This is a genomic window from Streptomyces sp. NBC_01006, from assembly GCF_045162725.1.
Classification (GTDB): Bacteria; Actinomycetota; Actinomycetes; order Streptomycetales; family Streptomycetaceae; genus Streptomyces.
The window spans coordinates 7,578,344-7,633,640 of record NZ_CP108700.1; the positions used below are offsets into that span (position 1 = coordinate 7,578,344).

The following is a 55,297-nucleotide window of genomic DNA, read 5'->3' on the forward strand; positions in this document are numbered from 1 at the left end:
TCCCGGCCACCCCGCCGCACGCACCGGACTGCGGCTCGGGGGCCCACGGCAAGCCGATGCCCTGGGAGCTCGGCGAGGCGGCGGGTCCCGCCCGGATCGGCCCGGTCGAGGCGGAGGCGCTGCGCCGGCAGACCGCCCAGGCCATGCGCGCCCACCAGCGCGCCCGGGGCAGGCTCCCGGCCGGCTGGCAGCGCTGGGCGCAGGAGCTGCTGGAGCCCACCGTCGACTGGCGCCGCGCGCTGTCCGGGGCGGTGCGGGAGGCCGCGGCCTGGGCCGGCGGCGCGGTGGACTACACCTATCGCCGCCCCTCGCGGCGCACTCCGGCGCTCGGCGGCCGCGTGGTGCTGCCCAGCCTGCGCCGGCCGCTGCCGCGGGTCGCGATCGTCATCGACACCTCGGGGTCGATGGGCGAGGACGAGCTCGCCGCCGCGCTCGGCGAGGTCACCGGCGTGCTGCGGGAGGTCGGGGTCCGGGGCAACCGGGTCGCCGTCCTGGCCTGCGACGCGGACGTGCACACCGTGGCCCGGGTGACGAGCGTCGAGCAGGTGACCCTGGCCGGGGGCGGCGGCACCGACATGCGCGTCGGCATCAAGGCCGCGCTGGCGGCGGCGGACCGGCCGAACATAGTCGTCGTGCTGACCGACGGGTACACGCCGTGGCCGGACGAGACCCCGTCCTGTCGGCTGATCGCCGCGCTGATCGGGGCCGACGCACCGCAGCCGCCGGGCTGGGTGGAGACCGTACGCGTCCCGCCCGGGTCCTGAGCGGCGGACGGTATCCGGCTCAACTGGCCGGGAACGTACGCTCGTCCGGACCGGCGGGGCCGCCGCATGACAGCATGGCGGGGCAACACCCGGCAAGCGGAGGGGGAGTTCGGTGAGTTCGGTGAGCACTTCGACGAGCGGAGTACGCAAGGGCCTGGCCAAGGTGGAGATCGCACTGCGGTGGGATCCGAGCCCCGCGGGCACGCCCGCCCACGACCTGGACATCATCGCGGCGGTGTTCGGCGCCGCGGATCCCCACGGGGAGCCGGTCCACCTCGTGCACTTCGGCAGCCGTTCGCCCGACGGCACCATCACCTTGAACCGCGACAGCCACACCGGCCAGGGCTTCGGCTTCGACGAGGTGATGACCCTCGAACTGGACCGGATGGCGCCCGAGTTGGGGCGTGTGGTGGTCGGCGTGGTCATCCAGGACACCGGGCAGCGGGGTGCGCGTACGAAGACCTTCGCGGCCATAGGCGGTACAGGCGTCCGGATCCGGGAGGGCTACACCGACCTCGCGGTGACCGACTTCGCGGGGGTCCCGGACGCCACGGCGGCCACGATCGCGGAGTTCACGCGCGACGGTTCGGGGGCCTGGTCACTGGACGCCGCCGTACGGGGCTTCGACGCGGATCCGGAGGAGTTCGCCCGGACCATGGGCGCGCCGCGGTCCTGACGCGAGCGTGTGACGTGGGGCCGCACAGACCGGGCGGTGGTCACTCCCTCGAGTGAGTGACCACCGCCCCGTCCGGGTGGCGCGCTGCCGCCGTCCCCACGAGGCAGCGCGGGCGGGTCGCCGTCCGGTCATCGGAGACGGCGGCCCACCGGTTCAGGGGGCCTCGGCCCGGTCCGGGTCCGGGGCGGGCGCGGGGGCCGGGACGGGTGCCAGGCCCAGGGCGGGCAGCAGGGCCGCGTCGACGAACCGGACCAGGTAGTCGGCGTCTGCGTACTGACCCTCCAGGACCGGCCGGATGCGCAGGACACCCATCAGCTGCGCCGGCAGGAACTCCACGGCCGGATGGCCCGCCGCGATCTCGCCGCGCGCCACGGCCCGCGCCACCATCGCGTCGAACGCGGCCAGCTCCGGCTCGACCAGCGCCTCGCGCAGCGCCGCCTGCAGCTCCTCGTCGCTGAGCACGGCGTGCCCGAGAGCCTGGGTGAGGCGGGTGTCGCGTCCCGAGCTGCCGGCCGCGATCCGGGCCGCCTCGCGCAGGTCGCCGGCGAGCGTGCCGGTGTCCACAGCGGCCAGCGTGCCCTGCCGGCTCGCGCGCAGGGCCGCCGCGACCAGCTGGGGCTTGGTCTTCCACTGCCGGTAGAGGGTCGACTTCCCGCAGCAGGCCCGGGCGGCGACGCCCTCCATGGTCAGTGCCTCGTACCCGTGCTCGCGCAACTGCTCCAGGACGGCGTCGTAGAACTCCTGCACCCGTTCCGGGGTGATCTTGGAGCGGCGCGCGGCGGGCGCTGTCGACGTCATGGTGAGCGGCTCTCCTCGGGGGCTCCGCAGCTGATGTATCCGTGAGGAAAGTGTACGGGAACGCAAGCGTATCGGTACACCCGCGTATCGATACGCAAATGTATCGATACACTGGCGTGTCGATGTCCGCGTACAGGCGGCGCGCGAGCACAGAGAAGAGAAAGCGGGGGAAATGAGCTCCCACACCACACCCGCCGGGCCGGCCGACGGCCCGATACCGGGACCGAGGCGCCGACTCATACGCGAGCTGCTGCTCGTCGCGGGCCTGTTCGCCGTCTACAAGGCCGGCCGGATGCTCTCCACGGACCGCACCGACGAGGCGTTCCGCAACGCCGGCCGGATCTGGGACGCCGAGCGCATCCTGCACCTGCCGGGCGAGGGCGCGATCCAGCGGCTGCTCCTGCACGGGGACGCCCTCGTGCACACGGCGAACACCTACTACGCGGCCGTGCACTTCCCGGCGACCGTGCTCTTCCTGATCTGGATGTACGTGCGCAGGCCCGGCCACTACCTGTGGGCCCGGCGCGTGCTCGCCGTCCTGACCGGCGCCGCCCTCGCCCTGCACCTGGCCTTCCCGCTCGCACCGCCGCGGATGCTCGGCGCCGCGCACCTCGTGGACACCGCACAGGTCTACGGGCCCTCCGTCTACCGGGCCGCGCCCGCCACCGACACCATGGCCAACCAGTTCGCCGCGATGCCCTCGCTGCACTTCGGGTGGGCACTGGTGCTGGCGCTCGGCATGATCGCCGCCACCCGGTCCCGCCTGCGCGTGCTGTGGCTGCTGCACCCGCTGGTGACGCTGCTCGTGGTCGTCGGCACCGCCAACCACTACTGGCTCGACGCGATCGTGGCCACCGTGCTGCTCGGCGGGGCGCTGCTGATCGTGCCGCGTCCGCGGGTCCGCTCCGGGTCGCTGGCCGTCGTACGGCACCTGCCGCGCCCGCGCAGCACCGCCGGGGCGGCCGAGGCCGTGGGGGCCGGCCGATGAACGCCACCCTCCTCGCCGTCCTGCTCTGCCTCGCCTCCGCCGTGGCGTACGCGGCCGCGGCCGTGGCCCAGGAGCGGCTCGCCCGCGCGGCCGTGGCCCGCAGCGCCGGAGCCCTGCTCGGCAACGGGGCCTGGTGGTGGTCGGCCGGGCTGAACGCCGGCGCCGCGCTGCTGCACGCGGCCGCCCTGCGCTACGGGCCGCTCACCCTGGTCCAGCCGCTCGGCGCCCTCACCCTCGTCGCCGCCGTCCCGCTCGGGGCGCACGGCGCCGGCCGCCGGGTCGCGGCCACCGAATGGCGGGGCACCCTGGCCACCGTCGTCGGGCTCGGGCTGCTGCTGCTCCCGGCCTCCGGACCGGCCCCCGACGACACGCTCACCCTGGCCGAAGCGCTCGCCGTGTCCGGGGCCACGATCGCCGCGATCACGCTGTTGACCGTACGGCGGGACGTGCGCTCGGGGCTGCGGCACGCGACGGCGTCCGGGCTGGCCTCCGCCGTGGCCTCCGCCCTGACCCAGACGGTGGCCGTCGCGGGCGGCCGCGGCGGGGCCCTGCTCAGCGTGCGGGTCGTCGCCGTCGCCCTGCTCGTCGTGGTGTTCGCGGTCGGCGGGATGCTGCTGTCGCAGCGGGCCTACCGGGGCGGGCTCGGGGCGCCGCTCGCCGTGGTGAACCTGGCCAACCCGCTGGCCGCGGCCGCCATCGGCATGATCCTGCTCGGCGAGCGCCTCCAGGGCGGCGCGGTGGGACTCCTGCTCGCCGTGGCCGGCGCCCTCGCGGCGGCGCGGGGGGTGCTGCTGCTGACGCGTACGGCGCCGGGCGCGGCGCCCGCACCGGCCGCCGCCTCCGTACCCGCACCCGCCTCCGTACCCGCACCCGCACCCGTAGCGGGCCGGGTGGCGGTCTGAGGCGGCCGAGAACCGTTTCGCCGGTGTTCGCGTCCTCCCTGGTGAGAACGCGAACACCTACGTACGAGCGAAGCGGAGTGAACGACCATGGGGATCGTCAGCTGGATCGTCCTGGGGCTGCTGGCCGGCTTCATAGCCAAGGTCCTGCTGCCCGGCCGCGACCCCGGCGGCCTGATCGGCACCACGCTCATCGGCATCGCCGGAGCCTTCATCGGCGGCTGGCTCTCCGCGAAGTTCCTGGACAAGCCGATCGGCCACGACTTCTACGACCCCGCCACCTGGGGCTCCGCGATCGCGGGCTCGCTGGTCCTGCTCATCGGCTACCGCATCCTCTTCGGCAACTCCCGGGACTGAGCCCTCCCGAAGCCACCCGTTAGGCTCGGGCCGCACGGCGCGACGTACCAGCTGCGAGGAGCCCCGAGACCCATGAGCGTCACCCCCGCCCCCACCAGCGACCTGTACGACGAGCACGGCGAGGCCCTCGCCCTCTGCACCACGCAGTTCCGCCAGTTCGGCGGGCGGCGGCTCTTCGCGGGCCCGGTGCGGACCGTCAGCTGCCACGAGGACAACGCGCTGCTGCGCGAGCTGGTCAGCACACCGGGCGGGGGCGCGGTGCTCGTCGTGGACGGCGGCGGCTCCCTGCGCACGGCCCTCACCGGCGACCTCATCGCCGGAGCGGCGCAGCGCAACGGCTGGGCGGGCCTGATCATCAACGGCGCGGTCCGCGACAGCGTGGCCCTCGGCGGACTCGACCTCGGCATCAAGGCACTGGGCACGGTCCCCCGCAAGAGCGGCAAGACGGGTGCGGGCACGGTGGACGGGCCGGTCACCATCGGCGATGTGACGTTCCGCCCGGGTGACACGGTCCACGCGGACGACGACGGTACGGTCATCCTCCCCACCGCCTGATCTGGCGGGGGCGAAATCCGGCCAGGAGCGGGCCGGGGCCCCTGGTGCCGGGCCCGTGGGGCGGGATTCACTGCGGGGCCATGACACGACACAGGATCATGGGCCTGCTCAGCGCGCTCGCGCTCGCCGCGGGCACCCTGGCCGGCGCCGCGGGACCCGCGGCCGCCGCCGACCCGGCCGCGGGCGACAGCGGGGTCCACGCCTCCGCCGCCCGGCCCTCGGCCGCACCGCCCGCCGAGTTCGGAACGGACTGGCACGACCCCCTCACCGCCGCCCCGCCCGTCGCACGGCCCGCGACCCGGTCCTGCGAGGTGACCGTCGCCGAGGCACAGTTCCGCGACTACACCCCGTACGTCGGGAGCTACGCACCCCCGGCCGCGTGCGGCGGGACCTGGGCCAAGGTCGTCCTGCGCCTCGACGGCAAGGTCAAGGGCCGCCAGTACGACCGCCTCGGCCACCTCTCCCTCGGCGGCGTCGAAATCCTGCGCACCTCCACCCCCGAGCCCTCGCCCGACGGCATCACCTGGTCCGTCGAGAAGGACGTCACCCGCTACCGCGACACCCTCAGCCGGCCGCAGCCCGTCGAGATGCTGATCGGCAACTTCGTCGACGACACCTACACCGGCGTCATCGACGTCAAGGTCACCCTGACCTTCTACGCCGCCGACCGGGACCGGCACACCGCCCCCGACACCCCCGACCGCGTCCTGCCGCTGACCACCCCCACCGTCACCACCCCGCGCAACACCGAGCGGCTCCTCGCCGAGGTGTACGCCACCGGCTCCGGCGGCGGCTGCGAGGAGTACTGGTACATGACCACCCCCGACGCCGCCCCGTACTCCTGCAAGGCCGCCGACGGTCCGTACCGCGAGGTCCGCATCTCCGTCGACGGACAGCTCGCCGGCATCGCGGCCCCCTTCCCGACCGTGTGGACCGGCGGCTGGTCGAACCCCTTCCTCTGGTACGTCACCCCCGCGCCCCGCGCCTTCGACGTCCAGCCGGTCGTGTACGACCTCACCCCGTACGCCGCGCTGCTCAACGACGGCCGCCCGCACCGGATCGAGGTGTCCGTCGCCGGCGTCCCGGCCGGGCAGAGCGGCTGGAGCACCCCCAACAACCTGCTCCTGTGGCAGGACGAGGGCCGCGCCGTCGTCACCGGCTCCCTCACCCGCCACGAGGAGGGCGAACCGGCCAACTCCACCCGCTGGACGCCCGCCACACCCGGAACACCTGCCGCGCAGCACCGCCTCGACACCGAGGGCGGCCACCGGCTCACCGTCGCCGGCCGGCTCGACACCTCCCACGGCCGGGTCACCACGACCGTCACCCGCGCCGTGCACAACACCTCCGCGCACCGGTGGACGGAGGGCGAGAACCAGGACGCCCTGACCGCGAACTGGACCGACGAGGAGAGTGTCACCCGCGGCTCCACCACCGTCCGCACCGCGCGCACGTACACGATGGACGGCGAGACCACCCTCGGCGCCGGGGACCGGCTGCGGACCGTCATCGCGCTCGGCGACCTCGCCGAGACGACCACCCTGCGCGGCGGCCGCACCGTGGACCGCACCTGGCTCGACGACCGGTACACCGGCGACGCGAGTTACACGGCGAACGTCCCGCGCGAGCAGCGGCACGCGGTCGGCACCGGCTCCGAGCACTACCAGATGTACGGGTCGGACGCCGGACGCGGTTGCTACGACCGTACGGTGTCCAGCGCCCAGGGCACGGTGACGGTGGACCGCCGACTCTGCTGACACTGCCTGCGCCTACGATGACCGGCCATGGACATGAGTGAGGCCGGCAGACAGCTGGTCGACGGCCGCTTCGAACTGATCGCGCCGCTGGGCGCCGGCGGTATGGGCACGGTGTGGCGCGCCCGCGACATCGCACTGCACCGCGACGTCGCCCTGAAAGAGGTGCGCCCGCCGGACCCGGCGACCGCCGCGGCCCAGCCCGGGCTCACCGAACAACTGCGTGAACGCGCCATCCGCGAGGCCCGCGCGCTCGCCCGGCTCGCGCACCCGCACGTGGTGACGATCCACCACATCGTCGAGCCCGCCGCCGGCACGGACGGACATCCGTGGATCGTGATGGAGCTGGTCAAGGGCGGCTCCCTGCACGACAGGCTGGAGTCGGGGCCGATGCCCGTCGCCGACGTGCTGCGGCTCGGCCTCGACGTGCTGTCCGCGCTGCGGGCCGCCCACGCCGAAGGGGTGCTCCACCGCGATGTGAAACCGGCCAACGTGCTGCTGCGCCCCGACGGCTCGGCCGTGCTGACCGACTTCGGCATCGCGGCCCTGCACGACTCGACCGCCCTCACCTCCACCGGCGTGCTCATCGGCTCGCCGGAGTACATCGCCCCGGAGCGCGCCCGCGGCGAGGAAGGTCTGGCGGCCTCCGACCTCTGGTCGCTCGGCATGCTCCTCTACGTGGCCGCGGAGGGGGCCCACCCGCTGCGCCGGGCCACCACCCTGGCCACCGTCGTCGCCGTGCTCGACGAGCCGATCCCGGCTCCGGTGCGCTCCGGCCTGCTGGGGCCCGTACTGGAACGGCTGCTCGTGCGGGACCTGTCCGTACGGCCCGACGCGGCGCAGCTGGAACAGCTGCTCCGGGATGCGAGCAGTGCTCTCGGCGGCGGGGCCTCGCCGGCCGCCCGGCCCCTCGCGCCGCCGACGGTCCTGGGCCAGTACGGGCCGCCGAGCGCGCAGCCCTACGCGCCGTCGGCGCCGTTCACCCCCGGGGGCGGCTCCCCGTACTCGGTCACCACGCCCGTCCCGGCGGCGCACACCCCGCGCCGCCGCCCGGTGCTGCTCGGCGGCCTCCTCGCGCTGGTCCTGGCCGGTGGCGTGATCGGGCTCGTCAAGTGGATGCCCGGCGGTAACTCCGGCGGCGGGGGCGGCGAGGCCAAGGGCGGCGGGACCACCGCGAGCGCCGGCCCCTCCGGCACCACCCCCGGCCCCAAGCAGAGCCTTCCCAAGTCGGTCGGCAGCCCGGTCGCCGCCCCCAAGGGCAGCCTGCTCACCCCAGCCAACGTGCGGACCGCGATCGAGGCCTTCAAGCAGAAGACGGGCACCACCCAGTTCGTGGAGATGAACATCTACGAGGAGTACGTGCTCGCGTCCATCCCCACCGCCCCCGGAGCCAAGACCTACGACCGCTACCAGTACCGCGACGGCGAGGCGAAGCGCACCGGCCCAGGCAGCACCATCAAGGCGGACGAGCCGCTGATCGACATGGCGTCCGTCAACTGGGACGCCCTGCCCGGCCTCCTCGACCAGGCCAAGCAGGAACTCGGCGTGGCCAACCCGACCTCCCGCTACGTCATCGTCGAACCCTGGCTCCTCGACAACACCCCGTCCATGCGGCCCTACCTCACCGACGAGTACGGCCAGGGCGGGTACGTCTACGCCGACACCCAGGGCAAGGTGAAGAAGGTCTACCGCTCCTGACATCGTGTGTCCGTACGAGCGGTACGAGCGGTTCGATCCGGGGAGTCCCACCACCATGCCCAGCTGGCGCAACACCCTCACGGCGGCCGGTATCACCGGCCCCCGGCTGCGCGACGACTACACGTACGTCGCCCGCCGGGTCCTGCGCCGCGAGCCGGCCCCGTACGTGACGCTGCGCCTGCTCGCCGCTCCGCCGCTGGTGCCCTGGCTGACGGCGGGGGTGGCCTTCATGAACCTCGTCGACGACGTGGCCGAGACCGGCACCCCGCAGGAACGTTCCGCCGGTCTGGCCGTACTCGCCGGGCAGGCGGAGGCGGCGCTCAGGACCGGCGACAGCCCCGACCCGCTGCTGCGCGCGTACGCCCACGCCGTCGCCACCCGCGGGCTGCCGGAGCACTGGGTCTCCCGGTTCCTGGAGGGCGCGGCCACCGCCGAGGCCGGCTTCGACGGCTTCGACACCGAGGAGGACTTCCAGTCCTACCTCGACGCCTATGCGTGGCCCGGGGTGCTGGTCTTCACCGGACTCCAGTACCAGGGCGGCCCCGACGAGGAACAGGCCGCCGCGTGGCGGCGGTTCGTGGACGCCGCCCAGCGGGTCGACTTCCTCGCCGACCTCTCCGGAGACCTCGCGGACGGTCGGCTCTGCCTCCCGCGCGCCCGCCTCGCCGAGCACTCCGTCACCCGGGCCGACCTCGAACAGGCCCGCGACACCCCGGCTGTACGCGCCCTCCTCGCCGCCGAAACCCGGCGCGCCCGAAGTGCCCTCGACGCCACCGACGGCATCCTCGACCTGGTCGAGCCGGGCCTGCGCCCCGTGATCGCCGCGATGACGGAGCTCATGGGACACCAACTGGCCGCCGTGGAGCGGGCCGGCGTCCAGGCGCTGCGCAAGGACGTCGGCTACGGCTTGGTGGCCCCCGTCCGCACCCTGCTGCGCGCCCGTGCCGGCAGGTCCCGGCTCCGGCCGGCGGGACAGGCCGGGTAGCGGCGGGGTAGCCGCCGGGACATTTGTACTGGTCGGGTCCGTACATGCGGATCTGCCGGGGGACCCGCCCCGATTCGTAGCGTGGTGGGCATGACGCAGACGATTGAGCCGACGCGGTCGGCGAAGCCGCCGCACGAAGAGCCCGCGGTCCGGTTCCGGCACGCCACCAAGTCCTTCGGCGCCGTCCGGGCCGTCGCCGGCATCGACCTCGACGTCCGGCGCGGCGAGACGGTCGCCCTGCTCGGCCGCAACGGCGCGGGCAAGTCCACCGCCATCAGCCTGCTGCTCGGGCTCAACGAGCCCGACGCGGGCAGCGTACGGCTCTTCGGCGAGACCCCCGACCGGGCGGTCCGGGCCGGCCGGGTCGGCGCCATGCTCCAGGAGGGGCGCGCCGTACCGCGGATCACCGTGCGCGAGCTCATCGGCTTCGTGGCCCGGACCTACCCCGCCCCCATGCCCGTCGCCGAGGCGCTGGAACTCGCCGGGCTCACCGAGCTCGCCGGCCGCCGCATCGACCGGCTCTCCGGCGGTCAGGCCCAGCGCGTCCGCTTCGCCGTCGCCCTCGCCGGGAACCCGGAGCTCATCGTGCTCGACGAGCCGACCGCCGCCCTCGACGTGGAGGCCCGCCGCGCCTTCTGGGAGTCCATGCGCGGCTTCGCCCGGCGCGGCAACACCGTCCTTTTCTCCACGCACTACCTGGAGGAGGCCGACGCCCACGCCGACCGCATCGTGGTCGTCGACGCCGGCCGGATCATCGCCGACGGCACCGGGGAGCAGCTGCGCCGTGCCGCCGGCGGGTCGCTGGTCTGCGTCGACCTGGCCGGGCGCCCCACCGAGGGGCTCGGCGAACTGCCCGGGGTGGTCTCCGTGGAGGTGCGGGGAGACCGCGCGCGGCTGCGTACGGAGGACCCGGACGCGACGGTCGTCGCGCTCGCGGGCCTCGGCGCCGTCCGCGGGATCGAGGTCACCGCGCCCTCGCTCGACGAGGCCTTCCTCGCCCTCACCGACAGCCACAACCTCACCCACACCACCAGCCACACCGCCGCCGCGGGGAGCGCCCGATGATCACCGCCTACGTCCGCCTCGAAGTCCGCCGGACCCTGCGCGACACCTCCTTCGTCGTCTTCGGCATCGGCATGCCGGTGCTGATGTACCTGCTCTTCACCAACCTCGGCACCGGCGCCGACACCGGCGGGTGGAAGACCGCCTCCATGGTGGCCATGGCCGCGTACGGGGCCCTGGGCTCGGCCCTGGGGACCGGCTCCGGAGTCGCCGAGGACAAGGGGATCGGCTGGCTGCGGCAGCTGCGGGTCACCCCGATGACCCCCCGCCAGGTGGTGGTCGGCCGGGCCCTGACCGGCTCGGTGACCGTGCTTCCCGCCGTGGCCGCCGTGCTAGCGGCCGGCGCCATCGTCAACGGGGTCCGGCTGGAGGCCTGGCAATGGGCCGCCGTCGCCCTCGTCCTGTGGCTCGGCGCGCTCCCCTTCACGCTGCTCGGCATCGGCAACGGGTACCGGCTCACCGCCCAGTCCACCGGCGTGGTCAACGTCGGGTGCAGCCTCGCGCTCTCCATCGTCGGCGGACTCTGGTTCCCGGTCGAGCTGTTCCCGGACTGGCTGCGCTCCCTGTCCGGCTTCACCCCGACGCGCCGTTTCGCCGAGATAGGCCAGTCCCTCGCCGACGGCGCTGCCCCCAGCCTGGCCGCGGCCGCCGTACTCGCGGTATGGGCCCTGCTGTTCGGCTCGTACGCAGTGCTCTCGTACCGTCGGTCCGCGAGGACGGTGTAACGCATGGAGCAGGGACCGGGAATGAAGATGCAGGACAGGCGCAGGCAAAGGGAGGCGTGGAAGGCCGACTGGGCGATCCGCAAAGCCGAATGGCGGGCGAAGGAGAAGCGGCCCAAGGCATGCGGTGAGGCCCCCGACTACGGCCGCGGCCCGATGGGCCCGCCCAATGCCTTCACCCTGCTGCCGTGGCTGCTGCTGGGCATGGGAGCCATCTCCAACGTCATCAAGGGGGAGACCCCCAACCCCTGGGTCGGCGCCCTCGGCCTGCTGCTCTTCAACTCCCTTTACATCACCCTGGTGTTCCGTGCCTTCGACCGGCGGGCCCGGGAGGCCGCGAGCACCCGCTGGTGCCTGGCCGCCCTCGGCGCGGTCACCTGCGCCCTCGCCTTCGCGTACGGGGGCAACTGGCTGCTGTTCTTCCCGCTCTGGGGCCTGGCCACCGGCGCGGTGGTCCGGGGCCGCACGCTCGGCCCGGTGATGTTCGCCGTCACCGGCCTCGCCGGGGTGATCGCGGGGCTCGACGAGGGCTGGGACACCCTCGGCATCATCTACGGGACCCTCGTCTCCGGCATGGTCACCGCGGCCATCCTCGCCCTGTCCGAGACCGTGAAGGAACTGCGCGAGACCCGGCAGGAGCTGGCCCGGGCCGCGGTGGACCAGGAGCGGCTGCGCTTCTCCCGCGATCTGCACGACCTGCTCGGCCACACCCTGTCGGTGATCGTCGTGAAGTCGGAGGCCGCCCGCAGGATCGCCCCGCGGGACATGGACGCGGCGCTCGCCCAGGTCGCCGACATCGAGTCGGTCGGCCGCCAGGCGCTCACCGAGATCCGGGAGGCCGTCACCGGCTACCGCGAGGCCAGCCTCGCCGCCGAGCTCGACCGGGCCCGCGGCGCGCTGACCGCTGCCGGGATCGAGCCCGTCGTACGGCAGTCGGGGCCCCCGCTGCCCCCGCAGGCGGCGGCGCTGCTGGGCTGGGTGGTGCGCGAGGCCGCCACCAACGCCATCCGGCACAGCGGCGCGACCACCTGCGAGATCGAGGTACGGAGCACGGCGGAGCGGGTCCGCCTGGTGATCACCGACAACGGGAGCGGCGTAGGCTCGACCCCGCCGGGCAGCGGACTGACCGGCCTGACGGAACGGCTCGCCGCGGCGGGCGGCACCCTGGCAGGCGGCCCGGCACCGAGCCCGGGGCGGGGCTTCCGGGTCACGGCCGAACTCCCGGTGGAGCCGGCGGAGAACGAGGAGAGTCGATGATCAAGGTCCTGCTCGCGGAGGACCAGGGCATGATGCGCGGCGCGCTGGCCCTGCTGCTCGGGCTGGAGGAGGACATCGAGGTCGTGGCACAGGTCGGCACGGGGACCGAGATCGTGCCCGCCGCGGTCGAGGCGCAGCCGGACGTGGCCCTGCTCGACATCGAACTCCCGGGCCGCAGCGGCCTCGACGCGGCCGCCGAGCTGCGCACGCGCCTCCCCGGCTGCCGGGTGCTGATCCTGACCACGTTCGGGCGCCCCGGCTACCTGCGCCGGGCGATGGAGGCGGGGGCCGCCGGGTTCCTGGTCAAGGACGGTCCGGTGGAGGAACTGGCCGCCGCGATACGCCGGGTGCTCGCAGGGGAGACCGTGATCGACCCCGCGCTCGCCGCGGCCGCGCTCAGCGCCGGCCCGAACCCGCTGACCGCGCGCGAGGTCGACGTGCTGGGCGCGGCGGTCGACGGGGCGACCGTGGCCGACATCGCGGCCAGGGTGCACTTGTCGGAGTCGACGGTACGGAACTACCTGTCCTCGGCCATCGGCAAGACGGGCACCCGCAACCGCATGGAGGCCGTCCGCGCGGCCCGCCGCCAGGGCTGGCTCTAGCGTCGGTGCCGGGGCGGGCGGCCCTTCGGGGGGCCTAGTAGGCGCCGTTGACGTTGTCGATCGAGCCGTAGCGGGCCGCCGCGTAGTTGCAGGCGGCCGTGATGTTGGCGACCGGGTCGTACGAGTCCAGGGAGGTGCCGGGCACGTGGTAGGCCCGGAAGGTCGGGTCGATGACCTGGAGCAGGCCCTTGGAGGGAATGCCGGCCGCCGCGTTGGAGTCCCAGTTGTTGATGGCCATCGGATTGCCCGAGGACTCCCGCATGACGTTGCGGTGAATTCCGTTGTAGCTGCCGGGGATTCCGTGCTGCGCCATGATGTCCAGCGACTGCCGGATCCAGCCGTCGAGGTTGTTCGCGTACGTGGTGGCGGGCTTGGCCACGGCGGCCGCCTTCACCGCGGTCGCCTTCGCGGCGGCCGCCTTGGCCGCCGCGCCGATGCTCAGCTTGAGCCCGGGGCGAATGATCGAAGGGTTGGACCCGATGGCGCTCCGGTTGGCCTCGTAGAGGGCCTGCCAGCCGCCGTTCACCGCGTGCTCGACGGCGATCTTCGAAAGGGTGTCGCCGACGGTCACGGAATAGGTCAGGGGGAGCGCGGCCTTTTCCAGCGCCGGCTTGACGGCGGGCAGCGTGACGGTCTTCACGGCGGGCGCCGCGGCCGGCTGCGTGACGGCCGCGCCGGCCGTGGTCGCGCTGATCAGCGGCAGGGCGAGGGCGGCGCCGCCGGTACCGGCGAAGGCCAGCTTGCGGGCGATCGGGCGCTGCTTCGGCCGACGGTGCTTACCGAGTCCGGGCATGGCGGAATTCCTCACGTGGGGGTGCGGGGGATCCCTGGCGGCCGCCGGTTTCGGCAGCTGCCCGCTGGGAATGACGTGAAGGTAAGCGAGTGCGCCGGGCGGGAACAAGGCACGAATTCCCCCGGGTGATCGACTTGCCGGTTTCAAGGTCGGAAACGACCTTGGGGGCGCCTTCCGGGAATGCCGAATTCCTTTCCGGGAAAAGGGAACCGCCTACTCCGGATTAATGATGTTGCTCCTATTCGAGTGACTCACATCACGGGCTCCGGAAGCCGTTCGAGGAAACGGACAAGTCGCCTGAACACCTGCCCGATTCGGGCATCTAGCCCGTTCTTTGTGAACCGCCCACAGGGGACGCTTCCCGGCACGCCCGTCGCGCTGCCGGACGGTCTTCAGACCTCCGCGAGCCGTTCCAGCGCCGCCGACACCGCCGCCCCGCCCGCCGGCAGCAGCGGGAGCCGTACGTCCGGGGTGGGGATCCGGCCCTGGGCATGGAGCACGCCCTTCACGACCGCCGGATTCGGCTCGGCGAAGAGCGCCGCCGAGAGCCGGGCCAGAGCGTGGCCCAAGGCCCGGGCCCGGGGCACGTCACCGGCCCGCCAGGCCGCGGCCAGCTCCGCGTACCGCGCCGTCGCCAGGTGCGCCGAGGCGAGGACCCCGCCCGTCGCGCCCATCGCCAGCAGGGGAGACACGTACAGGTCGTCGCCCGCCAGTACCGCGAACCCGTCCGGCAGCGCGCCGAGCAGTGCCACCGCCTCCTCGCCGACGCCGCCGCCCGCGTACTTCATCCCCGCCACGCCGGGCAGCTCCCCGAGCGCCCGCAGCGCGGCCGCGTCCAGCGGCTGCCCGGTCCGGTACGGGATGTGGTAGACGACCAGCGGTACGGGGCTCACCCCGGCCAGTCGCGCGAAGTGCGCCAGCACCCCCGCCGCCCCGGGCCGTACGAACGGGGGCACGGTCACCAGCGCCGCCCGCACCTCGGGCCACCTCGCCAGCCGGCCGAGCGCCGCCTCGGCGCCCCGGGTGCCGCCCGCCCCGGCGCCCACGGTCAGCACCGCGCCCCGCTCGGCGCAGACCCGGGCGCAGACGCCGGTGACGAGGTCGCGCTCCGCCTCGCCGAGGGCGGCGGCCTCGCCGGTGGTGCCGAGAGCGACGATCCCGGTCGCGCCCTCGTCGAGCACCTGGTGGGCGAGCGCCTCCAGGGCGTCGGCGGCGATGTCCCCGGTGCGCGTGAACGGGGTGACGAGCGGTACGTGAATCCCGTGGAGGGAGAGGTCCTGTGCCATGCCCACGAGCTTCATCTGCCCCGAGCGTCAAATCCAGTTCGCGTTTCTTACCCAACCCGTAAGCTGAGCCGATGCTCGACGTACGACGCCTGCGCCTGCTGCGCGAACTCGCCCGCCGCGGGACCATCGCCGCCGTGGCGGAGGCCCTCGCCTTCAGCCCTTCGGCGGTGTCCCAGCAACTCGCCGTCCTCGAACGCGAGGCGGGGCTGCCGCTCCTCGAACGCACCGGCCGCCGGGTCCGGCTCACCCCCACCGGGCAGAACCTGGTCCGGCACGCCGAGGCCGTGCTGGAGCGGCTGGAACAGGCCGACGCCGATCTCGCCGAGGCGCGCGGCGGCCTGGCCGGGGCCCTGCGCATCGGAGCCTTCCCCACCGCCATCCGGGCCATCGTCCCGGCCGCCCTGGTGGCCCTTGCCCGGCGCCACCCGGGGCTGGAGCCGATGGTCTCGGAGACCGACCCGGCGGCGGTCGCGCACGCGCTGCGCGCCGGGGACCTGGACGTGGCCCTGATCCACGAGTACGACTTCGTCCCCGCCCCGCAGGAGCCCGGGCTCACCACGCAGCCGCTCTACCGGGAGTCGATGTACCTGGCCGCCCCGGCGGCGGCCGCGGCCGGCGCGGCCGCCGCCGCGGCCACCGCCCCCGGACCCGACCAGGGCGCCGTCCTGCGGGCCCACGCCGACGCCCCCTGGATCACGGCCACCCACGGCACCCTCTGCCACGCCATGGCCCTGCGTGCCTGTCAGGCCGCCGGGTTCACCCCGCGGATCCGCCACCGGGTCGACGAGTTCCCCACCGTGCTCGCACTGGTCGCGGCAGGCCAGGGCGTCGCCGTCGTCCCGCAGCTCGGGGTCACGGGGCCCGCCGACCCGGCCGTCTCCCTCACCCGCCTCCTCATGGAGCGCCGTACCCAGGTCGCCTTCCGCAGCGGCGCCGCCGCCCACCCCGCCGTGGCCGCCTTCGGAGCGGCACTTCGCGCCGCCGTACCGCCGGAACTCGCCACTCCCAATTCCTCGGGGTGACACGGCTCCCTTCCACCGCCCCGCCCGTGTACGTTCGTTGATCCAGACAGATCACACCAGAGCGGGGTACGACGTGACGCATCGCGTACGAGGGGTCATCGCCCGGAGCAAGGGCGCACCGGTGGAGACGACGACGATCCTCGTGCCCGACCCGGGACCCGGCGAGGCCCTGGTCAAGGTCCAGGCCTGCGGGGTCTGCCACACCGACCTCCACTACCGCGAGGGCGGCATCAACGACGAGTTCCCCTTCCTCCTCGGCCACGAGGCCGCCGGAATCGTCGAATCCGTCGGCCCGGACGTCACCTCCGTCGCGCCCGGCGACTTCGTCGTCCTCAACTGGCGCGCCGTGTGCGGCACCTGCCGGGCCTGCAAGCGCGGCCGCCCCTGGTACTGCTTCAACACGCACAACGCCACGCAGCCCATGACCCTGGAGGACGGCACCCCGCTCTCCCCGGCGCTCGGGATCGGCGCGTTCGCCGAGAAGACCCTGGTCGCGGCCGGCCAGTGCACCAAGGTCGACCCGGCGGCCTCCCCGGCCGCCGCCGGACTCCTCGGCTGCGGGGTGATGGCCGGCCTCGGCGCCGCCCTGAACACCGGCAACATCGGGCGAGGCGACTCCGTCGCCGTCATCGGCTGCGGGGGAGTGGGCAACGCGGCGGTCGCCGGCGCCCGCCTCGCCGGCGCGGGCCGGATCATCGCCGTCGACCTGGACGACCGGAAGCTGGAGTGGGCCCGGGGCCTCGGGGCCACCCACACCGTCAACGGCCGTACGGAGGACGTGGTCAAGGCCGTCCAGGCCCTCACCGGCGGCAACGGCGCCGACGTGGTCATCGACGCCGTGGGCCGCCCCGAGACCTACCAGCAGGCCTTCTACGCCCGAGACCTCGCCGGCACCGTGGTCCTGGTCGGCGTGCCGACGCCGGAGATGAAGCTCGAACTCCCGCTGCTCGACGTCTTCGGCCGCGGCGGCTCCCTCAAGTCCTCCTGGTACGGGGACTGCCTGCCCGAGCGGGACTTCCCCCTCCTCATCGACCTCTACCTCCAGGGCCGCCTCGACCTCGACGCCTTCGTCTCCGAGACCATCCCCCTGGACGCGGTCGAAGCCGCCTTCACCCGCATGCACCGCGGCGAGGTCCTCCGCTCGGTGGTCGAGTTCTAAACCCCCCGGACCGCTGTCACCCGGCCCCCCGGCCGACGTAGGCGCAGGTGGGGGCCGGGCTGCGCGGTGGGCCCGTACTACACTCGGCCGGGCCGCCAGACCCGTGCCCCGGTCGCGATCCGACCGGGGCTGCCGCACACCCAGGGGCCGTTCGTGACCATCGACCGCAGCTACCGTCAGCCCGGTGTCGTCCTCACCGACCACCGCTTCAGCGTCCCGCTCGACCACGCGCGCCCGGACGGGGAGCACATCGAGCTGTACGCCCGTGAGGCCGTCGCCACCGGCAAGGACCCCGAGTCCCTGCCCTGGCTGCTCTACCTGGAGGGCGGCCCCGGCTTCGGCGCCCGCCGCTTCACCGGCCGGCAGGCCTGGCTGGAGCGGGCCCTCACCGAGTACCGCGTCCTCCTGCTCGACCAGCGCGGCACCGGCCGCTCCACCCCGGCGAACCGGCAGACCCTGCCCCTGCGCGGCGCCCCCGAGCAGCAGGCCGAGTACCTCGCCCACTTCCGCGCCGACTCCATCGTGCGCGACGCCGAGGCCATCCGCCCGGGCCTGACCGGCGGCGCGCCCTGGACCGTGCTCGGGCAGAGCTTCGGCGGCTTCTGCACCACCCACTACCTCTCCACCGCCCCCGAGGGCCTGACGGCCGCCCTGATCACCGGCGGCCTCCCCTCCCTGACGGCCACCGCCGACGAGGTGTACGCGGCGGCGTACCCCCGCATGGAGCGCAAGAACCTGGCCCACTACGCCCGCTACCCGATGGACGTCGAGCGCGCCCGCCGCATCGCCGCCCACCTCGCGGAGCGCCCGGCCGAACTCCCCGGCGGCCACCGCCTCACCGCCGAGGGCTTCCAGTCCCTCGGCATCCTGCTCGGCACCGGCGACGGCAGCCACCAGCTGCACTACCTCCTGGAGGACGCCTTCGTCCCGACCCCGTCGGGCCCGGCCCTCGCCGACGCGTTCCTGGAGCAGGTACAGGGGCTGCTCTCCTTCGCCGCGCACCCCCTGTACGCCCTGCTCCACGAACCCATCTACGCCCAGGACCCGGCCGCGCCCACCGCCTGGGCCGCCGAACGGGTCCGCGCGGGCCACCCCGGCTTCGACGCCGGGAAGACCCTCGCGGGCGACGGGCCCCTGCTCTTCACCGGCGAGACCGTCCACCCCTGGCACTTCACCGCCGACCCCGCGCTGACCCCGCTGCGCGAGACCGCCGAACTGCTGGCCGCCCGTACCGGCTGGGGACCCCTGTACGACCCGGACCGGCTCGCCGTCAACGAGGTCCCGGTGGCCGCCGCGATCTACCACGACGACCTGTACGTGGACACCGCGCACTCCCTGCAGACCGCCGCGTCGATCCGGGGCCTGCGCACCTGGGTGACGGACGAGTTCGAACACGACGGCGTCCGCGCCGGCGGCCCCCGTGTCCTGGACCGCCTGCTGGCCCTCGTGCACGACGACGTCTAGAACTCCGCTTCCGCCGCGTGGGGGTGCGCGCGGGTGCGTCTATTGTGCGGGACATGACCGAACAACTGGATCAGCCCGCGCCCTTGGAGCCGATGCCCGCCGACTGGCAGCGCGCCCTCGCGGTGGTCGCCCACCCCGACGATCTGGAGTACGGCGGGGCCGGGGCGATCGCCCAGTGGACGGACGGCGGCCGCGAGGTCGTCTACCTCCTGGCCACCCGCGGCGAGGCCGGCATCGACACGATCCCGCCCGAGGAGTGCGCCCCGCTGCGCGAGGCCGAGCAGCGTGCGAGCGCCGCGGTCGTCGGGGTGTCCACGGTGGAGTTCCTCGACTACCGCGACGGCGTCGTCGAGTACGGACTGGACCTGCGCCGTGACATCGCGGCGGCCATCCGCCGGCACCGCCCCGAACTGCTCATCACCCTCAACCACCGTGACACCTGGGGCGGGCAGGGCGGCGGGGGCAACTGGAACACCCCCGACCACAAGGCCGTCGGCCGGGCCACCCTGGACGCGGCCGCCGACGCCGGCAACCGGTGGATCTTCCCCGAGCTCATCTCCGAGCAGGGCCTGGAGCCCTGGGACGGGGTGCGCTGGGTCGCGGTGGCCGGGTCCTCGACGCCGACGCACGCCGTGGACGCCGGTCCCGGCCTGGAGCGTTCGATCAAGTCCCTGATGGAGCACAAGGCGTACATCGAGGTCCTCACCGACCAGGACCCCGAGGAGTACGTCCGCGGCTTCCTCACCGGTTACGCCCAGCAGGCGGCGCCGCGCTTCGGCGGCCGCCCGGCGGTGACGTTCGAGGTCTTCACCCGCTGAGCCCGGACCCTCTATTCTGACGCACCGTCAGAAGGAGGGGTTCCGTGATCGACACCATCGGCACCGAGGTCGCGGAGGGTGAGGAGCGCGTCCGGCTGGAGACAGCGGACGGGATCGCGGTCCTCACCCTCTGCCGCCCGGACCGGCTCAACGGCTGGAGCTGGGAGTCCACCCGCCAGCTGGGCCTGCTCGCGGACCGGATCCGCTTCGATCCGGACGTACGGGTGGTCCTGCTGCGGGCCGAGGGCCGCGCCTTCTGCGCGGGCATCGACGTGACGGCGCCCGGCGGCGCCATCACGGGTACGACGGCCGCCGAGCGGACCCGCAACTACTACGAGGGCATCCGCTGGGTGCACGAGCGCTTCGCCGTGCTCTCGCGGCTCCCGCAGCCGGTGGTGGCCGCCGTACAGGGCTACTGCCTCGGCTTCGGCTTCGAACTGGCACTGATGGCCGACTTCCGCGTCGCCGCCGAGGACGCCGTCTTCGCCCTGCCCGAGGCGCAGCTCGGCGTGGCGGTGGACGCGGGCGGCGATCTGCGGATCGCCCGCGAGGCGGGTGCGGGCTGGGCCAAGTTCCTGGCGCTGACCGGCCGCCGGATCGACGCCGCGACGGCGCACCGCCTGAACCTGGTCCAACTGCTCGTCCCCCCGGAGGAGTTGGAGGGTTCGGCCCGCGCGGTGGCGGCCGAGATCGCGGCCAACGCCCCGCTCGCTGTGCAGGGGATCAAGCGCGCCATCGACACCTACGCGGACGCTGCTCTCGCCCCGGCCCTCGACCGTGTCGCGATGACGGCGGCCCTCACCCTCACCTCCGAGGACTGCCGCGAGGGCTACACCGCCAAAGCGGCCCGCCGCCCGCCCCACTTCACCGGAGGCTGAACACCGGTCGCGTCGAGAACTCCTCGTACATGCCCTCGCCGTCCGGTCCGTACACGAACTCCGCCATGGACGGGTTGCGGTTGGCGGTGGCCAGCGGCAGCCACCCGAGCAGGTCGCCGTATCCGCCGCAGACGGCCTCGCCGCCGTCGCCGCCGTGCACGGCGGTCGGGTCGCCGCTCAGCTCGGCGTGGTAGCTGTCGTACGCGATGTGCAGCCCGAAGGCGTTCGGCTCGTGTCGCGGGCCGCCGTCGCCCCCGTACGAGGGCTCGTCCAGGGGGCATTCGTTCCCCCACCGGAACAGGGTGTCCGCCCCGGCCCCGCAGGCGTGCTCCCACTCGTCGGCGCTCGGCAGACGCAGCCCGCGCGCCGTGAGGGCGTCCGCCATCGCGTCCGGGCGCTCGGTCAGCGTCTCGTCCTCCACGGCCATGAGCACGGTGGCCAGTGTCGCCGTACGGACGGGGCTGAGCACCTCGGCGAGGTAGTCCTTCAGGCCGAGTTCGTACCCGTACCCCTCGGCCCGGCTCTCCTCGTGGTCGGCGAGCTGCGCGGCCGTCGGCTCCCAGGCGCCGAGGTCGAACCCGAGCCGCACCGGCCCGCCGGGTATCAGGGCGAATTCCTGCCCCTCGCGCTCGATGCGGACGCGGTGCAGCGGTCCGCCGAGGTGGTCGACGGTGTCGAGCAACACCACGAGGCCGCCCGCCTGCGCGGCGGCCTCGTGCGCGATGCGCCCGGCGGCGGCCCGGTCGAGCGACCGCCAGTGGGTGAGGGTCAGATCGGCGAGAGACATGAGGGGATCCTCGCACCGGCCACTGACAGCCGGCGCTCAGGGGGTGAACGGGCCGCGGCCCAACTGTGCGCGGACCGGGACCACCTCCGGGTTGACCAGCGAGCGGCGCTGCCAGTTCGCTCCGTCGACCACCAGCGTGTGCCCGGTGATGAACCGGGCGTACGGGGAGGCCAGGAAGGTGGCCGCCCACCCGAGTTCACGCGGGGCGCCGACGCGCAGGGCGGGCTGGCGGGAGTCCCGGGCACCGGGCGCGGCCCGCTCCAGGCCGCCGCGGATGTCCTCGGTCATGTCGGTGTGCGGGAACAGGCCGGGGACGAGGCCGTTGATCCGGATGCCGTACGGGCCCCACTCGACGGCGAGCGTCTCCACCAGGTTCTTCACCCCGGCCTTGGCGGCCGCGCTGTGGACGAAGCCCGGCCCGCCGGTCCAGGCGTACGAGGCGCCGATGCTGACGATGGACCCGGGTGAGGCGGCGCCGAGGTGGCGGCGGCCGAACTCGCGGGTCGTGAACCAGGTACCGGTCAGGGTGATGTCGACGACCGACCGCCAGGCGTTGGGGGACAGGTCCTCCGCCGGGCAGGGGAAGTTGGCGGCCGCGTTGTTGACCAGGACGTCCGGCAGGCCGAGCGCCGCCTCCGCCGCGTCGAAGACCTCGGAGATCCGTTCCGGGTCCCGGATGTCGCAGACGGCGGCGGTCACCCGGCCCGCGCCGGGGACGGCCGCCAACTCCTCCTGCGCCGCCTTCAGCCGCTCCGCGCGCCGGCCCGCGATCACCAGGTCCGCGCCGAGCCGGGCGAACTCGGCGGCGATGGCCTTGCCCAGCCCGGTGCCGCCGCCGGTCACGAGGACCACCTGCCCCGCGTACGTACCGGCGGGCAGCGCGGCGGCGCCCGGCGGCGGCGGCGCGGGCAGCCCGGGGAGGGCGGGCAGTTCGGTCGGCGCGGGCGGTCCGGCCGGCGAGGGCGGCCCGGGCGAAGGTTCCTGCGCGGGATCCTGCGAAGGCGTCTGCATGCGCCCATCGATAGCGCGCCGGAGCTCAGATCACCATGCCCGCGGGCGCCCGGGCCCCTGCCCGGGGGCTACTGCGGTGCGTACGCCTGCTTGCTCGCGCAGCTCCACACCACGGCACCGCCCTTCATGGTCCCCCAGTCGTAGAACGTACCGCCCACCCGGTCGTCGTCCGAGGCGGCGAAGGCCGAGCTGCGCGAGTCCGGGCTGGTACCCGCGGGGTGGGGGAGCGCCAGCGGGGCTCCCGTTCCCGGCCAGTACGCGGCGTGGAGGAAGTTGGCGTACCCCTCGACGAAGGTCATGGCCGAACCGACGGCCACGTTCGTGGCCGGGCTGAGGCCGTCGAAGGTCACGTGGTCGTAGCCCTTGACCCGGCCGGGATCGTTCGGCAGGGCGTCGTAGGGCTTCTTCCAGACGGCCGGCTTGCGCTCCTGCCAGTCGCGGTGGCTGAGGTCCTCGTGGCCGACGACCCGGCCGCGGTCGTCGATTCCGGCCGCGATCGTCTGGACCGTCCAGTCGTCCTCGGTCCACACCCGCAGGCTGTACGGCGGGTACCCGCCGCCCGCGGGCCAGACCACGGGGAAGGTCTTGCCCCGGAGCACGTCGTCCTCCTCGTACGAGGTCCGGGCCGTGCCGACGATGTCACCGCGCGTGTTGATCCCGTCCACCGAGACGATCCGGGTGCTCGGGTGGGCGTCCGCGGGAACGGGCAGCTGGCGCACCACGGTGCCGTTCAGCCATTCCTTGGCGACGCCGCCCTCCATGCCGACGGAGCGGCCCGCGTCGTTGACGTCCGTCACCGCGCTCGCCGTGGCCCCGCCGCCGATCAGCCGCACCTGCGACGCATCCCGCTGGTACGTGAACCCGTAGGAGTTCTGGTAGTCGCCGGCGCGCCGCAGGGTGCCCACCATCAGGCCCTTGGCGTTCACCGCGAGGACCTGGCCCGATACGTAGCCCTCGGGCAGCGGGACGGCGTGCACCGCGTGGTCGGCGGTCCAGTACGCGGGCAGCCCGATGCTGTCGCCGGCCACCAGGCCGCCGGTCCCGAAGGCCCGTACGGCCCCACCGGCCGGCGCGGGGCCGTCCGTGAGGGCCGGCAGCCGGAGGATGTCCGGCGTGCACGCCGGCCCGGCCGCGGCAGCCGGTCCGGCCGCCGTGATCAGACCGGCGAGAACGACGGCGGTCGCGGCTGCGGACATGCTTCTTCTCATGTGGTGGTCCCCCCTGGACTCAAGTCATGACGCGTGCACGCCACATGTTGCCTGATCGGGGGCGGGAGTGGCCGGATTGACGCGTGGGGTTTCGGTCCGACCCGGAATCCGTCCCGCCGACAGTTCCCAGAGAGGCAAGCGACTGCTTAGTATGCCCGCGGAGCGTGGTTCCTCGACGGCGGCTGGAGGCCCCGGATGCAGGCATGGCGAGTACATAACCCCGGCGAACCCCGAGAGGCCATGCGCCTCGAAGAGGTTCCCGAACCAGTGCCCGGCGAGGGCGAGGTGAGGCTCAGGGTGCTCGCGGCGAACGTCAACTTCCCCGACGCGCTGCTCGTCCGGGGCCAGTACCAGATCCGCCCGCCGCTGCCCTTCACCCCCGGCGTCGAGATCTGCGGCGAGACCGAGGACGGCCGCCGCGTCATCGCCAACCCGAGCCTGCCGCACGGCGGCTTCGCCGAGTACGTCACCGCTTCCGCACGGGCCCTGCTGCCGGCCCCCGAGACCCTCGACGACGCCGAGGCCGCCGCGCTGCACATCGGCTACCAGACCGGCTGGTTCGGCCTGCACCGCCGGGCCCGCCTCCAGGCCGGCGAGACCATCCTCGTGCACGCCGCCGCCGGCGGGGTCGGCAGCGCCGCGGTCCAGCTCGGCAAGGCCGCCGGCGCCACCGTCATCGGAGTCGTCGGAGGCAAGGCCAAGGCGCGCACCGCCGAGGACCTCGGCTGCGATCTGGTGATCGACCGGACCAGCGAGGACCTGGTCACCCGGGTCAAGGAGTTCACCGCAGGACGCGGGGCCGACGTGGTGTACGACCCCGTCGGCGGCGACGCGTACACCGCCTCCGCCAAGTGCGTGGCCTTCGAGGGCCGGATCGTCGTCGTCGGCTTCGCGAGCGGCACCATCCCCGCCCCCGCCCTCAACCACGCCCTCGTGAAGAACTACGCCATCCTCGGCCTGCACTGGGGCCTGTACGCCGCCAAGGACCCCGCCGCCATCGCCGCCTGCCACACCGAGCTCACCCGGCTCGCCGCCGAGGGCGCCATCAAGCCGCTGGTCAGCGAACGCGTCCCGCTCGCCGCGGCCGCCGACGCCGTGCAGCGCCTCGCCGACGGGACCACCACCGGCCGGCTGGTCGTCGTACCGTCCCTGGACGGAGGGGACCTGCGGTGATCACCTCCGAAGCACTGGTCGCGCGCGTACGGGACCTGCTGCTCGCCCACCCGCCCGCCGACACCGACCGCGCCGACTTCCTGCGGGCCCGCTTCGACGCCGGCCTCGCCTGGGTCCACTACCCCGAGGGCCTCGGCGGACTCGACGCACCGCGCACCCTCCAGGCCGTCGTCGACGCCGAACTGGAGGCCGCCGGCGCCCCCGACAACGACCCGCGCCGGATCGGCATCGGCCTCGGCATGGCCGCGCCCACCATCCTCGCGTACGGCACCGACGAGCAAAAGCGGCGCTTCCTGCGCCCCCTGTGGGTCGGCGAGGAGGTCTGGTGCCAGCTCTTCAGCGAGCCCGGCGCCGGCTCCGACCTCGCCGCGCTCGGCACCCGCGCGGTCCGCGAGAGCGGTTCCGGCGACTGGATCGTCGACGGGCAGAAGGTGTGGACCTCCAGCGCCCACACCGCCCGCTGGGCCATCCTCATCGCCCGCACCGACCCGGCGCTGCCCAAGCACCAGGGCATCACGTACTTCCTCTGCGATATGCACGCCCCCGGCGTCGAGGTCCGGCCGCTGCGCCAGATCACCGGCGAGGCCGAGTTCAACGAGGTCTTCCTGACCGGCGTCCGCATCCCCGACAACCACCGGCTCGGCGCCGTCGGCCAGGGCTGGGCAGTCGCCCGCACCACCCTGATGAACGAACGCGTCTCCATCGGCGGCATGCGGATCCCGCGGGAGGGCGGCATGATCGCGAGCGTCGCCGCAGCCTGGCGCGAACGGCCCGAGCTCCGTACCCACGCACTGCATCAGCGGCTGCTCCAGCTGTGGGTCCAGGCCGAGGTGGCCCGGCTGACCGGCGAGCGGCTGCGCCAGCAGCTCGCCGCCGGACAGCCCGGCCCCGAAGGGTCCGGGATGAAGCTCACCTTCGCCCGCCTCAACCAGGAGATCAGCGGCCTGGAGGTGGAACTCCTCGGCGAGGAGGGCCTGCTGTACGAGGACTGGACGATGCGCCGGCCCGAGCTCGTCGACTTCACCGGCCGCGACGCGGGCTACCGCTACCTGCGCGCGAAGGGCAACAGCATCGAGGGCGGCACCAGCGAAATCCTCCTCAACATCGTCGCCGAACGCGTCCTCGGCCTGCCCGCCGAGCCGCGCGACGACAAGGACCTCGCCTGGAAGGACCTGGCCCGATGAGCACTGCGTTCGACCTGCTGTACTCCGAGACGGAGGAGGAGCTCCGGTCGGCCGTACGGGCGCTGCTCGCGGACCGGTGCGCACCGGCCGACGTGCTCGCCCGGGCGGAGACCGGCCGGCCGCACGACCCGGAGCTGTGGCACACGCTCGCCGCGGAGATCGGCACCGCCGGGCTGCTCGTACCGGAGAAGCTCGGCGGTCAGGGCGCGGGCCACCGGGAGGCGGCCGTGGTCCTGGAGGAGCTGGGGCGGGCCGTGGCGCCGGTGCCGTACCTGACGAGCGCGGTCCTCGCGACGGAGATCCTGCTGGGCTGTGATCCCGAGACCCCCGAAGTCGCCGGGCTCCTGCGGGAACTGGCCGCGGGCCGGCAGGTCTGCGTACCCGCGCTGCCGCTGACGCAGGCCCCGGGCGCGCCACTGCCGAGCGCCGTACGGGACACCGGGGGCGGGATCCTGACGGGCACCGTCACCTCGGTGGCGGACGCGGTGGCCGCCGACGTCCTGCTGGTCCTCGCCGACACGGGGCTGTACGCGGTCCCGGCGGCGGAGGTGTCGCTGACCGGGCGGGTCCCGCTGGACCTGACCCGCCCGCTCGCCACGGTGACGCTGGACGGCGCCGCGGGGACCCTGCTCGCGGACCCGGCGACGGCCCGCGCGGCGGTCGCCGGGGCGCTGCTCTCGGGGGCCGGACTGCTGGCCTCCGAGCAGCTCGGGCTCGCGGAGTGGTGCCTCACGGAGACGGTGCGGCACGTGCGGGGCCGCCACCAGTTCAACCGGCCGGTCGGCTCCTTCCAGGCGCTGAAGCACCGGCTGGCGCAGCTGTGGCTGGACGTGGCCTCGGCCCGCGCCGCGGCCCGCGCGGCGGCGGACGCCCTGGCCACCGGGGCCCCCGACGCCCCGCTGACGGTGGCCGTCGCCCAGGCCTACTGCTCCGGGGTGGCGGTGCGGGCGGCGGAGGAGTGCGTGCAGCTGCACGGCGGCATCGGGATGACCTGGGAGCACCCGGCGCACCTCTACCTGAAGCGGGCCAAGGCCGATGCCCTGACCCTGGGCACCCCGGGCCACCACCACACCCTGGTGGCGGACTTCGCGGAACTCCCGTCCCCGTAGCCCGGATCCGCTCCTCGAACGCCGGACGGGCCGAGAACAGCCCCGCCGGCGTTCGAGGCGCGTGGGCGACGCGGCGGCGGGCGGCACCCGGCAGGGCATGGCTGAACGGCGGGGGGAGCGGGGCGGTGCGGCAGGGTCGACGGATCGTCCGTACCGTCCCTGAAGGAGGCGACGCCATGCTGCACGCCCTCTACCTCCTCGGCATCGCCGCCTTCGCCGCCTCCGGCGCACTCGCCGCCCACCGGGCCGACATGGACCCCTTCGCCGTGCTCATCCTCGCCGTGCTGACCGGGGTAACCGGCGAGGTCGTCCGCGACGTGCTCTGCGGGGGAGTTCCCGCCGCTGCTCCTGCGCGAGGAGGTGTACGCGACCGCCGCGCTCGCCGGGGCGGCCTGCTACCTCGGCCTGCACTGGGCCGGTGCCGCGGACACCGTCAACATCGCCGTCTCCGCCGGGCTCGTCTTCACGCTCCGCATGGCCGCCGTCTTCCGCGATCTGCACCTGCCCCGCCTCCAGCGGGCCGCCGGCTGATCCCTGTCCTCGCCGCATGACCCCCGTGATCGCCCGGCTCGACGCCGCCCGTCCGGCCGCCTGGTGGGATTCCCTCGCTCCCGCCGTCGAGGACGGCTCCCTCGCCCTGTGGGTCTCCCGCACCGGTGAGGGCCGCCTCGACGGCACCGTCAGCTGGTACCGCGAGTCCCAGCCCAACGGCCGCCACCGCGCCGAGCTGCGCAAGCTCATGGTGCATCCCGAGGCGCGCGGCCGCGGCACCGCCCGCGCCCTCCTCACCGAGGCCGAACAGGCGGCCGCCCGGCCGCACCCCACCACCCTCTTCTACAAGCACCCTGACCTGCCGAGGTGACCTCGCCCGCCGCGCCGCGTTAGACCCCGTAGCGCGGACCACCGAGCGAGGGAGACCGCATGAACGCCACACCCGCCTCCGCAGGAATCACCCGCCGCACGGCCCTTCGTACGGCCTTCACCGCGGCGGTGCTCGCCGGCACCGCCGCCGCGCTGGCCCCCGTACTGCGCGCCCGCCGCCCCCGGCAGACCCTGACCCCGGCCCCCCTCGCCGAGGAGACGTACCGCGGCCGGCACATCGCCGTCGACCTCGCCGGGGTCCGCATCGACGGCCGCCCCCTGCACGTCATGCGCCGCGCAGACGGCAGCTACCTGAGCGGGATCAACCACTTCCAGTCCTTCGGGACCCCGCTCGAACTCGCCCGCGCCGCCGTCGACGAACTCGGCACCACCCAGCTGGCGTTCGCGGCCCCGCACCACGGCTGAGGAGCCCCGCATGTACACCCGGCAGAACCAGAAGAATCTGACCAGCGCCCAGAAGAGGCGGTTCACGGCGGCCGTGCTGGAGCTCAAGCGCGCCGGCTCGTACGACGACCTGGTGCGCACGCACGACAAGTACTTCGTGCCCGACCGGGACAGCAAGCTCCGCGTCGGGCACATGTCCCCGTCCTTCTTCCCCTGGCACCGGCGCTACCTGCTCCAGTTCGAGCGGCTGCTCCAGGCCGTCGACCCGGGAGTCTCGGTCCCGTACTGGGACTGGACCGCGGACAACAGCCCGGTCTCCTCCCTCTGGGCCGAGGACTTCCTCGGCGGCACCGGCCGTGAGAGCGACCGCCGGGTGATGACCGGCCCCTTCGCCTACGGGAAGGGCAACTGGGAGATCACGGTGGGCATCACGGAGGCCCGCTTCCTCACCCGCAACCTCGGCCGGCCGCAGAACCCGATCGCCCTGCCCACCGCGGCCGAGCTCCAGTGGGCGCTCGACGACCCGAAGTACGACACCTCGCCCTGGGACTCCACGGCGCAGGGCGGCGGGTTCCGCAACAAGCTGGAGGGCTGGGCCGCGCCGAAGAGCGAGCGCTGGCGCAACCACAACAAGGTCCACCAGTGGATCGGCGGCCACATGACGGGCGGCACGGCCCCCAACGACCCGGCGTTCTGGCTGCACCACGCCTTCGTGGACCTGCTCTGGGACCGCTGGCAGCTGAGGCACCCCGGCTCCGGTTACCTGCCCGCCGCCCCGCTCGAACCGGGCGACATCCAGCGCGGCCGGGTGATCGCCCTCGACGAGCCGATGCCGCCGTGGGACCTCACCCCGCGCGACATGCTCAGCCACCAGGGCCTCTACCGCTACGAATGACCGGGTACGAATGACCGCTACGAATGACTCGTACGCGTGACCCGTACGAGTGCACCCTCGCCCGGACGCGAGAAGGGCCCCCGCCGCACGGCGGGGGCCCTCGGTCCTCGATCCGGCCGTCAGCCGCCGTAGCCCTCGGTGTGGTGCTCGGCGCCACCCGACGCGTTGACGCAGGTGTTGCCGAACGCGGGGTTCAGCAGGGCGATCACGTTGACGGTGTTGCCGCAGACGTTGACCGGGACGTGCACCGGAACCTGGACCAGGTTGCCCGAGAGGACACCGGGGGAGCCGACCGCCGCACCGTGCGCTCCGGCATCGGCGACGGCCAGACCGGCACCGGCGGCCAGGGCGCTACCGGCAACAGCGGTGACGGCGACTGCCTTCGCGATACGCGACATCAAGATCTCCTCGTGAGACGTGTGGTGCCACAGGGGTCTGTGGCATTTGACATGGCGTACAACGCGGCGGGGGCCCTGCGGTCACGGCCGCTGGGCCTTAGTGGTGAAGGAAAATCGCACGGAGGCGAAGTACGGCGCGATCTGGCCCGCGGCGCCCGGCTCCAGCACCGCCGCCGGGCGGCCCGCGCAGCCCGGCTCCCGGTAGAAGGTCGCCGTCCCGCGGGTCGAGTTGGTGACGGCCCGGGATCCGCCGCCCTTCGCCGCCACGCAGCCCTGCGGGGTGGTCAGCCCATGGATCTTGTCGTCCAGGCCCACGTACTGGAAGTCGGGCCCGGCCGCGGCCCGCGCCGGGCCCGCGGCCACGGCCACGAGCAGGAGCACGGGCAGGAGCGCGGGCGCGAGCGGGGGGACCGGCCCGGCCGCCCGGACGAAGCCGCGGACGCCGGGGTGGATACGCATGGATCGCATGCCCGGCCCAACCCGGCCCGCCCCGTGCCGGGTCACGCCTTGTCACCCCTCGCAGGCCTGTGCGACCGTGCCCGGAGGCGGAACACCGGAATCAGTGATGCAGTGGTGCAGCGACCCAACGGGGTCACGGAGGTGGACGATGAGCACAGCGGGCGGCAGCGGCCGGCCCCGGGTCAGGACCGGGTACGGCGTCGTCGAGGGCCGGACCGGCCCGGGTGGGACCGCCTCCTTCCGGGGCATCCCGTACGCCGCCCCGCCCGTCGGGGCGCTGCGTTTCGCCGCCCCCGCGCCGCCGGCCGCCTGGGACGGCGTACGCGACGCCGGCGCCTTCGGGCCCACCGCGCCCAAGGTGCCCTACCCGCCGAAGTTCGCCGTCCTGCTGCCCGACCCGGAGGTCCCCGGGGACGACTGCCTGAACCTCAACGTGTGGACCCCGGAGCCGGCCCCCGGGGCCCGGCTGCCCGTCATGGTGTGGCTGCACGGCGGGGCGCTGACCCGCGGCTCCTCGGCCGTCCCCGTCTACGACGGCTCCGCCTTCGCCCGCGACGGGGTGGTGCTCGTCTCGGTCAACTACCGGCTGGGCGTCCTCGGCTACGGGCTCTTCCCCGACGCCCCCGCCAACCGCGGGCTGCTCGACCAGATCGCCGCCCTGACCTGGGTCCGGGAGAACATCGAGGCCTTCGGCGGGGACCCCGACCGCGTCACCGTATTCGGGGAGTCCGCCGGAGCCATCAGCGTCGGGGCCCTGCTCGGCGCCCCGCGCGCCGCCGGGCTCTTCGCGCAGGCCGCCCTGCAGAGCGGCGCCCCCGAGGTGCTGCCCCGCGAGAAGGTGCGCGCCATGGTCCGGCGGATGGCCTCCCTGCTCAAGGTGCCCGCGACCGCCGGGGCCTTCGCCGCGACCGCCCTGCCCGACCTGCTCGCCGCCCAGGGCGCCGTGCTGCGCCGCTCCAGCCCGCTCACCGGAGGCCCCGCCTTCGGCCTGGTCGCCGACCCGGACACGCTCCCGGCCGACCCGCTGGAGGCCGCGACGGCGGCGGACGTACCGCTGCTGATGGGCTGGACCACCGAGGAGTACCGGCTCTGGCTCGCCCCCACCGGCGCCCTGCCGCTCATGGACCGGATCGGTCCGCTCACCCTGGCCCTGGCCCGCGCCCGCAGCGGGAAGGACCGGGCCGCCGTACGGGCGCTGCGCGCCGCACTGCCCGGGGCGGGCCCGGCCGAGCTCGCGGGGCAGCTGCTCACCGACCGGCTGCTGCGCGATCCGCTGCGCCGCCTCGCCGGGGCGCGGAGGTCTGCTTCCAGCTTCCTGTACGAGTTCGGCTGGCCCTCCGGCGTACCGGGCCTCGGCGCCTGCCACGCCCTGGAGCTGGGCTTCGTGTTCGACACCCTCGACGTGCCGGAGGCCTCGTGGCTGGCCGGGCGGGACGCCCCGCAGGAGCTGGCCGACCGGATGCACGCGGCCTGGGTGCGCTTCGCCGTGACCGGGGACCCGGGCTGGGCGGCCTGGGACGGCGACGGCCCGCCGATGGTGTTCGGCGGGCCGCGGCGCGAGGAGTCGTCCGTACCGGTGGTTACACCGGCGGTTACTCCACCGGTCCTTCCATGACCTTGCTGATGAACTGGATCGGGCCCTCGCCCATGTTCGGGACGTAGGTCTTGGCGTTGTGCTGGCCGCCGGGGATGACCCTCAGGCTGGTGTGGATCGGCCCCTTGCCGTACGTCGCGACGAACTTCTGCACATCGGGCAGCGTCTTCTTGTTGTTCTCGTTGTCGCCGACCTGGAAGGCGAGATAGACCTCCGGCGCGCCCTTCTTTTCGAGCATGGCCTTCGCCAGGAGCTCCGGGTTGTTCTCGGCCTTCTCCTTGTCGTGGCCCTTCCACAGCGAGGAGTCGGGCACGATGTCCGGGCCGGAGCAGATCGCGGCCTTGAACTTCTCCGGGTACTTGAGCACGGCCTTCAGGCTCGCGAAGCCGCCGGTGGAGGAGCCCATGTAGGCCCAGCCGTCACGGGACTTGATGGTGCGGAAGTTCTCCTTCATCAGGTCCGGGACGTCCTCGGTCAGCCAGGTGCCCATCTTCGGCTGGTCGGGGATGTCGGAGCCGTCCCAGTAGATGCCCTTGTCGTCCGGGCCCGGGTTCAGCACCGGCATGGCGAGGATGAACGGCTTGCTCTTGCCCTCGGCGTACCACTTGCTGATGCTGGTCTGGAGCCCCAGGTCGGTGCCCATCCAGTAGTTGTTCGGGTAGCCGGCGCCGCCGGGCAGGGCGATCATGACCGGGAAGCCGCTCTTGGCGAACTTCGGGTCGTTGTACTCCTTGGGAGCCCAGACCCATACCTTGCCCTTGAAGCCGGACTTCTTGCCGTCCAGCGTGGTCACGGCCACGTGCGTACCGTCGCCCAGGGTCATCGAGTTCTTGAACTCGGCCTTCGGGCCGGTGGGCATCAGGGCCTTCGAGTTGGCCGCCTGCTTGGCCGCGCCGCCCGTGCCGCCCGTCTGGCCGCCCGCGGCCGGCTGGCCGAAGGAGACGTCCTTGCCCTTGTCGGTGAACGGGGGTATCTCGAAGTGGTACATCACTCCGGCCGCGATGCCCGCGAGGGCGAGTACGGAGACACCCGCGATCAGCCAGCGCCTGCCCCGGCGCGGCCGGCGCTGCTCGTACTGGGGCTCCTCCGGCTCGTTGTACGGAGGCTGCGGCGGCCCGTACGGGGGCTCGGGCTGGTACTGGGGTTCGTACTGCTGTGTGTACGAAGCGCCGTAGGGCTGCTGCTGGTACTGCCCTTCCGACCGGTACGGCTGGTGCTGTCCGTCGGGTGAGTACGACATGTGCGGTTGCTCTCCGGCTGGTGCTGCCCCGTCGGGGGATGGTCTCTTCCCCGTCTGGGGGTGGTCTCTTCTGTTCGAAGGATGAGCCTACGTGCTGCCCGGTTCCCCTTTTTCCCAGCTCTTGGGTTGCCGTAGGCCAGTGCGTTGCCGAACACCGGCAGGGCCACGGGAGTTCCCGGTCCGTTAGCCGACTGTCCCTGGCCCATGCACATGCCCGTGGGTATGGTGCGTGCGCGCCGCCACCCGACCCCCACCTGCCCGGAGGTATTTCCCGTGTTTGGCATGACCTCGTCACGGTCCGCCCGTAAGACCGCCCTTGCCACCGCCTTCGGCCTCACCGCCGCCGGCGCGGCCCTCTGGGCCGGCCTCGGCGCCGCCCAGCCCGCGCACGCGGCCGGCCTGCCGGCCCCCGACCACGTCGTCGTCGTGGTCTTCGAGAACCACGCCTACAACCAGGTCATCGGCAGCTCCAGCGCCCCCTACATCAACTCCCTCAAGAGCGGGGGCGCCAACCTCACGCAGTCGTTCGGCATCACCCACCCCAGCCAGCCCAACTACCTCCAGCTGTTCTCGGGCTCCAACCAGGGCGTCACCGGCGACAGCTGCTACACGCCCGGCTTCAGCTCCGCGCCCAACCTGGCCTCCGAACTCATCGCCGCGGGCAAGAGCTGGGCCAGCTACAACGAGACCCTTCCCAGCCAGGGCTCCACCACGTGCAGCAGCGGCAACTACGCCCGCAAGCACAACCCCTGGTTCGCCTTCTCCAACGTGCCCACCAGCACCGCGAAGACCATGACCCAGTTCCCGACGGACTACACCACCCTGCCCAAGGTGTCCTTCGTCGTCCCGAACCTGTGCAGCGACATGCACGACTGCTCCGTCGGCACCGGCGACACCTGGCTCAAGAACAACCTCAAGGCCTACGCGGACTGGGCCAAGACCCACAACAGCCTGCTCGTCGTCACCTTCGACGAGGACAACCGGCTCGCAGGCAACAAGATCCCCACCGTGCTCTACGGCCAGCCCGTCACCCCCGGCAGCACGTCGTCCACCACCTACAACCACTACGACGTGCTGCGCACCCTGGAAAGCCTGGCCGGCCTGACCACCCACGCCGGGAACGCGGCCGGCGCGAAGGACATCACGGGGATCTGGGCTTCCTGACCATGTACGTTGCGGACAGCCGCGGTACCCCCGCGCCCGCCGTGACCCCCGAGCCGCAGGCCGCCGCCCCGGGCAACCGCCCGGGGCGGCGCGCCGCGCTCGCCCCCACGGTCCTCGCCCTCGGCACGGTCAGCCTGATCACCGACGTCTCCTCCGAGATGGTCACGGCCGTGCTCCCGCTCTACCTCGTCGCAGGCCTCGGCCTGTCCCCGCTCGGCTTCGGGCTGCTCGACGGGATCTACAACGGCATCAGCGCCCTGGTCCGGCTCACCGGGGGCCACCTCGGCGACCGCCTCGGCCGCCACAAGGCCCTCGCCGGCCTCGGCTACGGCCTCTCGGCCCTGTGCAAGCCGCTGCTCCTGCTCGCGCACACCCTCCCCGCCATCGGCGCGGTGCTCGCCCTCGACCGCACCGGCAAGGGCCTGCGCACCGCCCCGCGCGACGCGCTGATCTCCCTGGCCGCCGCCCCCGAGGACCGCGGCCGGGCCTTCGGGGTCCACCGGGCCATGGACACCGCGGGCGCCCTGATCGGGCCGCTCCTCGCCTTCCTGATCCTGCGCGGCGCCGCCGACGGCTACGACGCCGTGTTCACCGTCAGCGCCTGCGTCGCCGCCCTCGGTGTGCTGGTGCTCGTCCTGTTCGTCCCCGGCCGGCGCACCGAGCCGTCGCCCGGCGCCGAGCCCGTCTCGCTGCGCGCCGCCTTCGGGCTGCTGGGCCGCCGCGACCTGCGCCGGATCAGCCTGTGCGCCCTGCTGCTCGGGCTGTGCACCGTCAGCGACGCCTTCGTCTTCCTGCTGCTCCAGCGCGCCACCGGGATCGCCGACCGCTGGTTCGCGCTGCTGCCGCTGGGCACCGCCGCCGCGTTCTTCCTCCTCGCGCTGCCGCTCGGCCGGCTCGCCGACCGGATCGGCCGCTGGCCCGTCTTCCTCGGCGGCCACCTCGCGCTGCTCCTCGCGTACGGGCTGCTGCTGGCGGGCGGGCAGCAGCCCGCCCTGCCGTACGCCGTGCTCCTGCTGCACGGCGGGTTCTACGCGGCCACCGACGGCGTCCTGATGGCCGCGGCCGCCGGAGCCGTGCCCGAGGAGCACCGCGGTGGCGGCCTCGCCCTCGTCCAGACCGGCCAGGCCCTCGCCCGCTTCGCCGCCTCGCTGGGCTTCGGCGCCGCCTGGACCGTCTGGGGCCCCCGCCCGGCCCTCGCGGTCGCGACCGTACTGCTGGCCGCGGCGGCCGCCACGTGCGCCTGGTTGCGCCCGGCGGACGCGATGGCCGCGGAGTCGGCGGCCGAGTCGGCTGCCGAGGCGCGGGCCGACTGAGCCCGCTCGGCCGCCTCCGACGTTCCCCACACATCCCCGAAAGGCCCCCATGACCCTCCAACGCCGGATCCTGATCCTCGTCTCCGCCGTCGTGCTGCTCGCTGCCGTGGGGGTGCTCGCCGTCGTACGGGCCTCCTCGCGGGCCGACGAGAAGAACCAGACCCAGGCCGGCGGGCCGCAGATCACCCGGGGCGAGGTGTCCCTGGCCCCGGACGGGGGCAAGCGGCGGATCGTGTTCCGGAACATGGCGTGGGGCCCGCACCGCGACGAGCTCGCCACCGTCCCCGCCGACGCGCCCCGGGGCCCCCGTACCGCCTCCGGAGTGAGCTGCCTGCGCTTCTACGCGGCGGCCGGCACCGGGATCTGCCTCCAGGCCGACAAGGGCGGGGTCCAGGAGAGCTACCGGGCCGTCGTCCTCGACGCGCACCTCAAGGAGGTCTCCGCGCACCCGCTGGCCGGCATCCCCACCCGCGCCCGGGTCTCGCCCGGCGGCCACCTCGTCGCCTGGACGGTCTTCGTCGGCGGGGACTCGTACGCCGGGACGAACTTCTCCACCCGGACCTCGCTGCTCGACCTGCGCACCGGCAGGCTCGACGCCTCGCTGGAGGACTTCGAGATCCGCAAGGACGGCAAGGCGTACCGCAACGCCGACGTCAACTTCTGGGGTGTGACCTTCGCCGCCGACGAGCGGACCTTCTACGCGACGCTCGCCACCGGCGGCCAGACCTACCTGGTCCGCGGCGACCTCGCCGAACGCACGGTGACCACGCTGCGCGAGAACCTGGAATGCCCGTCGCTGTCACCCGACGGGACCCGGCTGGTGTTCAAGAAGCGGGTGCCCGGCCTGTCACCGGACGCCCCGTGGCGGCTGTACGTGCTGGACCTGGCCTCGATGCAGGAGACCCCGCTCGCCGAGGAGCGCAGCGTGGACGACCAGGTGGTGTGGACGGACGACAGGACGGTCGTCTACTCCCTGCCCGGCGACTTCGGCGCCGACCTGTACGCCCTGCCGGCCGACGGCAGCGGCGCTCCGGCCCCGCTGATGGCATCGGCCCTCGCCCCGGCCTTCCTCGGCTGACGCCGGGAGGAAGGGCCGGGGGAGGGGACCGGGGCAAGGACCGGCGGGACCGCTGGGCCGAATGCAGGACCGTTACGCCGGTACCAGCGTCTTGCGGCGCCGCTTGCGCTGGGCCCCGGCCGACAGCTTCAGCTCGATGATCGACCGTACGGCCGGCCACTCCTCGTCGAGGATCGAGTAGAAGGCGGTACTGCGCACGGCGCCGTCGAGACCCCGCGAATGGGCCCGGCGGACCCCCTCGCAGGTGAACCCGAGCCGCTCCATCGCGGCCCGCGAGCGCACGTTGCGGGCGTCGGCGCGCAGCGAGATGCGGCGCACGCCCCAGGTCTCGAAGGCATGGCGGAGCATGAGCAGCTTCGCCTCCGTGTTGATGCCCGTCCCCTGGGCGCCCGGGGACAGCCAGGTATTGCCGATCTCGGCGGCATCGGGGACCGCCGTCGCCGGATCACCGAACGGGACGCCCGGCACGGCGGGCCACACCAGTGGTCCCTGCCAGTAGTCGAGTTCCAGGAACCGGGTCGAACCGACGACCCGGCCGTCGGTGGCTCTGACCACCGCGAAGGGGAGCGATCGACCCGCCGCCTGATCTGCGAGGGCGCGGTCGATGTACTCGTGGGACGCCTGCACCCCATGGGGTACGGGGGTGAAGGCGTAAGTCGTACGATCCTCGGCCCCGGCCATGGCCAAGGCCTCGGTGTGGTGGGGGGCGAGGGGCTCGAGCCGCACGCTGCGGCCGGCGAGGAGTACGGGTACGGGCACGGAGCCTTCGGTCCTTCTGGGCGGTGGGGTGGTTGCACAGTGTGCGCTCCTGACGTCGCCCCCCGCGCAAAACACGGGTGAAAGGCAACGGGCTGTCAGGTGAACGCGAGTGGCTCAATGTAGCCCCTAAATGTGCTCTCATGAACCCCCAAATTGGCAACGCCGCGGCCATGTTTTTCGATGACTTTGGTCCCCGCTCCGGAGCCCCCGTAATCCTGATCCGCGGACATCCGTTCCGGCGCGCCGCACGGGTCCCTCGGACGGCCGCCCAGACGGCGTCCGATCGGCGTACAAACACCCTCTGACCTGCACGGATGTCATGAGTCGCGGGCGGGTCCCAGGGCGGCCCCGACCGCGTGCGCGGCGAATGATCCCAGGGCTCCGCCCGGGCCGCAATGCCATCGAACATGCGGCCGTCGGTGATGTGTCCGGCGTCGCACTCGGAGCAGAGGTCGGGGGCGGCCCGGCGGCGACGCGGGAGGCGGTCGAGGGGCCCGGTCGAGGAGCCCGGTCGAGGGGTGTGGCGACCGGCCTCTGATCGAACAGGTGATCGAGTATGTGGCGGAGGGTCACGCCGGAGACGTCAACCACGGCACCGTCACCGAACCCTGCCCGCTCATCCCGATCGGCCTCCCCTTCGCCGCGCTCGACCTGGCGCCCCGGGCCGCGAACGCGACGAGGTCGGCGCGGCCGGCGCCCGATCCCGCCTTCCGCCCCCTACCGTCCCTCCAACGCGCCGTTCCCGCGCGGACCTTCGGGAGCCCGCGCAGACCTTCACAGACCGCCACAGACCTTCCAGGAAAGACGAGAGACCCCACACCATGTCCCGATCCCGCATCACCTTCATCGAGGGCCAGGCCGGCCAGGGCGCCGCCCTCGCCCGGATCGCCGCCCGCGTCCGCACCCGGCTCACCTTCCCGGAGTACGGGGCCCTGCGCACCGCCCGGCGCCCCCTGTTCACCGGCATCGGCGCCTCCTACGCCGCCCTCGCCGTCCCCGTGCAGCAGCTGCGCGCGGCCGGGGTCGTCGCCCAGCGCGTGCTGTCCTGCGAGATCGAGACCGGCACCGCCGGCTTCGACACAGACTGCCTGATCGCCGTCTCCCAGGGCGGCCGCAGCTCCGAGACCATCGCCGCCTTACGGTGCGCCGCCCCCGGCATCACCAAGACCGCGCTGCTCAACGTCGTACCGTCGCCGCTCGGCGCACTCGCCGACCTGACCGTGGACCTCGGCAACGAGCCCGACTCGTACGCCTCGACCATCGGCTACACCGGGACGGTCGTCGCGCTCGACCTGGTCGCGGGGGTCATCGCGGGCCGCGAGCAGGACCCGTGGGGCGACATCGCGGAGCAGACCGCCGCGGTCCACCGGCAGGCCGCCGAGGTGGTCGCGGGCCTGCGCGAGCGCGGCGCCCGCTGCATCGCCTCCGACGCGGTGGCGGCCGGCGCCTCGCGGGCCTCGGCCGAGGAGGGCGCGCTGCTGCTGCGCGAGGTGGTCCGGATGGCCGCGGCCGCCTCCGCGACCCGCAACTACCTGCACGGGGGGATGGAGTCGGCCGGCAACACCCTGCACCTCGTCCTCGGCGACGGCCGCGAGATCGATCTGGCCCGCTCACTGGCCGCCGCCGGGCACCTCACGCTGCTGCTGACGACGGCCGAGGTCGCCCCCTCGGACAGCTCGGACAGCTCGGACAGCCTGTCGGTGATCCGCCTCCCCGCAGTCCCGGACGCCGTCCGCGTGGTGCTGGAGGCGGTGGTGCTCCAGGAGCTGGTCGCCCAGCTCAGCGCCGAACGCGGTGTACCGATCGAGTCGTTCGTCTTCGCCAACGAAGACACCAAGCAGGGCGGCCTCGACCTGTCCGACTTCCAGGTGGTCGCTTACGCCCCGGCAGGCGATGCCGCAAGGCCTCCGGCCCCCTGATTTCGCCATGGTCGGACCTTAGGGGTGCTGTGGGGAATGCCCGGTCTGCGACGCTGGTTGCCCCGTGACAAGATCGAAGACCAGGGGAGCCCGGCATGACCGAGACCGTCACCCGCATCGAGTACACCCTGCCCGTGAACGACCCCGTGGTCGAGGACCAGGTCCAGCTGAGCCGTGATGACCTGTGGACGGGTCTGGTGGCCAAGGCCGCCGACCCGCGCCCCTACGTACCGGCGATCACCGAGTGCACGGTCCTGTCGGAGAACCCGCAGGGCCTGGTCCGGGAGATAGCCCGGGCCGGGGACCGCTTCCGCGAGGTCGTGGTCTTCGACATCGGCCACCGCGTGAGCTTCCGCCGCTCGGACGAGAAGGAGGTCTGGACCATCGACAACGTCATCGACGAGGACCCGTCCGGCGCCCTCACCCTGACGTTCAGCGGCGAGTTCGAGCGCGAGTTCGCCGCCTCCAGGCTCACCGCGATGCGCACGTCCATGGCCGAGACGGCCGCCCGTACCCTCGCCGTGATCCGCGAGTCCGCCGCCGCCTGAGACCGCCCGAGACCACCTGAGATCATCCGCACATGGACTTGGTACTGAGCCGGCTCGCCGCCGTCGGACCCTTCTTCACCGTCCCGTACGGGAAGGAACCGCCCGGGGACGGCTTCCGGCCGCTGAGCGAGCTGTACGGGCCCCGGCTGGAGCCTTACGTCGCCGAGGTCGGGCGGCGGATCGGCAGCGGGCCGGGGCGCGTCGCGGCCTCGACGGTCCAGTTCGGGATCGCCTCGCGGCTGTGGTCGATCGGGCTCGGCTGCGCCGCGCTGGGCGGGCGGGTGCCGGACCTGGGGGCCGACCGGGTGTGGTGGCGGCTGCCCGGGGCGGGCTCGCTGGAACTGTGGCTGCCCGAGCCCGGCCGGGGGGACCTGCCGGTCGAGTCGCTCGGGGAGACCGTGCTCGGGAACCTCGCGGCCCTGGACGCGCGGCTGCGCGAGCGGTACGGGGTCTCGCCCAAGGTGCTGCGCGGCAACGCCGCGTCGGGGCTGGTCGGAGCGCTCCGGGTGCTGATCGACCGGGTCCCGGGCGGCCCGGCGGTGTCCCTCGCCGCGGAGCTGCTGGCCGAGGGCGGCACGCTCGGCGGAACCGGCACCTTCATCCACGAGGAAGGGCTCGGGGTGGCGTTCGTACGCCGCAGCTGCTGCCTCTACTACCAGGTCCCCGGCGGCGGCCTCTGCGGGGACTGCGTACTGCGCACCAGGTGACCCGGCCGCGCCGTCCGGGGCGGGCATCCTGAAAATGACGGAGGCCACCGGGGCGCAGTTGCACTGCTCCCCGATGGCCCCGCAACAGCGCCGGGACGTCAGCGCTTCAGATCACCGGCGCTCAGAACGTGAGGTTCCAGGCGTCGATCTTGCCGGTGTCCGAGTTGGCGTTGTCGTTCACGCGGAGCTTCCAGAGACCGCCCGCGACCTCGGAGGAGGCGTTCACGGTGAAGCTCTGGACGATGTTGTCCGCACTGCCGCCGGCCCGGTTGCTCAGGGTGTAGACGGTGCCGTCCGGAGCCACCAGGTCGACCTTGAGGTCACCGATGTAGGTGTGCTTGATGTCCACGCCCACCTTGAGGGTGGCCGGAGCGTTGCCGGTCACCCCGCTGACGGTGATCGGGCTTTCCACGGTCGCGTTGTCGTTGATCGCGAAGTCGCCGAGGTTCTCGAAGTACTTCCCGGGGGGCGGGGTGGAGCCGACCGCCTTCAGGGCGTCGACCTGGCCCTCGCCGAAGAACGAGTTGTTGGCCGCGGTACCGGTGCAGCGGCTGTCCGAGGGGCAGGCGATGTCGTTGGCCTGGGTGGCCAGCTTGTCGCGCAGCTGCGCCGGGGTGATGCCCGGGTTGGTGCTGGCGAGCAGCGCCGCGACGCCCACCACGTGCGGGGTGGCCATCGACGTACCGCTCTTGGTGCCGTACTTGCCGCCCGGCACGGTGGAGTAGACGTCGCTGCCCGGGGCCGCGACGTCGATGACGCCGGAGCCGAAGTTGGAGAACGAGGCCTTCGAGGTGCCGGTGCCGTTCGCCGCGACGGTGACCACGCCCGGGAGCTCGGTCGGGATGTCGAGGCAGGCGTTGGTGATGGTGCGGGTGACCGGCGTCGAGTCGTTCGGGCTCGCGGTGTCGGTCGTCTTGTGGGCGAGGTCGTAGTTCTCGTTGCCCGCCGCGGCGATCTGCAGCGAGCCCTTGCCCTCCGCGTACTCCTGGGCGCGCTTGACGCCCTCGATGATCGCGGCCTGGTCGATGTTGTCCGGGCAGTTGAACTGCCACGGGTCCGTGTAGTAGCTGTTGTTGGTGACCTTGAAGCCGTGGTCACCGGCCCACACGAAGCCGCAGATGGTGTTCTCGGCGAAGAAGAACGAGTTGCCCGGCTCGGCGACGCGGACCGCGGAGATCTTCACTCCCGGGGCCACGCCGACGACGCCCTTGCCGTTCTTGGCGGCCGCGATGGTGCCCGCGACGTGCGTGCCGTGGCTGTCCACGTCCCGCCAGGCGCCCGTGCGGGTGTCCGGCTTGCCGTACGCGCAGGAGACGGAGTCGGCCGCGTTGAAGTTCGGCGCCAGGTCCTGGTGCTGGTCGTCCACACCGGTGTCCAGGATGCCGACCTTGACGGAGGAGGAGCCGGTGGTGACGGCCCAGGCCTGGTCCGCCTTGATCTGGCTCATGTCGGCGCGGACGGGCTCGCCGGCCGGGGTCGTCGACTGGGCCGGGTTGGCGGGCAGCGCCGGGTTGTAGGCGTCGGCCGGGACGTCCGAGGTACGGGTGGCGCCGACCTGCTGGACCCCGCTGACCCCGCGCATCGTCGCGGCGAAGCCGGCGGAGGCGGAGTGGGCGACGATCACGCCGATGGAGTCGAAGTTGGAGAAGACGGTGCCGCCGTTGGCGGCGACGGCGGCGCGCACCGCCGAGCTGTCACCGGGGGCGGTGATCACGAGGTAGGCACGGGTGCCGGCAACCCAGGTCGCACTCTGGGAGGTCGGCGCCGCGGCGGCCTTGCCCGCTGCCTTGGCGGGGGCGGAGGGGACGGTCTGGCCGGAAGGGGATACCGGGGCGGTGCCGGCGAGCGCGGCGGGGGCCCCGAAGGCGAGTGCGGCGCCGAGGGTGGCGGCCAGCACGAGTGTGCGTCGAGGTCGGCTGGATATGTGGGGTATCAATGCGTCCTCCGAAGACGGCCTGGAGGTGCTCATGACACCTACCGGGCCGTACGAAACGAGTGGTGGACGCAAGATGTCAGACGCGTGCCCCGGTATGGAAGTACCTTTTACCGCACGACACTTAACGGCCCCGTGGCCGAAAATCGACCACGGGGCCGCGTGAGGGCGGTGTGAAGGGGCTGTGAGGGCCGACCGGCCCGGGCACCGTGGGGGCGAGCCCGGCCCGGCCGGCCCGTGACGGGCGCTCCGGTCAGACCGGTACGCCGTCCTTGGCGCCGGCCGACGACGGGGCGGGCACGGTGGGGAGTTCCGCGCCGTGGGCGTCGTCGATCAGCGTGGTCTCGTCGAACTCCAGGCGTCCCGCGAGGACTTCGGTGGCCCGCTCGCGGTCGAACTCCTTGGTCCAGGTGCCGATGAGCACTGTCGCCACCGCGTTGCCCGCGAAGTTCGTCAGCGCCCGGGCTTCGCTCATGAACCGGTCGATGCCCACGATCAGCCCGACGCCGTCGACGAGTTCCGGCCGGTGCGACTGCAGTCCGCCGGCCAGTGTCGCGAGTCCCGCGCCCGTCACGCCCGCCGCACCCTTCGAGGCCACGATCATGAACAGCAGCAGCGAGATCTGCTCGCCGAGGGCGAGCGGGTTGCCCGTCGCCTCCGCGATGAACAGCGAGGACATCGTCAGGTAGATCGCGGTCCCGTCCAGGTTGAACGAGTAGCCCGTCGGCACCGTGATGCCGACCACCGGCTTCGAGACGCCCAGGTGCTCCATCTTCGCGATCAGCCGGGGCAGTGCCGACTCCGAGGAGGAGGTGGAGAGGATCAGCAGGAACTCGCGGCCCAGGTAGCGCAGCAGCGAGAACACGTTGAGCCCGGTGCAGACCCGCAGCAGGGTGCCGAGCACCACGAACACGAACAGCAGGCAGGTCGTGTAGAAGCCGATCATGATGACGGCGAGTGACTTCAGCGCGTCCATCCCGGTCGCGCCGACCACCGCCGCGATCGCGCCGAACGCGCCCACCGGCGCCGCCCACATGATCATCGCCAGTACCCGGAAGACCAGCTTCTGCACGTGCCCGATCCCGCGCAGCAGCGGCTCGCCCGCCGTGCCCATGGCCTGGAGCGCGAACCCGCACAGCAGCGCCACGAGCAGCGTTTGGAGCACCTGCCCGCCGGTGAAGGCGGAGACCAGGGTGGTCGGGATGATCCCGAGCAGGAACTCGGGCGTGCTCTGCGCCCCGCCCGCCTTGGCCTGCGCCTCACCGGCGTGCTTGACGGCCTCGGTCAGGTGCAGTCCGCTGCCCGGCTCCAGCAGGTTCCCGACGAGGAGTCCGATCGCCAGTGCCACCGTGGACATGATCATGAAGTAGCCGAGGGCGAGGCCGCCCACGGCGCCGACCTTCGCGGCCTTGCGCACCGACCCGATGCCCAGCACGATCGTGCAGAAGATCACGGGCGAGATCATCATCTTGATGAGGTTCACGAAGCCGGTGCCCAGCGGCTTGAGCTCCACGGCCGTGCCGGGTGCGGCGAAGCCGACGGCGATGCCGAGGAGCACCGCGGCGATCACCGCGATGTACAGGTAATGGGTCTTGTCGCGTCTGCCGGCCACGGCTCGCCTCCTGGTGGTGAATACGTCCCGGGAGGACCATCGCCCGAGGCTGTGACCCCGGTCACCCTTGCGTTCATTGAGTTCACGGCCCGGTGCACACTGAGCGTCATGTTCCGTTTCCCTCGACCGCCGCGCAGCCTCGCCGGCCAGCTCTTCGCCATGCAGGTGCTGCTGGTCGCCGTGGTCGTGGCCGGCTGCGCGGTCTTCGCGTACGCCACCGCCCGCGGGCAGGCCGAGGAGGCCGCCCGGCGCCAGGCGGGGGCCGTGGCCCGCGCGGTCGCCGACTCCCCGTCCGTACGCGAGGCCGTACGCGGGGCCGCGGCCGGCGGCGACCCCTCGGCCGCGCTCCAGCCCTACGCCGAGCGGGTCCGAGTGGACTCCGGGGTGGACTTCGTGACGATCATGGCCTCGGACGGGCGGCGCTGGACCCACCCCGACCCCCACCGCATCGGCGAGCCCTTCATGGGCAACACCGCCCCCGCGCTGCGCGGCGAGACCTTCAGCGAGACCTACACCGGCACCCTCGGTCCCTCCATCCGCGTGGTCACCCCGGTCATGGACGACGGCCGGGTGATCGGCATGGTCAGCGCGGGCATCACCGTCCGCGCGATCAGCGCCCGGCTCGCCGAGCAGCTCACCGCCCTCGCCTGGGTCGCGGCCGGCGCCCTCGCCCTCGGCGGAGCCGGCACGTACGTCGTCAACGCCCGGCTGCGCCGGCACACCCACGGGATGAACGCGGCCGAGCTCAGCCGGATGTACGACTACCACCAGGCGGCCCTCCACGGGGTCCGCGAGGGCCTGCTCATGCTCGACGGCCAGCGCCGGATCACCCTCATCAACGACGCCGGACGCGAACTGCTCGGCCTGCGCGGGGAGGTCCGGGGCACCGGCGCCGCAGATCTCGGACTGCCCGCCCCGCTCACCGGCGCCCTGCTCGCCGACCGGCCCCGCGTGGACGAGGTGCACCTGACCGCGGACCGGGTGCTCGTCCTCAACAGCTCGCCCGTCGCGGGCGGCGGCCGCCGCGGCACCGTGGTCACCCTCCGCGACCACACCGAACTCCAGTCGCTGACCGGCGAGCTGGATCAGGAACGCGGATTCACCGAGGCGCTGCGCTCCCAGGCCCACGAGGCCGCCAACCGGCTGCACACCGTGGTCTCCCTCATCGAACTCGGCCGCGCGGAGGCGGCGGTGGAATTCGCCACCTCCGAACTGGAGCTGGCCCAGGCCCTCACCGACGAGGTCGTCACCGGCGTCGGAGAGCCCGTCCTGGTGGCCCTGCTGCTCGGCAAGGCCGCCCAGGCGCACGAGCGCGGAGTCGAACTGGTCGTCACCCCCGACAGCCGAGCCGTCGACGGCCGCACCGGAACCCTGCCGGCCCGGGACCTCGTCACCGTGCTGGGCAACCTCCTCGACAACGCCGTGGACGCCCTCACCGGCGTCCCCGGGGCCCGGATCGCCGTCACCGTACGGCCCGACGGGGACGGACTGCTGCTCCGCGTCGCCGACAACGGCCCCGGGCTGCCCGCGGGCGCCGGCGCCGATGTGTTCCTGCGCGGCTGGTCGGGCAAGGGAGAGGGGCGCGGCCTCGGCCTCGCCCTGGTCCGGCAGGTGGCCCACCGGCACGGCGGCAGCGCGGTGGCCGCCGAAGGGCCGGGCGGGGGAGCCGAGTTCACCGTACGACTGCCCATGCGAAGGGAGCCGACAGCATGAGCGACGAAGCCCGCGCAGCCCGCGAGCCTCGCGAGACCCCCGGGGCGCCCGACGTGCGGGTGCTGGTGGTCGAGGACGACCCCGTCGCCGCCGACGCGCACGCCCTGTACGTCGGCCGGGTGCCCGGCTTCACCGCCGTCGGCGCCGTCCACTCGCTCGCCGGGGCCACCCGCGTCCTGGAGCGGACCCGGGTCGACCTGCTGCTGCTCGACCTCACCCTGCCCGACGGGCACGGGCTGCGCTTCGCCCGCCGGCTGCGGGCCTCCGGGCATCCCGTGGACGTGATCGTCGTGACCTCGGCGCGGGACCTGGCCGTGGTGCGCGAGAGCGTCTCGCTCGGCGTGGTCCAGTACGTACTGAAGCCGTTCGCCTTCCCGACGCTGCGCGAACGGCTGCTGCGCTACGCCGAGTTCCGCGCCACCGCGGGGGAGGCCGCCGGCCAGGACGACGTGGACCGGGCGCTCGCCGCCCTGCGCGCCCCGGGCCCCGCCGAGCTCCCGAAAGGGCTGAGCGCGCCGACCCTGGACCGGGTCGGCGCGCTGCTGCGGGCGGCGACCGAGGGGCTGACCGCCGCGGGGGCGGCCGAGGCGGCCGGGATCTCGCGGATCACGGCCCGCCGCTACCTGGAGCACCTGGTGGACACGGGGCGGGCGGACCGCACCCCCCGCTACGGGCAGGTCGGCCGCCCCGAACTGCACTACCGCTGGCTGGCGGCGGCCGGGACCGGTTCCGTGTCGAAGGTGTAGAACTTCCGGTGGTCCAGCAGGTCGGCCGGGGCCACGTCGTTCCACGGCCGCATGGTGTCGTGCAGGTCGACGACGTTCGCGGTGCCGGCGGCCGGCAGGTACGTGGACTGCGGGTGGCGGGCCTGCCACTCGGCCCACAGCTTGTCGATGTATGCGTGGTGCATCCAGAACACCGGGTCGTTGGGGGAGACCCCGGTGGCCATCTGGCCGCCGACCCAGACGTGTACCCGGTTGTGCAGGTTGGCGCCGCGCCAGCCCTCCAGGTGGTTGCGGAAGCCGTTCGAGGAGCTGTTCCAGGGGGCCATGTCGTACACCGGCATGGCGAGGACGGCCTCCACCTCGGCCTTGGTCGGCAGTTCGGCCACGCCCTCGCCCAGCGCGCGGCGCAGGTAGGCGCGCCCGTCCACCCGTACGTTCACGTTGAACTTCCCGGTGGCGTACGCGAACGGCCCGTCCATGACCTGCCCGTCGCGAGCCCGGCCGGTGCCGCCGAGGAAGTCGGCGGCCCAGAGGGAGGAGCGGGAGGTGCGGTCCGCGGTCCAGTCCCAGTACGGGAGCGAAACCTTCGGATCCACTTTCTGCAGCGCGGCCTCGAACTCCAGCAGGAAGCGGCGGTGCCAGGGCAGGAAGGAGGGGGAGCGGTGGCCCACCCGGTCGCCCGAGTCGGTGTCGCTCATGATGAACCCGTTGTGGGTGGTCACGAAGCGGTCGTACGAGCCGGTGCGCTTGAGTTCGAGCAGCGCGTTGGTGAAGGCGCGCTTCTCCTCGGGGGTGAGGGCGGCCTGGTTCTTGCGGACGGTCATGCCGTGCCTCCCATGGGCGCGAAGGGGACGAGGACGGCGCCCTGGAGCTCGCGCACGGCGGCGCGGGCGAGCGAGGTCGGATCGGCGAAGGTCTCGTAGTGGTTGACCACGCTGATCCAGGTGCCGTCGGCGTTGCGCATGACGTGCAGTTCGCGTCCGTCTATCCGGACGGTGGGCAGGCCGTCGTGGCCGCCGCCGTGATGGCCACCGTGGTGGCCGCCCCCGGCCGAGCCCGGGGTGATCTGGATACGGCGGCCCTGGTACACCTCGTCGACCGTGCCGGTGGGTATGGAGGCGCGGGAGTCGGCGGCGGCTGCGTGCGCGGTGGCGCCGGCTATGCCGAGGGCGGAGAGTGCGCCGGCTGCGGTGCCCAAGGCCTGCCGGCGGGTGATCTTGTTCATGGGCCGAAGAACTATCAGGACGGCAGGGGCCGTTGACCGGTATCCGGACATCGGTGGATAAGTTGCCCGTAGAACCAGTTGGTCGATCTTCCCGTCCGAACCGGCTCCAGCGGCCCGGACGGGAAGATCTTCGTATAAAAGTGTACTGGACGGTAAGTTATCCGGTCGCGCGGCGCCTCTATGGAGGAGGTCACGCCGCGGAGTCGGCCGGAAGCTCTCGGTGGCGCGTCCGAATTCTCCGCTAGAGCGTCTAAAGCAATATTTGTTAGGATCAGTCACTTATAGTCCGGATATGGCTCTTCATGAGACGAAAGACGCGAACGCCGTCGACGCCGACACGGACGTGTTCGCGTCCGCGCTGAGCGGCGAGGTCCTCCCGAAGTACCGGATGCCCGAGGACCACTCGCCCACCGAGGTGGTCTACGAGCTGCTCAGCAACGAGCTCCTCCTCGACGGCAACGCGGCACAGAACCTGGCCACGTTCTGCACCACCTGGTCGGACGACGGCGTGCACCGCCTGATGAACCTGTGCCTCGACAAGAACATGATCGACAAGGACGAGTACCCGCAGACGGCCGAGATCGAGGCCCGCTGCATCAACATCCTGGCCGACCTGTGGAACGCACCGTCCGGAGTCCGCGCCACCGGCTGCTCCACCACCGGATCCAGCGAGGCCGCCATGCTCGGCGGCCTCGCCCTCAAATGGCGCTGGCGCACCCGCCGCCAGGCCCAGGGCCTCCCCGTCGACCGGCCCAACCTGGTGTGCGGGCCGGTCCAGATCTGCTGGGAGAAGTTCGCCCGCTACTTCGACGTCGAGCTGCGCCAGGTCCCGCTCGAAGCGGACGCCACCGGGCTGCGCCCCCACCAGCTCGCCGAGTACGTCGACGAGAACACCATCGGCGTCGTCGCCATCCTCGGCGTCACCTACACCTGCGACTACGAGCCCGTCGCCGAGATCGCGGCCGAACTCGACCGGATCCAGGCAGAGCACGGCTGGGACGTCCCGATCCACGTGGACGGGGCCAGCGGCGGCTTCGTCGCCCCCTTCCTCCACCCCGCCGTGGTGTGGGACTTCCGGCTGCCGCGCGTCGCCTCGGTCAACGCCTCCGGGCACAAGTACGGGCTCGCTCCCCTCGGCGTCGGCTGGATCGTGTGGCGCACCGGCGACCTGCTGCCCCCGGAGCTCGTCTTCGACGTGGACTACCTCGGCGGGGACATGCCGACCTTCGCCCTCAACTTCTCCCGCCCCGGCGGCGAGGTCATCGCCCAGTACTACCTGTTCCTGCGGCTCGGCCGCGGCGGCTACCGGCGCGTCCAGCAGGCCTGCGCCGACACCGCGCAGTACCTGGCCGGGGAGATCGCCAGGATGGGCCCCTTCACCATCCTGTACGACGGCACCGGCGGCCTCCCCGCCGTCTCCTACCGGCTCACCGACCAGGCCGCGGCCGGCTTCAGCCTGTACGACCTCTCCGACCGGCTGCGCATGCGCGGCTGGCAGGTGCCCTCGTACCCGCTGCCGGCCGACCGCGACGACACCGTCATCCAGCGCGTGCTGATCCGGCACGGCGTGACCCGCGACCAGATCGCCCTGCTCGTCACGGACCTGCGCAACGCGGTGGACCACCTCACCGCCACACCCCCGCCGGTCCCGGCGACCGAGCCCCGCTCGGGATTCCACCACTAGCGGGCGTGCCCCGGCTCCCCGGCCGTGTCCCGGCCGGGCGTCGCTCAGGCGGACGTCGACCAGCGCATGTCGAGTGCGTCGAGGGCGGCGATCCGCTCCGGGGGCAGGGCCGATGCGCGCGAGCGCTGATTCGCGATCCAGACACCCAGGCGGACGTCCTGCGCGCCGACCCGTTCCACATGGGCGCGCGGGACCCGCAGGTGCTGCTCGCGGGCGTGGAATCGGCGGGCCGCGGCCAGGTGCTCCGCCCACTTCTCGGCCTGCGTGCGCCGCGGCCGCGGGCGCTCGGCCGCGCTCGCCTCCGTCACCCCGAGCGTGTGCTCCAGCAGCCAGCGCTGCGCCCAGGTCAGCTGCTCCCAGGCCAGCCGCTGACCGCGTACCCACCGGCCCAGGTCCTCGCCCTGGACGACCACCTCGCCGGGGGCGAGCGGCAGCCGGCCGCCCGCGTCGAGGTGGACGCGGGTCAGGTGGAAGGCGCGCTGCCAGGAGACGTCCCAGGCCGGGCACCACGAGGCGTCGATCTCCTCCAGGGCCTCCCGGCGCTCTTCCGACAGGGCGCCCGGGCCCTCGCGGCGGGCGGCGGCCCGCTGGTTCTTGACCCACACCCCGACCGGCGCGCCGCGCCAGGTGGCCTCCGCCGGCGGCAGCAGGTGGCCGTGTTCCGCCGCCCAGCCGCGGGCCGCCGCGAGCCCCTCCTCGTACGCCACGTCGAAGTGGCTCCACACCATGCCGAGTTCGTCGAGCTCCGCGACCCGCTCCCGGCCGAGGGCGCCCCGGCGGTGGGTGCGCCGCACGTCCGCGATCCACTGGCCGAGCGGGAACCGGGCCAGCCCGGGCGGCCAGGCCTCGGCGGGGGCCTGCGTACCGGCCTCCGTACCGGCCTCCGTACCGGCCTCCGCACCCGGCACGACGGGCGGCCCGGCCGGCACCTTGAACGCGAACGGCACCCGCAGATCCCCGACCCCGGCCGCGTAGATCCGGGCGGCCTCCACCCCGCGCCGCCAGTGCTCGCGCTCCGGATGCAGCACCCGCAGCCGGATGAACGCCGCCAGCAGCGCCGGATCCCGCGGCGTGGAGAAGCTCAGCAGGGCCCGCGCCCCGGCCCGCATCCCGGCTCCGGCTCCGGTCACGGCCTCGGACCCCGCCCGAGGCCGGCTCGGCGCCTGCGGCTGAGCCAGCGATTCGACCAGCCGGGTGTCGTGCGCCCGCAGCGCCTCCAGCAGCCGCGCGAGGTCCCCGTACGCCCGCGAGGTCAGCATCGACTCGGCGCTCTCGTCCGGCCCCAGCAGTACGGGCACCACCAGCGAGGCGACCTTGCCCTCGCCGGGGTGGATGCGCAGCGCCCGCCCGACGGCCTGGACCAGATCCGGCATGGACCCCCGTACGTCCGCCCAGAAGACGGAATCGCACTCCTTGGTGTCCACGCCCTCGCCCAGCACCCGGACACTTCCGAGGAAGGCCTTGTCCGCGCCCCCGTCCGCCGCGAACTCCGCCAGCACCCGCCGCCGGTGCGCCGCCGTGTGCTGCCCGCACAGCCAGTCCGCCCAGACCGTACGGGGGTACGCCGGCTTCGGCGCGTCGGCGGTGGCCCGCAGCCGCCGCGCCGAAGCCGGCAGCCCGGCGGCGAACGCCTCCGCCTCCCGGGTCAGGTGATGGAAGACGAGGGTCCGCCGGAACCCCTGGTCGGCGGCGGCCTTCACCAGCGCCGCCTGCAGGGCCGCCAGCCGCGACCCGCGCACGGCGTCGGAGCGCCCGTCCGCGCCCAGCAGCACGGCCGCCTGGAACCCCGGATCGCTGACGTCCACGCACACCACCCGGTACGGGGCGCAGATGCCGCGGTCGATGGCCTCCGCGAGGGTCAGGGTGTGGCAGCGCGCGCCGAAGGGGCCGTCGGGGTCGTCCTCCATGGACGCGACGAGCTCGCCCCGCCCGCGGCCGCTCTCCTCGTCCTCCTCCGCGCCGTCCGCCCAGACCCGGGGCGTGGCCGTCATGTACAGCCGCCGGACGGAGGGGATCCGGGTGTTGTCGTGCACCACGGCCCACGGTTTCCCGATCCGGCCGGACGTACGGTGCGCCTCGTCGACCACGATCAGGTCCCAGCCCGGCAGCCCGGCGAGGTGGGCCTGTTCGATCGTGCCGAGGCCCAGCGAGGCGTACGTGGCGTACACCGTCACCCGGTCCGCCGACGGGCCCGCCCGGCGGGCCAGTTCGGCCGGATCGGTCGTGGCCGGCATGCCCGCGTCCGCGGGGCGCAGGGAGCACACCGCGAGGGCGCGCCCGGTCCGGCCGCCCTCCCGCCAGGCCGCCGCCGTCTGTACGAGCAGGTCCAGCGAGGGCACGAGCACCAGCACCCGCCCGGCCCGCAGCTCCTCGGCCGAGCGCACGGCGACCAGGGACTTGCCGGAGCCGGTGGCCATGATCACCTGGGTCCGCAGCCCGCCCCCGGGCACCCGTCCGCCGGCGGGCAGTTCGAGGGCCCGGAGCACCGCGTCGACGGCCTCCCGCTGGTGCGGACGGAGCTCTTTCCTCGCCATGCGCCCTGCTCCGTCCGCCCGCTCGCCTCGGCTCCGACCAGCCCTTTCGGCTCCAGACTCCATCCTGCACGAAATGTGAAGCGTGCGGGTCCGCGCCGCGAGCGGAGCGCCCGGATCACATCTTGGCGCCGAAGTTCTGCGTCCACCAGGGGCCGCCGGGGCCCGAGTGGATGCCGACGCCTATGTCCTTGAAGGAGCAGTTGAGGATGTTGGCGCGGTGGCCCGGGCTCTTCATCCACGAGTCCATGACCGAGGCCGCGGTCTGCTGGCCCCGCGCGATGTTCTCGCCGTACGTCGACCAGCGGTACCCGGAGGCCGTCGTCCGCTTCCCCGGGTCGGCGCCGTCGGGGTTGGTGTGATCGAAGAAGTCGCGGGCCGCCATGTCGTCGGAGTGCCCCTGTGCGGCGGACCGCAGCTGCGGGTCCTCCTTCAGGGGGCCGCAGCCGGCCGCCGCGCGCTCGGAGTTGACCAGCGCGATGACCTGTCCGGCGACGCCCGCCGGGGCGGGGCCCGGAGCGGGCGCCGACGGACGCGGAGCCGGCGCCTTGGACTTGGTCGGCGTGGGGCTCGGCGTCGGGCTCTCGGCGGACGGGCTCGGCGAGGCGGAGGCCGAGGGGGACGGGGAGGCCGACGCGGAGGGCGAGGCCGAGTCCGAGGGGGACGCGGAGCCGGGGTCGGGGGCCGCCAGCGCCGACAGCGGGGCGGCGGGCGCGGCGCCGGTGTCCTTGTCGTCCGAGCCGGGGAACCCGCCGAGGTACGCGAGCCCGCCGCCCGCGACGCACGCGGCGAGCACCGCACCGCCGACCGCGCGGCGGCGGCTCTGGCGGCGCTTGCGCAGGACGCTGCGGCCGCCGCCGGGGGTGGCGTCGGGTACGCCGCCCTGGGCGGAGACCGTGGGGGTGAGCTGCGTCGCGGCGTCGGAGGCGTCGAAGCCCGCTTCGCCGAAGCCCGTGCCGCCATTCGGGGAGTAGGCCTGGGCGCCCGAGCCCGCGCCGCCGTCGTACGCGTACGCCGCGTCGGCCGGGGCGAAGCCCGTGCCCGCCGGGACGTAGCCGGCGGCCGCGGCCGACCGTATGCCCGCCAGCAGCGCCATCGAGACAGGGACCAGGGCCAGGCCCGCCAGCAGCCCCTCCGCCGGGAGCAGTCCGCTCCACAGCCCTGCGCACCGTACGCACTCACGCGCGTGCCGGGCTATTCGCTTGCGCCACAGCGTCGACGGCGCCCCGTTCCAGGTGCCCGTGAGCCCGCGCAGACCCTCGCACGGCGGCTGCGTGCCCAGCGCCCGCTCCACCACCCGGGCCGACTCCAGCTGCGCCTTCATCCGCTGCACCCGCACCGCCGTGTGCTGCGGGGACAGTTCGAGGGCCGCGGCGACCTCGGCACGGGTCAGCTCGCCGGCGCACTCCAGCCACCACAGCGACAGCAGCGCCCGGTCGTCGGTCTCCAGCCAGCGGGTGGCGCGGGCCGTCTCCCGCTGCTGGCCTTCGAGCTGGAGCCGCAGGACGGTCAGGTCGACGAAGTCGGCGCCCGGATCGGCCAGTTCCCAGGCGGCTTCGAGTCCACTCTCGCCGGGGGCGCTGTGCCGCGCCTGCCAGTGCGCCCGCACCCGGTTCATGGCGATCGCGACCAGCCAGGAGCGGAAACTGTCGTCCGACCGCAGGGTGCCGAGTCCGTCGAGCGCCCGCAGCATGGTGTCCTGCACCACGTCGTCCACGTCGACGGAGCCGTTCAGGGCGCGCCCGACGATGTTGTAGACGAGCGGCAGATAGGTGCCGACCAGCTCGTCCTGCGCGCGGGGATCGCCCGCGCGGGCGGCTGCCACCAGCTCTGCCGTGTGCTGTGTAGTCATGTGAGGTTCCCTGTCCGTACCGGCGGTCGATGATGCCCGATACCTGGGAGACCGTCGAGGGCGGCCCGGATAACGGTTATCCGGAAGAAGAACCTGAAGAAGTTTTTCTGCGCGGTTCACAGCAGCGGGGCGAGCGCCTCCGCGGCCGCGCGCAGGGCCGGTGCGTACGCCTCGATCTCCTCGCGGGAGACGAGGAAGGTCACCGTGGTGACGCTGACCCCGCCGATCGGGCGGCCCCCGGGGCCCAGGATCGCGGCGCCGATGCACCGGATGGTCGGCTCGTTCTCCTCGTCGTCCACGGCGAAGCCCCGGGCCCGGACCGCCTCCAGCTCCGCCAGCAGGGCCTTCGGACCGGTCAGCGTCCTCGGTGTGCGGCGCGGCAGTCCCGCGCTCGCGATCAGCGCCCGTACCTCCTCCTCGGGCAGGTGCGCCAGGATGCTCTTGCCGATCGCGGTGCTGTGCAGCGGCATCCGCATCCCGACCCGGGAGGCCGTCTGGAACGGCTGGTCGCTCTCCAGCTTCCGGATGTAGGTGAGCGTCTCCCCGCTGTGCAGGGCCAGGTGGACCGTCTGGCCGACCGCCTCGCGCAGCTCGCCGAGGATCCGTCCGATGCTGTGCGGCTCGCCACCGCTGACCAGGGCGGACAGCCCGCGCAGCCGGGGGCCCACCCCGTACCGCGAACCGCTTTCCGGACGTACGAAGCCCTGCTCGGTCAGCGAGGCGAGGATCCGGAAGGCGCTCGACTTGGGCACGGCGGCCGCGGCCACCACATCGGTGAGCCGGTGCGGTCCGCCCGGCGCGGCCACGGCCTCCAGGATCCGCATCGACTTCTCCAGCGCCGTGCCGGCGGCCGAGGTCCGGCCGCCGCGCGCGGGGCCTTCGGCCGCGTCCTTCGTGGGCCCGTCGTCGGGCATGCGCTCTCCCGGTGCAGGGCGGGTGGGGGTAGGGTCTGCGGGAAGTGGTTCCGCTACACGGTACTGCGTTCCACTACGTGGAACAAGTGGCGGGCGGGACAGCGGATGAGATGGAGAGGGAGGGGTCCTTTGTCCTGCCACCCGTACGACGCGATGGCCGCCCAGCGCCTGCTGCCGGTCCTGCGCAACGCCGACGCGGACGAGGCCGTCCGCCGGACCGCCGCCATGCTGGCCGCCGGCTGCCGCGTGGTCGAGCTGACCACCTCCACCCCCGGCTGGGCCGAGGCCGTCGCCCGGACCGCCCCGCTCGCCGACGCGCACGACCGGCCCGCCCTGATCGGAGTCGGCACCGTCACCACCGCCGACCAGGCCGAGACCGCCCTCGACGCGGGCGCGGCCTTCCTGATCTCCCCCTACCCGGCTCCCGAGGTCCGGGCGGTCGCCGCCCGGCGCGGGGCGGTCTTCGTCGAGGGCGGCTTCACCCCGGGCGAGATCGCCTCCGCCGTCCGGTCGGCGGGCGCCGCCAAGGTGTTCCCGGCGCACGTCGGCGGCCCGCAGTTCATCCGCTCCCTCAAGGCGGTCCTGCCCGGGGCGCTGTTCATACCGACCGGCGGCATCCGGCCCGCCGAGATCCGGGAGTGGCTCGCCGCCGGGGCGGCCGCCGTGGGCATCGGCAGCGGCCTGCCCGACGATCCGGGCGAACTGGCCGCCGTCTTCGCGGCTCTGGCCCGGCCGTGCTGCACCGGCTGCGCGGCGGGG

The 55,297-nt window shown here is 73.6% G+C and carries 53 protein-coding genes and 1 pseudogene (2 of these 54 cut by a window edge); 37 read left to right on the top strand and 17 right to left on the bottom strand.

Annotated features, from left to right (window positions below; translation table 11 throughout):
- Positions 1-764 carry the 3' portion of a DUF2201 family putative metallopeptidase gene (locus OG509_RS34570; protein WP_406186514.1) on the top strand. It extends 463 nt beyond the left edge of the window, so 764 of the gene's 1,227 nt are visible here — the last part of the coding sequence; the start codon falls outside the window, past its left edge; it ends in the stop codon at positions 762-764.
- A gap of 121 nt (positions 765-885) precedes the next feature.
- Positions 886-1,440, top strand: coding sequence for a TerD family protein (locus tag OG509_RS34575; protein ID WP_406186515.1), 555 nt, complete (start codon positions 886-888; stop codon positions 1,438-1,440).
- A gap of 153 nt (positions 1,441-1,593) precedes the next feature.
- Here the strand turns inward: OG509_RS34575 and OG509_RS34580 are convergent, their stop codons facing one another.
- The gene (locus OG509_RS34580) at positions 1,594-2,238 is read right to left on the bottom strand and encodes a TetR/AcrR family transcriptional regulator (RefSeq protein WP_406186516.1); all 645 of its coding nucleotides are present in this window, start codon (positions 2,236-2,238) and stop codon (positions 1,594-1,596) included.
- A 172-nt stretch (positions 2,239-2,410) separates the two neighbouring features.
- On the opposite strand from OG509_RS34580, the gene OG509_RS34585 reads away from it, so the two are divergent.
- From OG509_RS34585 to OG509_RS34635, 11 genes are all read left to right on the top strand, one after another.
- The gene (locus tag OG509_RS34585) at positions 2,411-3,226 is read left to right on the top strand and encodes a phosphatase PAP2 family protein (RefSeq protein ID WP_406186517.1); all 816 of its coding nucleotides are present in this window, start codon (positions 2,411-2,413) and stop codon (positions 3,224-3,226) included.
- A complete protein-coding gene (locus tag OG509_RS34590) occupies positions 3,223-4,128 on the top strand; it encodes a hypothetical protein (RefSeq protein WP_406186518.1) in 906 nt (301 codons plus the stop codon). Before OG509_RS34585 ends, OG509_RS34590 begins: the two co-directional genes overlap by 4 nt.
- A gap of 87 nt (positions 4,129-4,215) precedes the next feature.
- Positions 4,216-4,482 (top strand): GlsB/YeaQ/YmgE family stress response membrane protein, encoded by a 267-nt coding sequence (locus OG509_RS34595; protein WP_030154099.1) that lies wholly within the window; start codon positions 4,216-4,218, stop codon positions 4,480-4,482.
- A 72-nt stretch (positions 4,483-4,554) separates the two neighbouring features.
- The gene (gene rraA, locus OG509_RS34600; protein WP_406186519.1) at positions 4,555-5,037 is read left to right on the top strand and encodes a ribonuclease E activity regulator RraA; all 483 of its coding nucleotides are present in this window, start codon (positions 4,555-4,557) and stop codon (positions 5,035-5,037) included.
- An 80-nt stretch (positions 5,038-5,117) separates the two neighbouring features.
- Complete coding sequence (locus OG509_RS34605; protein WP_406186520.1) at positions 5,118-6,794, top strand: peptide-N4-asparagine amidase; 1,677 nt, start codon at positions 5,118-5,120, stop codon at positions 6,792-6,794.
- A gap of 27 nt (positions 6,795-6,821) precedes the next feature.
- Positions 6,822-8,489, top strand: a complete 1,668-nt coding sequence (locus OG509_RS34610) for a serine/threonine-protein kinase (RefSeq protein WP_406186521.1) — start codon at positions 6,822-6,824, stop codon at positions 8,487-8,489.
- 55 nt (positions 8,490-8,544) lie between these two features.
- A complete protein-coding gene (locus OG509_RS34615; protein WP_406186522.1) occupies positions 8,545-9,474 on the top strand; it encodes a squalene/phytoene synthase family protein in 930 nt (309 codons plus the stop codon).
- A gap of 90 nt (positions 9,475-9,564) precedes the next feature.
- Positions 9,565-10,539 carry an ATP-binding cassette domain-containing protein gene (locus OG509_RS34620; protein WP_406186523.1) on the top strand — a complete coding sequence of 325 codons (975 nt, stop codon included), beginning with the start codon at positions 9,565-9,567 and terminating at the stop codon, positions 10,537-10,539.
- Positions 10,539-11,261, top strand: a complete 723-nt coding sequence (locus OG509_RS34625) for an ABC transporter permease (protein ID WP_406187768.1) — start codon at positions 10,539-10,541, stop codon at positions 11,259-11,261. Before OG509_RS34620 ends, OG509_RS34625 begins: the two co-directional genes overlap by 1 nt.
- Positions 11,262-11,288: 27 nt before the next feature.
- Positions 11,289-12,515 carry a sensor histidine kinase gene (locus tag OG509_RS34630; protein WP_406187769.1) on the top strand — a complete coding sequence of 409 codons (1,227 nt, stop codon included), beginning with the start codon at positions 11,289-11,291 and terminating at the stop codon, positions 12,513-12,515.
- Positions 12,512-13,117, top strand: coding sequence for a response regulator (locus OG509_RS34635; protein WP_385589755.1), 606 nt, complete (start codon positions 12,512-12,514; stop codon positions 13,115-13,117). The genes OG509_RS34630 and OG509_RS34635 overlap by 4 nt, the downstream gene beginning before the upstream one ends.
- Before the next feature lie 34 nt (positions 13,118-13,151).
- Here the strand turns inward: OG509_RS34635 and OG509_RS34640 are convergent, their stop codons facing one another.
- Positions 13,152-13,910, bottom strand: coding sequence for a transglycosylase SLT domain-containing protein (locus OG509_RS34640; protein ID WP_406186524.1), 759 nt, complete (start codon positions 13,908-13,910; stop codon positions 13,152-13,154).
- A gap of 392 nt (positions 13,911-14,302) precedes the next feature.
- On the bottom strand, positions 14,303-15,196 hold the full coding sequence (locus OG509_RS34645; RefSeq protein WP_406186525.1) for a dihydrodipicolinate synthase family protein: 894 nt from the start codon (positions 15,194-15,196) through the stop codon (positions 14,303-14,305).
- Between the two features lie 71 nt (positions 15,197-15,267).
- On the opposite strand from OG509_RS34645, the gene OG509_RS34650 reads away from it, so the two are divergent.
- From OG509_RS34650 to OG509_RS34670, 5 genes are all read left to right on the top strand, one after another.
- The gene (locus OG509_RS34650) at positions 15,268-16,218 is read left to right on the top strand and encodes a LysR family transcriptional regulator (protein ID WP_406186526.1); all 951 of its coding nucleotides are present in this window, start codon (positions 15,268-15,270) and stop codon (positions 16,216-16,218) included.
- A gap of 73 nt (positions 16,219-16,291) precedes the next feature.
- Positions 16,292-17,377, top strand: a complete 1,086-nt coding sequence (locus OG509_RS34655; protein ID WP_406186527.1) for an S-(hydroxymethyl)mycothiol dehydrogenase — start codon at positions 16,292-16,294, stop codon at positions 17,375-17,377.
- Positions 17,378-17,536: 159 nt separating this feature from the next.
- Positions 17,537-18,841 (top strand): alpha/beta fold hydrolase, encoded by a 1,305-nt coding sequence (locus OG509_RS34660; RefSeq protein ID WP_406187770.1) that lies wholly within the window; start codon positions 17,537-17,539, stop codon positions 18,839-18,841.
- Between the two features lie 53 nt (positions 18,842-18,894).
- Positions 18,895-19,659, top strand: coding sequence for a PIG-L deacetylase family protein (locus tag OG509_RS34665; protein ID WP_053692283.1), 765 nt, complete (start codon positions 18,895-18,897; stop codon positions 19,657-19,659).
- 44 nt (positions 19,660-19,703) lie between these two features.
- Complete coding sequence (locus tag OG509_RS34670; protein WP_406186528.1) at positions 19,704-20,537, top strand: enoyl-CoA hydratase/isomerase family protein; 834 nt, start codon at positions 19,704-19,706, stop codon at positions 20,535-20,537.
- Here OG509_RS34670 and OG509_RS34675 read toward each other — a convergent pair.
- The 3 genes from OG509_RS34675 to OG509_RS34685 form a co-directional block, all read right to left on the bottom strand.
- Positions 20,524-21,324, bottom strand: coding sequence for a hypothetical protein (locus tag OG509_RS34675; protein ID WP_406186529.1), 801 nt, complete (start codon positions 21,322-21,324; stop codon positions 20,524-20,526). The genes OG509_RS34670 and OG509_RS34675 overlap by 14 nt on opposite strands.
- A gap of 36 nt (positions 21,325-21,360) precedes the next feature.
- On the bottom strand, positions 21,361-22,335 hold the full coding sequence (locus tag OG509_RS34680) for an SDR family oxidoreductase (protein WP_406186530.1): 975 nt from the start codon (positions 22,333-22,335) through the stop codon (positions 21,361-21,363).
- A 68-nt stretch (positions 22,336-22,403) separates the two neighbouring features.
- The gene (locus OG509_RS34685; RefSeq protein WP_406186531.1) at positions 22,404-23,531 is read right to left on the bottom strand and encodes a hypothetical protein; all 1,128 of its coding nucleotides are present in this window, start codon (positions 23,529-23,531) and stop codon (positions 22,404-22,406) included.
- Positions 23,532-23,738: 207 nt separating this feature from the next.
- Between OG509_RS34685 and OG509_RS34690 the strand changes: the two genes are divergently transcribed.
- The 8 genes and pseudogenes from OG509_RS34690 (at position 23,739) to OG509_RS34725 (ending at position 29,170) form a co-directional block, all read left to right on the top strand.
- Positions 23,739-24,716 (top strand): NADPH:quinone oxidoreductase family protein, encoded by a 978-nt coding sequence (locus OG509_RS34690; protein WP_406186532.1) that lies wholly within the window; start codon positions 23,739-23,741, stop codon positions 24,714-24,716.
- Positions 24,716-25,900, top strand: a complete 1,185-nt coding sequence (locus OG509_RS34695; protein WP_406187771.1) for an acyl-CoA dehydrogenase family protein — start codon at positions 24,716-24,718, stop codon at positions 25,898-25,900. The genes OG509_RS34690 and OG509_RS34695 overlap by 1 nt, the downstream gene beginning before the upstream one ends.
- Entirely contained in the window at positions 25,897-27,009 is a 1,113-nt protein-coding gene (locus OG509_RS34700; protein WP_406186533.1) for an acyl-CoA dehydrogenase family protein, read from the top strand. The genes OG509_RS34695 and OG509_RS34700 overlap by 4 nt, the downstream gene beginning before the upstream one ends.
- Before the next feature lie 176 nt (positions 27,010-27,185).
- Positions 27,186-27,293: pseudogene (locus OG509_RS34705) on the top strand (TRIC cation channel family protein); the annotation flags it as partial.
- 76 nt (positions 27,294-27,369) lie between these two features.
- The gene (locus OG509_RS34710; protein ID WP_406187857.1) at positions 27,370-27,540 is read left to right on the top strand and encodes a hypothetical protein; all 171 of its coding nucleotides are present in this window, start codon (positions 27,370-27,372) and stop codon (positions 27,538-27,540) included.
- 16 nt (positions 27,541-27,556) lie between these two features.
- The gene (locus tag OG509_RS34715; RefSeq protein ID WP_406186534.1) at positions 27,557-27,871 is read left to right on the top strand and encodes a GNAT family N-acetyltransferase; all 315 of its coding nucleotides are present in this window, start codon (positions 27,557-27,559) and stop codon (positions 27,869-27,871) included.
- Positions 27,872-27,930: 59 nt separating this feature from the next.
- Positions 27,931-28,296, top strand: coding sequence for a tyrosinase family oxidase copper chaperone (locus tag OG509_RS34720; RefSeq protein ID WP_385589727.1), 366 nt, complete (start codon positions 27,931-27,933; stop codon positions 28,294-28,296).
- Between the two features lie 10 nt (positions 28,297-28,306).
- On the top strand, positions 28,307-29,170 hold the full coding sequence (locus tag OG509_RS34725; protein WP_406186535.1) for a tyrosinase family protein: 864 nt from the start codon (positions 28,307-28,309) through the stop codon (positions 29,168-29,170).
- Between the two features lie 119 nt (positions 29,171-29,289).
- Here OG509_RS34725 and OG509_RS34730 read toward each other — a convergent pair whose 3' ends face one another.
- Entirely contained in the window at positions 29,290-29,568 is a 279-nt protein-coding gene (locus OG509_RS34730; RefSeq protein WP_406186536.1) for a chaplin, read from the bottom strand.
- An 81-nt stretch (positions 29,569-29,649) separates the two neighbouring features.
- Positions 29,650-30,027, bottom strand: a complete 378-nt coding sequence (locus OG509_RS34735) for a hypothetical protein (RefSeq protein ID WP_406186537.1) — start codon at positions 30,025-30,027, stop codon at positions 29,650-29,652.
- 148 nt (positions 30,028-30,175) lie between these two features.
- Here OG509_RS34735 and OG509_RS34740 point away from each other — a divergent pair, with 148 nt between their 5' ends.
- Positions 30,176-31,642, top strand: a complete 1,467-nt coding sequence (locus tag OG509_RS34740; RefSeq protein ID WP_406186538.1) for a carboxylesterase/lipase family protein — start codon at positions 30,176-30,178, stop codon at positions 31,640-31,642.
- On the opposite strand, the gene OG509_RS34745 is transcribed toward OG509_RS34740, so the two are convergent.
- Positions 31,620-32,861 (bottom strand): alpha/beta hydrolase, encoded by a 1,242-nt coding sequence (locus OG509_RS34745; protein ID WP_406186539.1) that lies wholly within the window; start codon positions 32,859-32,861, stop codon positions 31,620-31,622. The genes OG509_RS34740 and OG509_RS34745 overlap by 23 nt on opposite strands.
- Positions 32,862-33,143: 282 nt before the next feature.
- Between OG509_RS34745 and OG509_RS34750 the strand changes: the two genes are divergently transcribed.
- Genes OG509_RS34750 through OG509_RS34760 form a run of 3 tightly spaced genes read left to right on the top strand, consistent with a single transcriptional unit; the run spans position 33,144 to position 36,416 of the window.
- Positions 33,144-34,025 (top strand): alkaline phosphatase family protein, encoded by an 882-nt coding sequence (locus OG509_RS34750; RefSeq protein ID WP_406186540.1) that lies wholly within the window; start codon positions 33,144-33,146, stop codon positions 34,023-34,025.
- Between the two features lie 2 nt (positions 34,026-34,027).
- Positions 34,028-35,338, top strand: a complete 1,311-nt coding sequence (locus OG509_RS34755) for an MFS transporter (RefSeq protein WP_406186541.1) — start codon at positions 34,028-34,030, stop codon at positions 35,336-35,338.
- A 49-nt stretch (positions 35,339-35,387) separates the two neighbouring features.
- A complete protein-coding gene (locus tag OG509_RS34760) occupies positions 35,388-36,416 on the top strand; it encodes a TolB family protein (protein ID WP_406186542.1) in 1,029 nt (342 codons plus the stop codon).
- Between the two features lie 72 nt (positions 36,417-36,488).
- Here the strand turns inward: OG509_RS34760 and OG509_RS34765 are convergent, their stop codons facing one another.
- Positions 36,489-37,175: a GNAT family N-acetyltransferase gene (locus OG509_RS34765; protein WP_406186543.1), complete on the bottom strand. Its 687-nt coding sequence runs from the start codon at positions 37,173-37,175 to the stop codon at positions 36,489-36,491.
- Positions 37,176-37,996: 821 nt separating this feature from the next.
- Between OG509_RS34765 and OG509_RS34770 the strand changes: the two genes are divergently transcribed.
- From OG509_RS34770 to OG509_RS34780, 3 genes are all read left to right on the top strand, one after another.
- A complete protein-coding gene (locus OG509_RS34770) occupies positions 37,997-39,094 on the top strand; it encodes an SIS domain-containing protein (RefSeq protein WP_406186544.1) in 1,098 nt (365 codons plus the stop codon).
- A 95-nt stretch (positions 39,095-39,189) separates the two neighbouring features.
- Positions 39,190-39,642 (top strand): SRPBCC family protein, encoded by a 453-nt coding sequence (locus OG509_RS34775; RefSeq protein WP_406186545.1) that lies wholly within the window; start codon positions 39,190-39,192, stop codon positions 39,640-39,642.
- 32 nt (positions 39,643-39,674) lie between these two features.
- Entirely contained in the window at positions 39,675-40,349 is a 675-nt protein-coding gene (locus OG509_RS34780) for a (2Fe-2S)-binding protein (RefSeq protein ID WP_406186546.1), read from the top strand.
- 121 nt (positions 40,350-40,470) lie between these two features.
- On the opposite strand, the gene OG509_RS34785 is transcribed toward OG509_RS34780, so the two are convergent.
- Positions 40,471-42,246: a S8 family peptidase gene (locus OG509_RS34785; RefSeq protein WP_406186547.1), complete on the bottom strand. Its 1,776-nt coding sequence runs from the start codon at positions 42,244-42,246 to the stop codon at positions 40,471-40,473.
- Between the two features lie 289 nt (positions 42,247-42,535).
- Positions 42,536-43,894 (bottom strand): cation:dicarboxylate symporter family transporter, encoded by a 1,359-nt coding sequence (locus tag OG509_RS34790; protein ID WP_406186548.1) that lies wholly within the window; start codon positions 43,892-43,894, stop codon positions 42,536-42,538.
- 108 nt (positions 43,895-44,002) lie between these two features.
- On the opposite strand from OG509_RS34790, the gene OG509_RS34795 reads away from it, so the two are divergent.
- Complete coding sequence (locus OG509_RS34795) at positions 44,003-45,607, top strand: ATP-binding protein (protein WP_406186549.1); 1,605 nt, start codon at positions 44,003-44,005, stop codon at positions 45,605-45,607.
- On the top strand, positions 45,604-46,353 hold the full coding sequence (locus OG509_RS34800; RefSeq protein ID WP_406186550.1) for a response regulator: 750 nt from the start codon (positions 45,604-45,606) through the stop codon (positions 46,351-46,353). Before OG509_RS34795 ends, OG509_RS34800 begins: the two co-directional genes overlap by 4 nt.
- On the opposite strand, the gene OG509_RS34805 is transcribed toward OG509_RS34800, so the two are convergent.
- Together OG509_RS34805 and OG509_RS34810 are read right to left on the bottom strand one after the other, a co-directional pair.
- Positions 46,305-47,156, bottom strand: a complete 852-nt coding sequence (locus OG509_RS34805; protein ID WP_406186551.1) for a tyrosinase family protein — start codon at positions 47,154-47,156, stop codon at positions 46,305-46,307. The genes OG509_RS34800 and OG509_RS34805 overlap by 49 nt on opposite strands.
- Positions 47,153-47,557 (bottom strand): tyrosinase family oxidase copper chaperone, encoded by a 405-nt coding sequence (locus tag OG509_RS34810; protein ID WP_406186552.1) that lies wholly within the window; start codon positions 47,555-47,557, stop codon positions 47,153-47,155. The genes OG509_RS34805 and OG509_RS34810 overlap by 4 nt, the downstream gene beginning before the upstream one ends.
- 292 nt (positions 47,558-47,849) lie before the next feature.
- Between OG509_RS34810 and OG509_RS34815 the strand changes: the two genes are divergently transcribed.
- Positions 47,850-49,241 carry a glutamate decarboxylase gene (locus OG509_RS34815; RefSeq protein ID WP_406186553.1) on the top strand — a complete coding sequence of 464 codons (1,392 nt, stop codon included), beginning with the start codon at positions 47,850-47,852 and terminating at the stop codon, positions 49,239-49,241.
- A 44-nt stretch (positions 49,242-49,285) separates the two neighbouring features.
- Here the strand turns inward: OG509_RS34815 and OG509_RS34820 are convergent, their stop codons facing one another.
- From OG509_RS34820 to OG509_RS34830, 3 genes are all read right to left on the bottom strand, one after another.
- Positions 49,286-51,775 (bottom strand): Helicase associated domain protein, encoded by a 2,490-nt coding sequence (locus OG509_RS34820; protein WP_406186554.1) that lies wholly within the window; start codon positions 51,773-51,775, stop codon positions 49,286-49,288.
- 115 nt (positions 51,776-51,890) lie between these two features.
- Positions 51,891-53,624, bottom strand: a complete 1,734-nt coding sequence (locus OG509_RS34825; RefSeq protein ID WP_406186555.1) for a sigma-70 family RNA polymerase sigma factor — start codon at positions 53,622-53,624, stop codon at positions 51,891-51,893.
- Positions 53,625-53,740: 116 nt separating this feature from the next.
- Positions 53,741-54,538 carry an IclR family transcriptional regulator gene (locus OG509_RS34830; protein WP_406186556.1) on the bottom strand — a complete coding sequence of 266 codons (798 nt, stop codon included), beginning with the start codon at positions 54,536-54,538 and terminating at the stop codon, positions 53,741-53,743.
- A gap of 129 nt (positions 54,539-54,667) precedes the next feature.
- Here OG509_RS34830 and OG509_RS34835 point away from each other — a divergent pair, with 129 nt between their 5' ends.
- Positions 54,668-55,297: the 5' portion of a bifunctional 4-hydroxy-2-oxoglutarate aldolase/2-dehydro-3-deoxy-phosphogluconate aldolase gene (locus tag OG509_RS34835; RefSeq protein ID WP_406186557.1), read on the top strand. Its footprint extends 6 nt past the window's final position; only the first 630 of its 636 coding nucleotides appear in the window; its start codon is at positions 54,668-54,670; its stop codon lies beyond the right edge, outside the window.

What these genes read in the sequence shown, in the direction of transcription:
- OG509_RS34580 (WP_406186516.1), bottom strand. Translation starts at nt 2,238, where the DNA reads ATGACGTCGACAGCGCCCGCCGCGCGCCGCTCCAAGATCACCCCGGAA.
- OG509_RS34585 (WP_406186517.1), top strand. Translation starts at nt 2,411, where the DNA reads ATGAGCTCCCACACCACACCCGCCGGGCCGGCCGACGGCCCGATACCG.
- OG509_RS34590 (WP_406186518.1), top strand. Translation starts at nt 3,223, where the DNA reads ATGAACGCCACCCTCCTCGCCGTCCTGCTCTGCCTCGCCTCCGCCGTG.
- OG509_RS34595 (WP_030154099.1), top strand. Translation starts at nt 4,216, where the DNA reads ATGGGGATCGTCAGCTGGATCGTCCTGGGGCTGCTGGCCGGCTTCATA.
- rraA (WP_406186519.1), top strand. Translation starts at nt 4,555, where the DNA reads ATGAGCGTCACCCCCGCCCCCACCAGCGACCTGTACGACGAGCACGGC.
- OG509_RS34605 (WP_406186520.1), top strand. Translation starts at nt 5,118, where the DNA reads ATGACACGACACAGGATCATGGGCCTGCTCAGCGCGCTCGCGCTCGCC.
- OG509_RS34610 (WP_406186521.1), top strand. Translation starts at nt 6,822, where the DNA reads ATGGACATGAGTGAGGCCGGCAGACAGCTGGTCGACGGCCGCTTCGAA.
- OG509_RS34615 (WP_406186522.1), top strand. Translation starts at nt 8,545, where the DNA reads ATGCCCAGCTGGCGCAACACCCTCACGGCGGCCGGTATCACCGGCCCC.
- OG509_RS34620 (WP_406186523.1), top strand. Translation starts at nt 9,565, where the DNA reads ATGACGCAGACGATTGAGCCGACGCGGTCGGCGAAGCCGCCGCACGAA.
- OG509_RS34630 (WP_406187769.1), top strand. Translation starts at nt 11,289, where the DNA reads ATGCAGGACAGGCGCAGGCAAAGGGAGGCGTGGAAGGCCGACTGGGCG.
- OG509_RS34635 (WP_385589755.1), top strand. Translation starts at nt 12,512, where the DNA reads ATGATCAAGGTCCTGCTCGCGGAGGACCAGGGCATGATGCGCGGCGCG.
- OG509_RS34640 (WP_406186524.1), bottom strand. Translation starts at nt 13,910, where the DNA reads ATGCCCGGACTCGGTAAGCACCGTCGGCCGAAGCAGCGCCCGATCGCC.
- OG509_RS34645 (WP_406186525.1), bottom strand. Translation starts at nt 15,196, where the DNA reads ATGGCACAGGACCTCTCCCTCCACGGGATTCACGTACCGCTCGTCACC.
- OG509_RS34650 (WP_406186526.1), top strand. Translation starts at nt 15,268, where the DNA reads ATGCTCGACGTACGACGCCTGCGCCTGCTGCGCGAACTCGCCCGCCGC.
- OG509_RS34665 (WP_053692283.1), top strand. Translation starts at nt 18,895, where the DNA reads ATGACCGAACAACTGGATCAGCCCGCGCCCTTGGAGCCGATGCCCGCC.
- OG509_RS34675 (WP_406186529.1), bottom strand. Translation starts at nt 21,324, where the DNA reads ATGTCTCTCGCCGATCTGACCCTCACCCACTGGCGGTCGCTCGACCGG.
- OG509_RS34680 (WP_406186530.1), bottom strand. Translation starts at nt 22,335, where the DNA reads ATGCAGACGCCTTCGCAGGATCCCGCGCAGGAACCTTCGCCCGGGCCG.
- OG509_RS34685 (WP_406186531.1), bottom strand. Translation starts at nt 23,531, where the DNA reads ATGTCCGCAGCCGCGACCGCCGTCGTTCTCGCCGGTCTGATCACGGCG.
- OG509_RS34690 (WP_406186532.1), top strand. Translation starts at nt 23,739, where the DNA reads ATGCAGGCATGGCGAGTACATAACCCCGGCGAACCCCGAGAGGCCATG.
- OG509_RS34700 (WP_406186533.1), top strand. Translation starts at nt 25,897, where the DNA reads ATGAGCACTGCGTTCGACCTGCTGTACTCCGAGACGGAGGAGGAGCTC.
- OG509_RS34715 (WP_406186534.1), top strand. Translation starts at nt 27,557, where the DNA reads ATGACCCCCGTGATCGCCCGGCTCGACGCCGCCCGTCCGGCCGCCTGG.
- OG509_RS34720 (WP_385589727.1), top strand. Translation starts at nt 27,931, where the DNA reads ATGAACGCCACACCCGCCTCCGCAGGAATCACCCGCCGCACGGCCCTT.
- OG509_RS34725 (WP_406186535.1), top strand. Translation starts at nt 28,307, where the DNA reads ATGTACACCCGGCAGAACCAGAAGAATCTGACCAGCGCCCAGAAGAGG.
- OG509_RS34730 (WP_406186536.1), bottom strand. Translation starts at nt 29,568, where the DNA reads ATGTCGCGTATCGCGAAGGCAGTCGCCGTCACCGCTGTTGCCGGTAGC.
- OG509_RS34735 (WP_406186537.1), bottom strand. Translation starts at nt 30,027, where the DNA reads ATGCGTATCCACCCCGGCGTCCGCGGCTTCGTCCGGGCGGCCGGGCCG.
- OG509_RS34740 (WP_406186538.1), top strand. Translation starts at nt 30,176, where the DNA reads ATGAGCACAGCGGGCGGCAGCGGCCGGCCCCGGGTCAGGACCGGGTAC.
- OG509_RS34745 (WP_406186539.1), bottom strand. Translation starts at nt 32,861, where the DNA reads ATGTCGTACTCACCCGACGGACAGCACCAGCCGTACCGGTCGGAAGGG.
- OG509_RS34750 (WP_406186540.1), top strand. Translation starts at nt 33,144, where the DNA reads ATGACCTCGTCACGGTCCGCCCGTAAGACCGCCCTTGCCACCGCCTTC.
- OG509_RS34755 (WP_406186541.1), top strand. Translation starts at nt 34,028, where the DNA reads ATGTACGTTGCGGACAGCCGCGGTACCCCCGCGCCCGCCGTGACCCCC.
- OG509_RS34760 (WP_406186542.1), top strand. Translation starts at nt 35,388, where the DNA reads ATGACCCTCCAACGCCGGATCCTGATCCTCGTCTCCGCCGTCGTGCTG.
- OG509_RS34770 (WP_406186544.1), top strand. Translation starts at nt 37,997, where the DNA reads ATGTCCCGATCCCGCATCACCTTCATCGAGGGCCAGGCCGGCCAGGGC.
- OG509_RS34775 (WP_406186545.1), top strand. Translation starts at nt 39,190, where the DNA reads ATGACCGAGACCGTCACCCGCATCGAGTACACCCTGCCCGTGAACGAC.
- OG509_RS34780 (WP_406186546.1), top strand. Translation starts at nt 39,675, where the DNA reads ATGGACTTGGTACTGAGCCGGCTCGCCGCCGTCGGACCCTTCTTCACC.
- OG509_RS34795 (WP_406186549.1), top strand. Translation starts at nt 44,003, where the DNA reads ATGTTCCGTTTCCCTCGACCGCCGCGCAGCCTCGCCGGCCAGCTCTTC.
- OG509_RS34800 (WP_406186550.1), top strand. Translation starts at nt 45,604, where the DNA reads ATGAGCGACGAAGCCCGCGCAGCCCGCGAGCCTCGCGAGACCCCCGGG.
- OG509_RS34805 (WP_406186551.1), bottom strand. Translation starts at nt 47,156, where the DNA reads ATGACCGTCCGCAAGAACCAGGCCGCCCTCACCCCCGAGGAGAAGCGC.
- OG509_RS34810 (WP_406186552.1), bottom strand. Translation starts at nt 47,557, where the DNA reads ATGAACAAGATCACCCGCCGGCAGGCCTTGGGCACCGCAGCCGGCGCA.
- OG509_RS34815 (WP_406186553.1), top strand. Translation starts at nt 47,850, where the DNA reads ATGGCTCTTCATGAGACGAAAGACGCGAACGCCGTCGACGCCGACACG.
- OG509_RS34820 (WP_406186554.1), bottom strand. Translation starts at nt 51,775, where the DNA reads ATGGCGAGGAAAGAGCTCCGTCCGCACCAGCGGGAGGCCGTCGACGCG.
- OG509_RS34825 (WP_406186555.1), bottom strand. Translation starts at nt 53,624, where the DNA reads ATGACTACACAGCACACGGCAGAGCTGGTGGCAGCCGCCCGCGCGGGC.
- OG509_RS34830 (WP_406186556.1), bottom strand. Translation starts at nt 54,538, where the DNA reads ATGCCCGACGACGGGCCCACGAAGGACGCGGCCGAAGGCCCCGCGCGC.